The 55,771-nt window shown below is 65.4% G+C and carries 51 protein-coding genes and 1 tRNA gene (1 of these 52 cut by a window edge); 27 read left to right on the top strand and 25 right to left on the bottom strand.

Translation table 11 applies throughout. From position 1 onward, the window contains the following. Together ACSQ27_RS23865 and xdhB are read left to right on the top strand one after the other, a co-directional pair. On the top strand, window positions 1-1,295 hold the 3' portion of the coding sequence (locus ACSQ27_RS23865) for a xanthine dehydrogenase small subunit (protein WP_436157983.1). It extends 265 nt beyond the left edge of the window; only the last 1,295 of its 1,560 coding nucleotides appear in the window; its start codon lies beyond the left edge, outside the window; it ends in the stop codon at window positions 1,293-1,295. Continuing rightward, a complete protein-coding gene (gene xdhB / locus ACSQ27_RS23860) occupies window positions 1,292-3,700 on the top strand; it encodes a xanthine dehydrogenase molybdopterin binding subunit (protein WP_436157982.1) in 2,409 nt (802 codons plus the stop codon). Before ACSQ27_RS23865 ends, xdhB begins: the two co-directional genes overlap by 4 nt. 12 nt (window positions 3,701-3,712) lie before the next feature. On the opposite strand, the gene ACSQ27_RS23855 is transcribed toward xdhB, so the two are convergent. Then, on the bottom strand, window positions 3,713-4,051 hold the full coding sequence (locus ACSQ27_RS23855; protein WP_436157981.1) for an antibiotic biosynthesis monooxygenase: 339 nt from the start codon (window positions 4,049-4,051) through the stop codon (window positions 3,713-3,715). A gap of 102 nt (window positions 4,052-4,153) precedes the next feature. Here ACSQ27_RS23855 and soxR point away from each other — a divergent pair, with 102 nt between their 5' ends. Next, the gene (soxR, locus tag ACSQ27_RS23850) at window positions 4,154-4,633 is read left to right on the top strand and encodes a redox-sensitive transcriptional activator SoxR (RefSeq protein WP_436157980.1); all 480 of its coding nucleotides are present in this window, start codon (window positions 4,154-4,156) and stop codon (window positions 4,631-4,633) included. Between the two features lie 135 nt (window positions 4,634-4,768). Here the strand turns inward: soxR and ACSQ27_RS23845 are convergent, their stop codons facing one another. Continuing rightward, window positions 4,769-6,031 carry an Nramp family divalent metal transporter gene (locus ACSQ27_RS23845; RefSeq protein ID WP_436157979.1) on the bottom strand — a complete coding sequence of 421 codons (1,263 nt, stop codon included), beginning with the start codon at window positions 6,029-6,031 and terminating at the stop codon, window positions 4,769-4,771. Window positions 6,032-6,365: 334 nt separating this feature from the next. Between ACSQ27_RS23845 and ACSQ27_RS23840 the strand changes: the two genes are divergently transcribed. Genes ACSQ27_RS23840 through ACSQ27_RS23820 form a run of 5 tightly spaced genes read left to right on the top strand, consistent with a single transcriptional unit; the run spans window position 6,366 to window position 10,507 of the window. Next, on the top strand, window positions 6,366-8,030 hold the full coding sequence (locus tag ACSQ27_RS23840) for a cbb3-type cytochrome c oxidase subunit I (protein WP_436157978.1): 1,665 nt from the start codon (window positions 6,366-6,368) through the stop codon (window positions 8,028-8,030). Further along, window positions 8,020-8,622, top strand: coding sequence for a cbb3-type cytochrome c oxidase subunit II (locus ACSQ27_RS23835; protein WP_436157977.1), 603 nt, complete (start codon window positions 8,020-8,022; stop codon window positions 8,620-8,622). Before ACSQ27_RS23840 ends, ACSQ27_RS23835 begins: the two co-directional genes overlap by 11 nt. Before the next feature lie 18 nt (window positions 8,623-8,640). Further along, complete coding sequence (locus ACSQ27_RS23830) at window positions 8,641-9,246, top strand: c-type cytochrome (RefSeq protein WP_436157976.1); 606 nt, start codon at window positions 8,641-8,643, stop codon at window positions 9,244-9,246. A gap of 8 nt (window positions 9,247-9,254) precedes the next feature. After that, the gene (locus ACSQ27_RS23825) at window positions 9,255-9,884 is read left to right on the top strand and encodes an SCO family protein (RefSeq protein WP_436157975.1); all 630 of its coding nucleotides are present in this window, start codon (window positions 9,255-9,257) and stop codon (window positions 9,882-9,884) included. After that, complete coding sequence (locus ACSQ27_RS23820; protein ID WP_436157974.1) at window positions 9,881-10,507, top strand: hypothetical protein; 627 nt, start codon at window positions 9,881-9,883, stop codon at window positions 10,505-10,507. The genes ACSQ27_RS23825 and ACSQ27_RS23820 overlap by 4 nt, the downstream gene beginning before the upstream one ends. A 30-nt stretch (window positions 10,508-10,537) precedes the next feature. Here the strand turns inward: ACSQ27_RS23820 and rtcA are convergent, their stop codons facing one another. The 5 genes from rtcA to ACSQ27_RS23795 all read right to left on the bottom strand — a co-directional run bounded on the left by rtcA (window position 10,538) and on the right by ACSQ27_RS23795 (window position 15,242). After that, window positions 10,538-11,596 (bottom strand): RNA 3'-terminal phosphate cyclase, encoded by a 1,059-nt coding sequence (gene rtcA, locus ACSQ27_RS23815; protein WP_436157973.1) that lies wholly within the window; start codon window positions 11,594-11,596, stop codon window positions 10,538-10,540. 69 nt (window positions 11,597-11,665) lie between these two features. Further along, window positions 11,666-12,904 carry an RtcB family protein gene (locus ACSQ27_RS23810; RefSeq protein ID WP_436157972.1) on the bottom strand — a complete coding sequence of 413 codons (1,239 nt, stop codon included), beginning with the start codon at window positions 12,902-12,904 and terminating at the stop codon, window positions 11,666-11,668. A 50-nt stretch (window positions 12,905-12,954) separates the two neighbouring features. Further along, window positions 12,955-13,434 (bottom strand): hypothetical protein, encoded by a 480-nt coding sequence (locus ACSQ27_RS23805; protein WP_436157971.1) that lies wholly within the window; start codon window positions 13,432-13,434, stop codon window positions 12,955-12,957. A gap of 291 nt (window positions 13,435-13,725) precedes the next feature. After that, window positions 13,726-14,877 carry a slipin family protein gene (locus tag ACSQ27_RS23800; protein ID WP_436157970.1) on the bottom strand — a complete coding sequence of 384 codons (1,152 nt, stop codon included), beginning with the start codon at window positions 14,875-14,877 and terminating at the stop codon, window positions 13,726-13,728. Between the two features lie 292 nt (window positions 14,878-15,169). Next, window positions 15,170-15,242 (bottom strand) — tRNA-Lys (locus tag ACSQ27_RS23795). 357 nt (window positions 15,243-15,599) lie between these two features. Between ACSQ27_RS23795 and rtcR the strand changes: the two genes are divergently transcribed. Next, window positions 15,600-17,198: an RNA repair transcriptional activator RtcR gene (gene rtcR / locus ACSQ27_RS23790; RefSeq protein WP_436157969.1), complete on the top strand. Its 1,599-nt coding sequence runs from the start codon at window positions 15,600-15,602 to the stop codon at window positions 17,196-17,198. 8 nt (window positions 17,199-17,206) lie between these two features. Here rtcR and ACSQ27_RS23785 read toward each other — a convergent pair whose 3' ends face one another. Further along, window positions 17,207-17,716: an Lrp/AsnC family transcriptional regulator gene (locus tag ACSQ27_RS23785; protein ID WP_436157968.1), complete on the bottom strand. Its 510-nt coding sequence runs from the start codon at window positions 17,714-17,716 to the stop codon at window positions 17,207-17,209. Window positions 17,717-17,930: 214 nt separating this feature from the next. Here ACSQ27_RS23785 and ACSQ27_RS23780 point away from each other — a divergent pair, with 214 nt between their 5' ends. From ACSQ27_RS23780 to ACSQ27_RS23770, 3 genes are all read left to right on the top strand, one after another. Further along, window positions 17,931-18,947: a 1-aminocyclopropane-1-carboxylate deaminase gene (locus ACSQ27_RS23780; RefSeq protein ID WP_436157967.1), complete on the top strand. Its 1,017-nt coding sequence runs from the start codon at window positions 17,931-17,933 to the stop codon at window positions 18,945-18,947. A gap of 64 nt (window positions 18,948-19,011) precedes the next feature. Further along, entirely contained in the window at window positions 19,012-19,992 is a 981-nt protein-coding gene (locus tag ACSQ27_RS23775) for a Bug family tripartite tricarboxylate transporter substrate binding protein (protein ID WP_436157966.1), read from the top strand. Between the two features lie 12 nt (window positions 19,993-20,004). Continuing rightward, a complete protein-coding gene (locus ACSQ27_RS23770) occupies window positions 20,005-21,417 on the top strand; it encodes a M20 family metallopeptidase (protein WP_436157965.1) in 1,413 nt (470 codons plus the stop codon). Between the two features lie 20 nt (window positions 21,418-21,437). On the opposite strand, the gene ACSQ27_RS23765 is transcribed toward ACSQ27_RS23770, so the two are convergent. Further along, a complete protein-coding gene (locus ACSQ27_RS23765; RefSeq protein WP_436157964.1) occupies window positions 21,438-22,049 on the bottom strand; it encodes a helix-turn-helix domain-containing protein in 612 nt (203 codons plus the stop codon). Between the two features lie 112 nt (window positions 22,050-22,161). Here ACSQ27_RS23765 and ACSQ27_RS23760 point away from each other — a divergent pair, with 112 nt between their 5' ends. From ACSQ27_RS23760 to ACSQ27_RS23750, 3 genes are read left to right on the top strand one after another with little or no spacing between them, the layout of a single operon-like run. Next, window positions 22,162-23,295 (top strand): NAD(P)/FAD-dependent oxidoreductase, encoded by a 1,134-nt coding sequence (locus tag ACSQ27_RS23760; RefSeq protein ID WP_436157963.1) that lies wholly within the window; start codon window positions 22,162-22,164, stop codon window positions 23,293-23,295. Between the two features lie 52 nt (window positions 23,296-23,347). After that, window positions 23,348-24,346 (top strand): Bug family tripartite tricarboxylate transporter substrate binding protein, encoded by a 999-nt coding sequence (locus ACSQ27_RS23755; RefSeq protein ID WP_436157962.1) that lies wholly within the window; start codon window positions 23,348-23,350, stop codon window positions 24,344-24,346. An 11-nt stretch (window positions 24,347-24,357) separates the two neighbouring features. After that, on the top strand, window positions 24,358-25,875 hold the full coding sequence (locus tag ACSQ27_RS23750; protein ID WP_436157961.1) for an amidase: 1,518 nt from the start codon (window positions 24,358-24,360) through the stop codon (window positions 25,873-25,875). 21 nt (window positions 25,876-25,896) lie between these two features. Here ACSQ27_RS23750 and ACSQ27_RS23745 read toward each other — a convergent pair whose 3' ends face one another. Continuing rightward, complete coding sequence (locus ACSQ27_RS23745; RefSeq protein WP_436157960.1) at window positions 25,897-26,844, bottom strand: hypothetical protein; 948 nt, start codon at window positions 26,842-26,844, stop codon at window positions 25,897-25,899. A 64-nt stretch (window positions 26,845-26,908) separates the two neighbouring features. After that, on the bottom strand, window positions 26,909-28,267 hold the full coding sequence (locus ACSQ27_RS23740) for a glycerate kinase type-2 family protein (protein ID WP_436157959.1): 1,359 nt from the start codon (window positions 28,265-28,267) through the stop codon (window positions 26,909-26,911). Window positions 28,268-28,409: 142 nt separating this feature from the next. Here ACSQ27_RS23740 and ACSQ27_RS23735 point away from each other — a divergent pair, with 142 nt between their 5' ends. After that, a complete protein-coding gene (locus ACSQ27_RS23735) occupies window positions 28,410-28,745 on the top strand; it encodes a DMT family transporter (RefSeq protein WP_436157958.1) in 336 nt (111 codons plus the stop codon). Between the two features lie 46 nt (window positions 28,746-28,791). Here ACSQ27_RS23735 and ACSQ27_RS23730 read toward each other — a convergent pair whose 3' ends face one another. Both ACSQ27_RS23730 and ACSQ27_RS23725 read right to left on the bottom strand, forming a co-directional pair. After that, window positions 28,792-29,757 (bottom strand): tripartite tricarboxylate transporter substrate binding protein, encoded by a 966-nt coding sequence (locus ACSQ27_RS23730; protein ID WP_436157957.1) that lies wholly within the window; start codon window positions 29,755-29,757, stop codon window positions 28,792-28,794. Window positions 29,758-29,839: 82 nt separating this feature from the next. Next, window positions 29,840-30,928 (bottom strand): tartrate dehydrogenase, encoded by a 1,089-nt coding sequence (locus ACSQ27_RS23725; RefSeq protein ID WP_436157956.1) that lies wholly within the window; start codon window positions 30,926-30,928, stop codon window positions 29,840-29,842. Window positions 30,929-31,043: 115 nt separating this feature from the next. Here ACSQ27_RS23725 and ACSQ27_RS23720 point away from each other — a divergent pair, with 115 nt between their 5' ends. Beyond that, window positions 31,044-31,979: a LysR family transcriptional regulator gene (locus ACSQ27_RS23720; RefSeq protein ID WP_436157955.1), complete on the top strand. Its 936-nt coding sequence runs from the start codon at window positions 31,044-31,046 to the stop codon at window positions 31,977-31,979. 10 nt (window positions 31,980-31,989) lie between these two features. Here the strand turns inward: ACSQ27_RS23720 and ACSQ27_RS23715 are convergent, their stop codons facing one another. Next, entirely contained in the window at window positions 31,990-33,195 is a 1,206-nt protein-coding gene (locus ACSQ27_RS23715) for a urate hydroxylase PuuD (RefSeq protein WP_436157954.1), read from the bottom strand. Between the two features lie 198 nt (window positions 33,196-33,393). Beyond that, window positions 33,394-34,224, bottom strand: coding sequence for a xanthine dehydrogenase accessory protein XdhC (xdhC, locus tag ACSQ27_RS23710; protein WP_436157953.1), 831 nt, complete (start codon window positions 34,222-34,224; stop codon window positions 33,394-33,396). A gap of 159 nt (window positions 34,225-34,383) precedes the next feature. On the opposite strand from xdhC, the gene ACSQ27_RS23705 reads away from it, so the two are divergent. Continuing rightward, window positions 34,384-34,908 carry a hypothetical protein gene (locus ACSQ27_RS23705; RefSeq protein WP_436158028.1) on the top strand — a complete coding sequence of 175 codons (525 nt, stop codon included), beginning with the start codon at window positions 34,384-34,386 and terminating at the stop codon, window positions 34,906-34,908. 313 nt (window positions 34,909-35,221) lie between these two features. On the opposite strand, the gene ACSQ27_RS23700 is transcribed toward ACSQ27_RS23705, so the two are convergent. Both ACSQ27_RS23700 and uraH read right to left on the bottom strand, forming a co-directional pair. After that, window positions 35,222-36,235, bottom strand: a complete 1,014-nt coding sequence (locus ACSQ27_RS23700; protein WP_436157952.1) for a tripartite tricarboxylate transporter substrate binding protein — start codon at window positions 36,233-36,235, stop codon at window positions 35,222-35,224. A gap of 88 nt (window positions 36,236-36,323) precedes the next feature. Further along, on the bottom strand, window positions 36,324-36,677 hold the full coding sequence (gene uraH, locus ACSQ27_RS23695) for a hydroxyisourate hydrolase (protein ID WP_436157951.1): 354 nt from the start codon (window positions 36,675-36,677) through the stop codon (window positions 36,324-36,326). Window positions 36,678-36,783: 106 nt separating this feature from the next. Between uraH and ACSQ27_RS23690 the strand changes: the two genes are divergently transcribed. The 7 genes from ACSQ27_RS23690 (at window position 36,784) to ACSQ27_RS23660 (ending at window position 44,300) form a co-directional block, all read left to right on the top strand. After that, entirely contained in the window at window positions 36,784-37,449 is a 666-nt protein-coding gene (locus ACSQ27_RS23690) for a GntR family transcriptional regulator (protein WP_436157950.1), read from the top strand. Beyond that, a complete protein-coding gene (gene puuE, locus ACSQ27_RS23685; RefSeq protein WP_436157949.1) occupies window positions 37,446-38,381 on the top strand; it encodes an allantoinase PuuE in 936 nt (311 codons plus the stop codon). Before ACSQ27_RS23690 ends, puuE begins: the two co-directional genes overlap by 4 nt. Before the next feature lie 2 nt (window positions 38,382-38,383). After that, entirely contained in the window at window positions 38,384-40,174 is a 1,791-nt protein-coding gene (gene uraD, locus ACSQ27_RS23680) for a 2-oxo-4-hydroxy-4-carboxy-5-ureidoimidazoline decarboxylase (RefSeq protein WP_436157948.1), read from the top strand. A 5-nt stretch (window positions 40,175-40,179) separates the two neighbouring features. Further along, a complete protein-coding gene (locus ACSQ27_RS23675; protein ID WP_436157947.1) occupies window positions 40,180-41,421 on the top strand; it encodes a M20 family metallopeptidase in 1,242 nt (413 codons plus the stop codon). Window positions 41,422-41,647: 226 nt separating this feature from the next. Further along, window positions 41,648-42,703 (top strand): ABC transporter substrate-binding protein, encoded by a 1,056-nt coding sequence (locus tag ACSQ27_RS23670; RefSeq protein ID WP_436157946.1) that lies wholly within the window; start codon window positions 41,648-41,650, stop codon window positions 42,701-42,703. A 2-nt stretch (window positions 42,704-42,705) separates the two neighbouring features. After that, a complete protein-coding gene (locus ACSQ27_RS23665; RefSeq protein WP_436157945.1) occupies window positions 42,706-43,530 on the top strand; it encodes an ABC transporter ATP-binding protein in 825 nt (274 codons plus the stop codon). A gap of 2 nt (window positions 43,531-43,532) precedes the next feature. Then, window positions 43,533-44,300 carry an ABC transporter permease gene (locus ACSQ27_RS23660; protein WP_436158027.1) on the top strand — a complete coding sequence of 256 codons (768 nt, stop codon included), beginning with the start codon at window positions 43,533-43,535 and terminating at the stop codon, window positions 44,298-44,300. Between the two features lie 661 nt (window positions 44,301-44,961). Here the strand turns inward: ACSQ27_RS23660 and ACSQ27_RS23655 are convergent. Further along, complete coding sequence (locus tag ACSQ27_RS23655) at window positions 44,962-45,441, bottom strand: DUF1854 domain-containing protein (RefSeq protein WP_436157944.1); 480 nt, start codon at window positions 45,439-45,441, stop codon at window positions 44,962-44,964. 14 nt (window positions 45,442-45,455) lie between these two features. Then, complete coding sequence (locus tag ACSQ27_RS23650) at window positions 45,456-47,798, bottom strand: ABC transporter ATP-binding protein (RefSeq protein ID WP_436157943.1); 2,343 nt, start codon at window positions 47,796-47,798, stop codon at window positions 45,456-45,458. Window positions 47,799-48,116: 318 nt separating this feature from the next. On the opposite strand from ACSQ27_RS23650, the gene ACSQ27_RS23645 reads away from it, so the two are divergent. Together ACSQ27_RS23645 and cphA are read left to right on the top strand one after the other, a co-directional pair. Beyond that, window positions 48,117-50,330, top strand: a complete 2,214-nt coding sequence (locus ACSQ27_RS23645; RefSeq protein WP_436157942.1) for a cyanophycin synthetase — start codon at window positions 48,117-48,119, stop codon at window positions 50,328-50,330. Then, window positions 50,330-52,933, top strand: coding sequence for a cyanophycin synthetase (gene cphA / locus ACSQ27_RS23640; protein ID WP_436157941.1), 2,604 nt, complete (start codon window positions 50,330-50,332; stop codon window positions 52,931-52,933). The genes ACSQ27_RS23645 and cphA overlap by 1 nt, the downstream gene beginning before the upstream one ends. Window positions 52,934-53,240: 307 nt before the next feature. Here cphA and ACSQ27_RS23635 read toward each other — a convergent pair whose 3' ends face one another. The 6 genes from ACSQ27_RS23635 to ACSQ27_RS23610 form a co-directional block, all read right to left on the bottom strand. Continuing rightward, complete coding sequence (locus tag ACSQ27_RS23635; protein ID WP_436157940.1) at window positions 53,241-53,642, bottom strand: hypothetical protein; 402 nt, start codon at window positions 53,640-53,642, stop codon at window positions 53,241-53,243. Next, window positions 53,642-53,860, bottom strand: coding sequence for a hypothetical protein (locus tag ACSQ27_RS23630; RefSeq protein WP_436157939.1), 219 nt, complete (start codon window positions 53,858-53,860; stop codon window positions 53,642-53,644). Before ACSQ27_RS23630 ends, ACSQ27_RS23635 begins: the two co-directional genes overlap by 1 nt. Window positions 53,861-53,885: 25 nt before the next feature. Further along, a complete protein-coding gene (locus ACSQ27_RS23625) occupies window positions 53,886-54,323 on the bottom strand; it encodes a hypothetical protein (RefSeq protein WP_436157938.1) in 438 nt (145 codons plus the stop codon). Between the two features lie 47 nt (window positions 54,324-54,370). Next, window positions 54,371-54,871 carry a hypothetical protein gene (locus ACSQ27_RS23620; protein WP_436157937.1) on the bottom strand — a complete coding sequence of 167 codons (501 nt, stop codon included), beginning with the start codon at window positions 54,869-54,871 and terminating at the stop codon, window positions 54,371-54,373. A gap of 96 nt (window positions 54,872-54,967) precedes the next feature. After that, window positions 54,968-55,294, bottom strand: coding sequence for a hypothetical protein (locus ACSQ27_RS23615; RefSeq protein WP_436157936.1), 327 nt, complete (start codon window positions 55,292-55,294; stop codon window positions 54,968-54,970). A gap of 28 nt (window positions 55,295-55,322) precedes the next feature. Next, entirely contained in the window at window positions 55,323-55,670 is a 348-nt protein-coding gene (locus ACSQ27_RS23610; protein ID WP_436157935.1) for a hypothetical protein, read from the bottom strand. Window positions 55,671-55,771: the final 101 nt, after the last annotated feature.

Genomic DNA, 55,771 nt, shown 5'->3' with positions numbered 1-55,771 from the left:
CAGTTGAGGATATTGCCCAGGAGGGCGCCCTGCACCCCGTCCAGCAAGCCATGGTGAATGAACACGGTAGCCAATGCGGCTTCTGCACTCCCGGTTTTGTCATGAGCCTGTTCGGCATGTACCAGAACCACGTGTGCCAGGGCAAGCCCATCACCCGTGAACTGGCGCAGGAAGAACTCTCGGGCAACCTCTGCCGCTGCACCGGCTACCGGCCCATCCTCGATGCCGCGCAGGCCATGGCCGCGCTGCCGCCCGTGAAGGTCGATGAAAGCGCCCTGCTGCGCCAGCTCAAGTCGGTCCGCACCGAGCCGGGCGTGACCGAAGCCGAGTACCTGGCCCCGCGCACGCTGGCCGGCCTGCTGCGGGCCCGTGCCAGCCAGCCTGGCGCCCAGCTGGTGGCCGGCTGCACCGACGTGGGACTCTGGGTCACCAAGATGCACAAGGAATTCGGCCAGGTGCTGGACGTCACCCAGGTCGAAGAACTTCGGCGTATCGAGCACTACCCGCACCACATCGCTATAGGCGCGGCTGTGACCTTGGCTGATGCGTATGCCGCGCTGGAAAAAGACCGGCCGCAACTACATAACTTCGCGGCACGTTTTGCCGGCCTGCCGGTGCGCAACTCGGGCACGCTGGGCGGCAATGTTGCGAATGGTTCGCCGATCGGCGACTCCATGCCGTTGTTGATTGCGCTGGGTGCGAACGTGGTGCTCATGAGTGTGCGTGGGCACCGGGAGATGCCGCTGGAAAAGCTTTACACCGGCTATCGCACGAGTGTGATGGCGGTAGACGAGGTGCTGGCCTGGATCAAGGTGCCGAGGCCGGGGAGCCCTCACCCTAACCCTCTCCCAGGGGGAGAGGGGATTGATAAGACAAACCGTGTTGCTCCCTCGCCCCTCTGGGGAGAGGGCTGGGGTGAGGGGCCGGAACGGCTACGGGTCTACAAAATCTCCAAACGCTATGACGACGACATCTCCGCCGTCTGCCTCGCGATCAATCTGCAGGTTAAAGACGGCAAGGTCACCGCCGCATCGATAGGCGCGGGCGGCGTCGCCGCCACCCCCGTGCGCGCCGTCCAGACCGAAGCGGCGCTGAGGGGCCAGCCCTGGACCCAGGCCACCGTCCGCCAGGCCATGGCCGCCCTGCGCGCCGAGTTCTCGCCGATTTCCGACATGCGGGCTTCGGCCGCCTACCGCAGCGAGGTGCTGGGCAACCTGCTGCAGCGCTACTGGCTGGAAAGCCAGGGCCTGCAACAGATCAACCTGGCGTCCTTCCGGCTGGAGGAGGCCGCATGAACGCCAAGGACATTCCCGTGAGCCGCGACGCCGTGGCCGACCCGGAGCTGCGCACGGCCAATGCCCGCGCCGACAGCGTGCCGCCCGCCGACCCGGCTGAAAAGCAGTCGCTGGCCCGCCAGCCCGCCTTCGCGCGCGCGGCCGGCCGCTCCACACCGCATGAAAGCGCGCGCGCGCAGGTGGCCGGCGCCGCCACCTATGTCGACGACATTCCCGAAGTGCGCGGCACGCTGCATGCGGCGCCGATTTTGTCCACCGTGGCGCATGGCAAGTTGCTGGGCGTGGACACCGCCGCCGCCCTGGCCATGCCGGGCGTGCGCGACGTGATCCTGGCACGCGACATTCCGGGCGACCCGGTGCTCGGAAATTTTTCGCACGACGAACCGGTGTTCGCGCAGGGTACGGTGCAGCACATAGGCCAGGTCATCGGCGTGGTGGTGGCGGACACCGTCATGCAGGCACGCCGCGCCGCGCGCAAGGTGGTGTGCACCATCGAGCCCCTGCCCGCCCTGCTCAAGGTGCAGGACTCGCTCAAGGCCGAAAGTTATGTGCTGCCGCCGGTCTTCGTCAAACGCGGCGACGCGGCGGGTGCCCTCAAAAAGGCGGCGCATAGATTGCACGGCACGCTCGAAGTCGGCGGCCAGGAACACTTCTACCTTGAAGGCCAGGTCGCCTACGTGGTGCCGCAGGAACAGCAGCAATGGCTGGTGTATTCCAGCACCCAGCACCCCGGCGAGATCCAGCACTGGGTGTCGCACGCGCTGGGCATTGCCAATCATGCGGTGCGCGTCGAATGCCGGCGCATGGGCGGCGGCTTTGGCGGCAAGGAAACACAGTCGGGCCAGATGGCTGTCTGGGCCGCCATCGCCGCGCACAAGCTGCACTGCCCCGTCAAGCTGCGGCTGGACCGCGACGACGACTTTCTGGTCACCGGCAAGCGCCATCCCTTCGCCTATGAATACGAGGTGGGCTTTGACGCCACCGGCCGCCTCACCGGCCTCAAGCTGACCATGGCGGTCAACTGCGGTTTCAGCGCCGACCTCTCGGGCCCTGTGGCCGACCGCGCGGTCTTCCACGCCGACAACGCCTACTTCCTCGAGGACGTGGAGATCGCGTCCTACCGCTGCAAAACCAACACCCAGAGCAACACCGCCTTCCGCGGTTTCGGCGGGCCGCAGGGCATGATCGTCATCGAGGCCATCATGGGCGACATCGCGCGCAGCCTGGGCCTGGACCCGCTCGACGTACGCAGGCGCAACCTGTACGGCATCGGCGAGCGCGACGTCACGCATTACCAGATGAAGGTCGAGGACAACATCCTGGAACCACTGCTGGCCAGGCTTGAGCAGTCCTCGCAATACAGACAGCGGCGCAATGCCATCGCCGCCTGGAACAAAACCAGCCCCGTCATCCAGCGCGGCATCGCCATCACGCCCGTCAAGTTCGGCATCTCGTTTACCGCCACGCTGTTCAACCAGGCCGGCGCGCTGATGCATGTCTACACCGACGGCAGCGTGCAGGTGAACCACGGCGGCACCGAAATGGGCCAGGGCCTGAACACCAAGGTCGCGCAGATCGTGGCCGACGAACTCGGCGTGCCGCTGGCCCAGGTGCTGGCCACCGCCAGCGACACCAGCAAGATTCCCAACGCCTCGGCCACCGCGGCCTCGGCCGGCACCGACCTCAACGCGCGCGCCGCGCAGTATGCGGCCCGCAACGTGCGCGACAACCTCGCGCAGTTCGTCGCCGGCCTGGACCGCTGCGGCGCGGGCGCCGTGCAGTTCGAGGGGGGCGAAGTCATCACGCCGGCAGGCGCGCGGCCTTTCACCGAAGTCGTGAAGCTGGCCTATGCCAACCGCATCCAGCTGTGGAGCGACGGTTTTTACCGAACGCCGAAAATCCACTACGACAAGGCCACGCTGACCGGCCGGCCGTTTTATTACTTCGCCTACGGCGCGGCCTGCACCGAAGTCGCCATCGACACGCTGACCGGCGAAAGCCGCGTGCTCAAGGTCGACATCCTGCACGACGTGGGCACCAGCATCAACCCGGCCATAGACATAGGCCAGATCGAAGGCGGCTTTGTACAGGGCATGGGCTGGCTCACGACCGAGCAGTTGGTGTGGAACGACAAAGGCCTGCTGAGCACGCACGCGCCCAGCACCTACAAGATCCCCGCGACCGGCGACGTGCCCGAGCATTTCAGGATCGCCCTGTGGCCCGAACCGAACCGCGAAGACAACGTCTTCGGCAGCAAGGCCGTGGGCGAACCGCCGTTGATGCTGGCGATCAGCGTGTATGAGGCCTTGCGCGATGCGATCGCTTTTGCGCGTCACGGCCGGGCTGTCCTGCTGGAGGCGCCGGCAACTCCCGAGCACGTGCTCAAGGCCCTGGGCAGGTCCTGAACAACGCAGCGCTCAAGCCTCCCGGTACATCCCCGAATCCCCACGCACACCCAGCTTCTTGCGGAAGGCCTGGATGTCAAAGCCCTCGCTGGCAAGCTGCTGTTGCATGACGGCCTGGGCGGCGGCCACCGCATCGGCACTGGCCCATTCGACCACCGTCACCACGTCGAACTCGCTGCTGTCGCCGGTCTGGGTCAGCACATGTTTTTGCAGGCAGCCCGGCAGCTCGCCCAGCATGCGCTGGACCTGGTGGATGCGCTCGACAAAAGCGGAGATCGATTGCGAAGGCACCACAAATTTGTCGATGCGGAACACGGACGTGGATACGGGGGTTGAAGATTCACCTGGCATGAGACAACTCCTTTGAAATGGCAGGCCGGATTGGCTTGCGGAAACCCGGAGTCTGGAACCTCAAGTAAAGTTGAGGTCAAGCATTTTTTTGCAAAGGACTCCATGGGCACGGAACTGGAACAGGCCGGCATCTTCCCCACACTCTCGGTCGGCGACATGGCGCGCCGCAGCGGCGTGGCGGTGTCCACGCTGCACTTCTATGAAACAAAAGGGCTGATCAGCAGCACCCGCACCGAAGGCAACCAGCGCCGCTATGCGCGCGAGATGCTGCGGCGCGTGGCCTTTGTGCGTGTGGCGCAGCGGGTGGGCATCGCGCTGGCCGACATCGAAGCCGCCCTGGCCACCCTGCCCGCGAAAGCCGCGCCCAGCCGCGCCGACTGGGAGCGCCTGTCGGCCGCCTGGCGCGCCGACCTTGACGAACGCATGGCGCAGCTCAAGAAACTGCGCGACACCCTGGACGACTGCATAGGCTGCGGCTGCCTGTCGATTGACAAGTGCCGGCTGCGCAATCCTTATGACAAGCTGGGTGACAAGGGCGCGGGGCCGCAGCGGCTGTGGGTCGTGCGCCGGGATGGCACCTAGGCCTCCTCTTTCTCCCTCTGGGAGAGGGCGGGGGTGAGGGCTAGCGGCCTCAGCACAACGCTGCGGGAGTTTTGCTGCCGCTGGCCCTCACCCTAACCCTCTCCCAGAGGGAGAGGGAACAAAGAGTGACCCGTTCTAGAAGAATGGCCGAAACAGGTCCAGCAGCATCATCAACACCGCAAACCCCATCACCACCACCCCGCCCCAGCCGAACCAGGTGGTCTTGAAGCCGGAGGTGAAATTGCCCATCACCGACTTGCGGCCGGCCAGCAGCATCATGCCGGCCATGATGGGCACGGCCACCACGCCGTTGATCACCGCGCTCCAGTAAAGCGCCTTCATCGGGTCAATGCTTGTGAAATCCATGCCGGTGCCCACCACGGTGGCGATCACGATGATGGCGTAAAAGCGCTTGGCCTCGTACCAATGGCGCTCCAGGCCCTCGGGCCAGCCGAAGGCCTCGGCCACCGCGTAGGCGGCCGACGAAGCCAGCACCGGCACGGCCAGCAGGCCGGTGGCGATGATGCCGCCGGCAAACAGCGCAAAGGCAAAGTCCCCGGCCAGCGGCCGCAGGGCTTGCGCCGCCTGCGCGGCCGAGGTCACGTCGTGGATGCCGGCCGCATACAGGACCGCGCCGCCCAGCACCATGATGAAGAAGGCGATGGCGTTCGAGAAAAACATGCCGATGTAGGTGTCGCGCTTGACGCGACGCAGGTCGCGGCGGATTTTCTTTTCAGAGCCGAGCACGCCCCCCTTCAGCCGCAGTTCTTCCACCTCCTGCGAGGCCTGCCAGAAAAACAGGTAGGGCGAGATCGTGGTGCCCAGCAGCGCGACGATCATCATCCAGTAACCCGAGGTCCATTGCAGTTTCGGGATCACCAGGTCGTGCAGCACCTGGGCCCACTGCACCTGCACCAGGAACACGGCGATCACGTAGGCAAACAGGAACAGCGTGAGCCACTTGAGGATGGGCGCCAACTTGCGGTAGGGCACAAAGACCTGCAGCAGCACGGTGATGATGCCGAAGGCCACTGCATGAAAATGGTCGCCGCCGCCCACGGCCAACTGCAGCGCCTCGCCCATGGCGGCGATGTCTGCCGCGATGTTGATGGTGTTGGCAATCACCAGCAGAAACACCATGCTCATCAAAAAGGCGCGCGGCGTGTGTTCTCGCAGGTTGGCCGCCACGCCCTTGCCGGTCACGCGGCCGATGCGGGCGCTGACTAACTGGATGGCGATCATGAAGGGCAAGGACAGAAACACCGTCCAGAGCAGCCCGGTGCCGAACTGCGCCCCCGCCTGCGTATAGGTGGCGATGCCGGAAGGGTCGTCATCGGCGGCGCCGGTGACAACGCCTGGGCCGACATGGCGCAGGAAGGAGGGGATGCGGTTCAACATGCGCGCGAGGCTAACACGGCGGGATGAGGCCAAACTTAATTCGTACAAAAATCTCAGGCGCGCCTCCATGCCCGCGTCAACGAACACGAAAAGCTACAAAATTCATAGCAGGTCGCGCATTCCCAGCCGGGGGCTGGCCTGCACAGGGCCAAAGGCGTAGGATGGGCGCTCCGCACCAGGCGCTCACCGCCTGCGCGGCCCAGGATGCCAGAGGAAGCTTCGCGCAAGCGGGCCTTCCCTTCAATACCGGAGGACTCATGACAGTTTCACCACGCACCCGCGGCCGGGTCGCACAGCGCCCCGCGCGCCAGGCACCCGCTGAAGGAGCCGCGTAATGGACAGCGCCGTCGTCAGCCTGCTGGGCGCCTTCCTGCTTTCCATCATCGGCCTGTTTGTGTTTATCTGGTCCCTGCGCAAGGGACTGCTGGTGGAGAACCCGACGGCCGCCTCGGTGATCTTCGCGCGCGGCGAAGTCGGCCAGGTAGACGACCCGGCGCTGCAGGACGCCGCACAGGCCTCCATGCAGCAGGCGGTGAAGGAAGGCGGCATCCAGACGCACGCGGCCGATGCGGCCGAGCTGCTGGACCGCATCAGCTCCGACCGATCCACCGCCTTCCCGGTGTTCATGTTCATCACCTTTGCCTGCCTGTGGCTGGTGGTGGGCTCGGCGGCCGGCCTGGTCTCGTCCATCAAGCTGCATGAGCCCGACTGGCTGACCGACTACGCCTGGCTGACCTTCGGCCGCATCCGCACGGTGCACCTGACCGGCGTGCTCTACGGCTGGATCACCAATGCCGCGCTGGGCATGATCGTGTGGCTGCTGCCGCGCCTGCTGCGCACCCGGCTGTATGGCGCCATCTGGGTCATGCTGGGCGGCGCGCTCATCAACATGGGCATCGCGGGCGGCATAGGCGCCATCGCCACCGGCTGGAACGACGGCATGGAGTACCTGGAAATCCCGTGGCAGATCGCGATTTTCATGTTCGCCGGTTTTGCGCTCGTCATCCTGCCGGTGCTGTTCACGCTGGTCAACCGCAAGGTCTCGCACCTGTATGTCAGCGTCTGGTACATGACGGCCGCGCTTCTATGGATCGCCCTGCTCTTCCTGGTCGGCAAGATGCCCGGCGTACACACCGGCGTGCAGCAGGCCACCACCAACTGGTGGTACGGCCACAACGTGCTGGGCCTGTGGTTCACGCCGGTCAGCGTGGGCGCCATCTATTACTTCCTGCCCAAAATCATTGGCCGGCCCATACGCTCCTACAACCTCTCGCTGCTGGGCTTCTGGACGCTGGCGTTTTTTTACGGCCAGGTCGGCGGCCACCATCTCATAGGCGGCCCGGTGCCGGGATGGCTGGTCACGCTGTCCATCGTACAGAGCATCATGATGGTGATTCCCGTGATCGCCTTCAGCATCAACATGGGCGCCACGCTGCAGGGGCGCATGCACCTGGCGCGTTATTCGCCGACGCTGCGCTTCATGATGTTCGGCGGGCTGATGTACCTGGCGTCTTCGCTGCAGGGCTCGCTGGAGGCGCTGCGCAGCGTCAACCAGGTCACCCACTTCACCCATTTCACGGTGGCCCATGCGCACCTGGGCGCCTACGCCTTCGTCACCATGGTGCTGTTCGGCGCCATCTACTTCATGATGCCCCGGGTGCTGAACTGGGAGTGGCCCTACCCGAAGCTGATCACCCTGCATTTCTGGCTGGCGGCCGTCGGGGCCATGATTTATTTCGTCGGACTCACCATAGGCGGCTGGCTCCAGGGCGTGGCCATGCTGGACGCCGCGCAGCCCTTCATGGCCTCGGTCGAAGTCACCCTGCCCTACCTCCAATGGCGATCCGTCGGGGGCAGCCTGATGGTGCTCAGCCACCTGGTGTTCGTCGGCCATTTCCTGGCCATGGCGCTGCGCTTCGGGCCGGGCCGCGCGGGCGCCGCCCTGTTCTGGCCCAACGACACGCGAAGCGCGGAACTGGGAGCCCCACATGGAAAATGAAGTCAAACTGGCATCGGGCGCCATGGTGGCACTGGGTGTCGCCACCGCGGCCCTGGTGGTCATGCCCTACATGCAAGTGCGCGACATCAAGCCGCCGCCGCAGCTCAAGGGCTACACCAGCGCCCAGTTGCGCGGACGCGAGGTCTACATCGCCAACGGCTGCGTGTACTGCCACAGCCAGCAGCCGCGCGACCGGAACTTCGGCCCCGATGCGGAACGCGGCTGGGGCCGGGCCTCGGTGCCGGCCGACTATTTCTACGACAAGCCCCACCTGCTGGGCAGCATGCGCACCGGGCCGGACCTGTTCAACATCGGCGCGCGCCAGCCGAGCAAGGACTGGCACCTGGGACACCTCTACCAGCCGCGCGCCTACGTGCCCGGCTCCATCATGCCGTCCTATCCCTACCTCTTCACCGTCAAGGACGCGAAGGATGCGGAAAGTGAGGGCGAGCAGCCGCTGGCCCTGCCGCCTCCTTATGGGCCCAACGTGGGCCAGGTGGTGGTGCCCACACCCCAGGCGCTGGACCTGGTCAAGTACCTGCAGGGCCTGAACCACACCTACCCGGTGTTGCCGCCCGCCCCCAAGCCCTGAGCCCCACAAGGTGACCCCATGCTGAACGACAAGACATCCGAGAGCCGGGCCCAGGAGCGCGAACAGGCCGAACCCTCCGAGAAGGGCCAGCCCATCCCGCGGCTCTTCCTGATCGGGGCGGCGGCCCTGGTGCTGTGGGGCGCGGGCTACATCGTGCTGTCCGGCTCTTTCGGCCGGGCCGACCTCGGCGACAGGCGCACCCTGGCGGACCTGGCCGGCCCGGCCCCCGGCGCTGCCACCACCGCCAACGGCAAACAGCTGTTCACCGCCAATTGCGTGGCCTGCCACCAGGCCAGCGGCAAAGGGCTGCCGGGGGTGTTCCCGCCGCTGGACGGCTCCGAATGGGTGACTGGCGACGAACGCACCGTGGCCAACATCCTGCTGCACGGCGTCACCGGGGAGATCACGGTCATGGGCAACAGCTTCAAGGGCGCCATGCCGGCCTTCGCGCAACTCAGCGACGCCGAACTTGCGGCGGTGGCGAGCTACATCCGCGCCGAATGGTCCAACAAGGCCGGCGCCATCAAGCCCGAGCTGTTCGAAGCCGAACGCAAGGCCGGCACGCGCACCGCACCCTTTAACGGCGGCGCCGAACTCAAGGCGCTGACGGCCAAAGCCTCCTGAGCCTTCCGATGTTTCGCACCGCCTTGCTGAGCGCCATGCTGGCCCTGGTGAGTTATGCCGCCGCCGCATGGCTGACGCACGACTTCCAGGTCTGGACCGCCGAAGGCGCGCGCCGGCTTGAAGTCGCCCTGCAACCGGTGCCAGCCCCGTCGGTCAGCGTCGACGGGCCCGGCATCGCGCCCCAGGCGCTGTCGCAGCACCTGGCCGACGGACAGTCCGTCACGCTGGTGGATTTTGTCTACACGCGTTGCCAGACTGTCTGCCTGGCGATGGGCAGCAGCTTCCAGCAAATGCAGGCGGCGCTGCGGGAACGGGGTGGCAAGGTCAAGTTGCTGTCGATCAGCTTCGATGGCGTGCATGACACGCCCGGCGTGCTGCAAGCCTATGCGTCGAAATTAAGTGCCGACCCGGCACTGTGGCGTTTTGTGCGTGTGCGGGACCCGCAGGAAACCCAGCGCCTGCTGGCGGATTTCCAGGTTGTGGTGGTCCCCGACGGACGCGGCGATTTTGAGCACAACGCGGCCTTTCTCATCATCGACCAGAAGGGCCGGCTGGTCCGCATCTTTGATTACGCGGAGCAGCAACTCGCGCTCGACTATGCGCAGCACCTGGCGGGCGCCACCGCGCCGGCGCCATGAAGATGCCGGCTGTTCCTTCGCGCGGCGCCCTGGCCGGTATGGCCGTGGCGTTGCTGTTCCTGTTGGCTTTGCCCGGTGTGCGGCAGGGGCTGGAAGCCAGCATGACACGCCATATGCTGGTGCAATACCCCTTGCTGATGCTGGCCGGCTGGCTATTCGCCGCGGCAGTACCGAGCCGCGGGCAGGCGCGGCTGAATCTGTGGAACGCCCACGGCATCAGCGGCCTGTTCGCCACCGCGCTGATGCTCGCGATATTGATGATTCCCCGCGTGCTGGACCTGGCGCTGGTGGATGGCCGCATCGAAATCCTCAAATCCCTGGCCCTGCTGGGCTGCGGCGCCGCCCTGCGCCTGTCATGGCGGGCGGCGGGCCTGCTGGTGCAGGGCTTCTTCCTGGGCAATGTGCTGCCCATGATGGCGGTCGTGGGCAACCTCTATGAGAACTCACCGGTGCGCGTCTGCAACGCCTACCTGCTGGACGACCAGGCGCGGCTGGGGCAGATGCTGGTGTGGATTGCGGCGGCGATTGCCGCTGCGTGGTTCGCCTGGCTGGTGCACGTTTTGATGCGAAGAGACTCCGCCGTGCTGCTGGACGATGCAACAACAAAATCCGCGGCACGCTGAATCTAGCCTGCCGCGGGGTCGTCCTACCAGTCAGGTGGACACCGAAATCACGGTGCCGCCCTCCAGCGCCTCGAAAGAGAACCTCACCGGCAGGAAGGCCTCAATGGTGCGAGCATTGGTGCGGGTGTGCTCGGTCAGCTCCGTCGCCCAGTAGCGGCCCACCCTGCCCTGCATCGCCGCCAGGGCCAGCGGAATCATCAGCTGGTCCGCCAGGTGCGGGCCCACCGGTGCCTGGTGCGCCAGGTAGTCCCTGACCTCCTGCAGCAAACGGCGGGCGACCTGCTCGGCGCTGACGGTCTTTTCGCCATAGGCCGCGAACACCTCAGTGATGTGCTCATAGCGCAGGACGGCCAGCAGCGCATTGCCCGGCCCTTCGTTGTTGCGCAGCCCGCGGTTACGCAGGCAGCTTTCATCCCAGCCCAGCCCCTGCTGCAGCACGGCAAGCTCGCGTTCGGCCACGCCCCCGGGAAGGCCTGCGTGAAGGCATTCGGCATAGGCCTCCAGCAGCGCACCGCGCTGCATGATGTCGATGGCGGCAAAACCACGGGCGGGTGGATGCAGGCGCACGCGCGCTTCTCCGCCGCCGGCGGGGTAAAAGCCGTGCCGGCGCAGTTCAATCTCAAACAGCGCATCGCCGCCGCCCGAGAAGTAAGGCGCCAGCAGGGTCAGAAAGGAAATCGAAGGCGCCATCGGGTTGTGCGTCCCGCCGCTGAGCTGCAGCGTGGAAGCCTCTTTGGCCTGCAGCAGCGGCCACAGCACGGTCTGCAGCACCAGCATGCAGCTGCCGGCCGAGCCGACCGCAAATTCATAATCGCCCGCGCGCACCTCGCCGGGGGTGAACAGCAGCGTGGTTTCACCGATCTGCACGGACTGGCCGGCGGCATTGAGGGCCGTGCTGTGGCCCAGGCCACCGCCCACGGCCACGGCGGCGTTCACACAGGCCAGGTGCTGGCGCATCAGGCCCGGCTTGGGCCGTTTGGCGCGGATGTTGTCCATGCGAAAGGGTTTGCCCGTCACCAGGCTCAGCGCCAGTGCGGTGCGAAGGATCTGCCCGCCGCCTTCGCCTTGCGAGCCATCGAGTTCAATCATTTTTTTCTTCTTTCTGTCTTCTTGTTATCAGTTTCCGGGAACTGCGGCGCCTCCCGGAGGAGGCGCGCCTTAGCCCTTCACGCACACCACCTGCTTGAGGGTGTAAACCACCTCCACCAGGTCGCTTTGCGCCAGCATCACGGCATCGATGTCCTTGTAGGCCATCGGGATCTCGTCGATCACGTCGGCGTCCTTGCGGCATTCCACGCCTTCAGTGGCCTTGATCTGGTCGTCCACCGTGAACATCTTCTTGGCCTGGGTACGGCTCATGGTGCGGCCTGCCCCGTGGCTGCAGCTCATGAAGCTGTCCGGGTTGCCCTTGCCGCGCACGATGAAACTCTTGGCGCCCATGCTGCCGGGAATGATGCCGAGCTCTCCCGCCTTGGCGCTCACGGCGCCCTTGCGGGTCACAAACACCTCCTGCCCAAAGTGCGTTTCCTTCTGCACATAGTTGTGGTGGCAGTTCACCGCCTCCAGGTGCGTCTCGAAAGGCTTGCTGATCACCTTGCGCAGCGCGCCGATGGCGGCCTGCATCATCACCTCGCGGTTAAGCCGCGCAAACTTCTGCGCCCAGCCCACGCCGCGCACATAGTCGCCGAAGTACTGCGAACCTTCCTCGAGGTAAGCCAGGTCCTTGTCAGGCAGGTTGCGCTGGTGCAGTTCCGCATCCTTCTTGGCCAGTTCGATGAAGTGGGTGCCGATGGCATTGCCCACGCCGCGCGACCCGCTGTGCAGCATGATCCACACCCCCCCGCTTTCGTCGAGGCAGACCTCGACAAAGTGGTTGCCGCCGCCCAGGGTTCCCATGTGGCGGTGGTTGTTGGTGTTCTTCAGGCGCGGGTAATCCAGGCATAGCGCCTCGAACTCATCGACCAGTTGGCCCCAGGCCGCATCGGCCGCACTCGGCGGATTCGTCCAGGCGCCGACTTCGCGCACCGAGCCGTTCCTGCGATAAGTCTTGGGCGCGGAACCGTGCGGCACGGCTTTTTCGATTTCCGTACGCAGCGGCCCGAGGTTGTCGGGCAGGTCTTCAGCGCGCAGCGTGGTCTTGCAGGCCATCATGCCGCAACCGATGTCCACACCGACCGCCGCCGGAATGATGGCCTTGAAGGTCGGGATCACGCTGCCGATGGTGGCGCCCAGGCCGTAGTGCACGTCGGGCATCACGGCCACGTGCTTGAACACGATGGGCAGGCGTGCCGAGTTTTCGAGCTGCTTGAGAGCCTGGGCTTCCACCGGCACGCCCTTGGTCCACATCTTGACCGGCACACCGCCGGTGACTTCGTGTTGTTGGTAGTTCTGTTCCATTTTCTTTTTCTCTCTTTTCTGTTTGTCTTCTACTTGTAGGAAGCCCGGGGCTACTTCTTGAATGCCGCAGTGAGCTGTTCGTACGCGCGGAGCGGAAAATCGTGCTCCACCCAGAGCTCGCGGTACTTCGCAGGCCCCAGTTCCACATAGATACGTTCCAGGATCGTATGGATGTTACGCACCAGATCCACACGCCGGATGCGCCCGCTTGCCGGCACCGCATAGTCCTCGGTGGCTGTCATTCCCCAGCTCGCCCAGTCAGCGTAACTGCGCAACTCGAAGCTCAGGTCGTCCTTGTCGCCCGTCACCATCAACTGGACTTCGCCTGGCTCATCCATGAAGACCGCCGTGGCGCTCTGAGCGCCCTTCACCAGGTCAACCCCCATGCGTGCGAGGTCGCCCAACGAATCGTGCAGGTACGACACGGCAAACGCCATGGGTTCTGCGTCGGCACGAAAACTGAACGTGGCCCAGCCAGCGCCGCTCAGCACGTAGCCGATCCGCTCCCGGGTGCGATCTTCTTTCAACATGATCTTCTTTCTGTTCAACAACATTCATTCAACTGGTGGACACGGCGGGATTCGAACCCGCATCAATACGGCGACCACGGTGTTTTACGCCGGTGGCCCAGCTGACGGTTGGAAACGCGCGCCAGTGGCAGACCCGTCATCGGAGCCAGCACCTGCATCCTCAACCTTGCCCGTCAACCGGCTTTCGCGCCGCACCCGGTGTTACCCGGCCTGCCGGCAATCAACATTTTTGGCAGTGGCGCTCCCTTCTGTGCCAGCGCGCCCTTTTTCTTTTTCTCAGAACCCGTCAACTCAACGCAGCTTCACCAGCCCGTTGAGCACCTGGTCGAGACCTCCGAACACGGAGATCTTGTCGATACGCTCGGCCACACGCTCCAGCGTCTCCAGCTCCTTCATGCGCAGGACAATCGGGTTGTCCTCCATGATCTTGGCCGTGTTCAGCAGGGATCGCGTTGCGGCGGTTTCCTCGCGGCGGCGGATCGCATTGGCCTGGGCCGATTTCTCGGCTTCCACCACCTGCGCCAGGATGGCCTTCATCTCGCCGGGCAGGATGATGTCCTTCACACCCAGGCTTTCCAGCTTCAAGCCGGCGCCCGCCAGTCGCTCACGGGTGTGGCCGGCAATGATGTCGTCCAGCGCGGCCTTGTTCTCCAGCAACTCGTCGAGCGTGCGGGTTCCCACGGCCGCGCGCAGGCCCAGCTGCAGTTCGCGGTAGATTTGCTCCGAGGGCTTGCCCCATTGGGCGAAGGCCTTGAGCACATCCTCATAGCGCCAGGTGGCCGTCAGGTTCAGGCGCAGGCTCACCTTGTCACGCGTGAGGATTTCCTGCCCGCTCACTTCGAGCGCCTGGGAGCGCAGGTCAATGCATTCCACCTCCACCTTGCGGCCGTAGCGCCAGAAACCATAAGCCCCGGCGCCGAGCAGCCCGGCCACCTTGCCGTCCAGCGTCAACACGCCGGCATGGAAGTCAGGCACCTGCACCAGCAGCACGCCCTCCAGGCCCTTGACCGCGCGCTGGCGCAGCTGGCTCTGGCCCAGCGCGGCCACAAGGCCGGCCGGCAGCTTTTCGCTGTCCGCCACGCCCTGGTCGATCTCGACCACATCAATGCGGATGTCGTTCAGGCCTTTCCAGTACAGCTTGCGGGTGGCGGGTGCCAGCACTTCCACCAGCGAGCCGTTCTCGTAGCGCAGGCCTGCCTGCGAATCCGACAGCGCGGCCAGCACAAACTCCTGGGCCACGACAGCGGGCTCCTTGGCCATGAAGTAATCGGCCAGGCCGTGCGTAAAGGCTGCCTGCTCCATCGCGAAGGTCTCCACGCGGACCTGGTCGGCGCCGGCATACACCCAGTGTTTGCCGGGCTGCAGCACGCGCTCAAAATCGCCATTGCGCAGCAACAGGCCGCGTTCGTTTTTCTTGACCTTGTATTGTTTCAATCCGAACATTTTTCTTCTTCCTTATTCTTTTGCGTTACTTTTTCAATTCAACAAAGCAATAGTCCGCATCGGCAACAGGTGCGGACTTGGGGTGCGGGCACTTTCAGGTGAGGGGCCTGAACGTGAATCCTTCGATGTCACGCCGGGCGTCTTCACTGTCCGGTGCTGCAGTACCTTCGCACTGGCAGCTGTTGCCGGTGGGTGCTGGCCCCGCAAGCCGCCCCGGTTTCCCGCTGCACCTTGCATCCACTTTTCCCACTCGCGGCACGTTTCACTTCCAATAAAGCTGATTTTTTACGTCAGCGTTCGGCGGGAATCGAACCCGCGACAGCCATGTTAAAAACACGGTGCTCTAACCATCTGAGCTACAGAACAATGGCATCAGGAATCGAACCTGACGGGGCGGCCCCTCTATCCGAGCCGCCCCTTGACCACATGCCTTGGCGCCAGCGCATCGGTTGCCGCGGCATACGGGAAACATCAAGGACCAGCCCCGGATCTCCCGCACCAGCGGGGCCCGGTTTCCCGGAAACCCCTGCTTGTGAGCGAACAACTTTCTCATCTGACATCCTCTTTATTGCAGGCGCCGTGCCAGCTTGCCCAAAGGCGTCCTGCCAGTTCAGAAGACTGTTGATTTGATTCATTATTTTTCTTGCCGACTCGGCAAATCCTCCGGACCCTAGGCACCAGCATTCCTATTTTTCTATCTTTAAAGCTAGTACATTAGAAATATGAAGAAAAAAGTCGTGATGGGATTTCTGGGCACCCAGCTTGATTCGGGCCTGGGCTCGGGGCGCTGGGAGAAATGGCGGCCCACGGTTTCGATCGCACAGCACGAAGACCTCATCGTCGACCGGCTGGAGCTGATGCACGACGCGCGCAACAAGCCGCTGGCCGAGCGGGTGCGCGACGACGTCGTCCAGCTCTCGCCCGGCACCGACGTCCGCCTGGTCGAGATGAACCTGGCCAACCCCTGGGATTTCGGCGAGGTCTACGGTGCGCTGTATGACTGGATGGGCGCCTACGCTTTCGACACCGAACGCGAGGAGTACTGGGCCCACATCACCACGGGCACGCACGTCGCGCAGATCTGCCTGTTCTTGCTGGTCGAGGCGCGCTTTATCCCCGGCGTACTGCTGCAGACGGCCCCGCCCCGGGGGCGACAAGGCCAGGGCACCGGCAGCTATGAACTCATAGACCTGGACCTGTCGCGCTACGACGCCATCAACGCTAGGCTGGCGGTAGCGCAGGAAGATGCCGTCTCCTTCCTCAAAAGCGGTATCGCCACACGCAACCCGCGCTTCAACACGATGATCGAGGAGATCGAACGCATCGCCGTGCAAAGCAAGGCGCCCATCCTGCTGACCGGGCCTACCGGTGCGGGCAAGTCCATGCTGGCGCGGCGCGTCTTTGAACTCAAAAAATCACGACATCAGGTCGGCGGCGGTTTTGTCGACGTGAACTGCGCGACCTTGCACGGCGACGGCGCGGCCTCCGCGCTGTTCGGCCATAAAAAAGGCGCTTTCACCGGCGCGGCCAGCGACCGCCCCGGCCTGCTGCGCACCGCCGACAAGGGCGTACTGTTTCTCGACGAGATCGGCGAGCTGGGCCTGGACGAACAGGCCATGCTGCTCAAGGCCGTCGAGGAAAAACGCTTCCTCCCCGTGGGCGCCGACAAGGAGGTCGAAAGCAGCTTCCAGCTGATAGCCGGCACCAACAAGGACCTGCGCTCGGAAGTCGCACGCGGGCGCTTTCGCGAAGACCTGTTCGCGCGCATCAACCTCTGGACCTACACCCTGCCCGGCCTCTCCCAGCGCCGGGAGGACATCGAGCCCAATATGGACCACCAGCTCATGCTGGCCTCCGAAGACCTGGGCCGCAAGACCCGCATGACCACGGAAGCCCGCGCCGCTTACCTGCGCTTCGCACAGTCGGGCGAGGCCGTCTGGACCGGCAATTTCCGCGACCTCAGCGCCTCCATCACACGCGTTGCGACCCTGGGCGACAACGGCCGCATCGGCGTGGGCCTGGTGGAAGCGGAGATCGCGCGGCTGCGCTGGCAGTGGCAGGCCACGGAACCGGAAGCGGGCGGCGACGGCGCCGTATCGCTCGCCGGCCTGCTGGGCGGCGCCGCGGACACGCTGGATTGTTTTGACCGGCTGCAGCTTCAGGCCGTGATCGAGGTGTGCCGCAAAAGCGCATCCCTCAGCGATGCCGGGCGGGCCTTGTTCAATGTCTCACGCACGCAGCGCAGCGTGGTGAACGATGCGGACAGGCTGCGCAAGTATTTGCTGAAGTTTGACCTGAGCTGGGAAAAACTCTCAGCCTGACGCCGGCACTAGATCGGCAATTGGGTGGTCGAGAGCACCTGCTTGAGCACCATGAAGGTACGGACTTGCCGCACGCCCGGCAAATACAGCAGTTGCTCCGCATGGAGGCGATTGAAGCTGTCGTTGTCCCGGGTGCGCACCAGCATGAAGTAATCGAACTCGCCCGTCACGACGTGGCATTCCATGCAGCCCGACACCGTCTGCGCCGCTTTTTCGAAATTGGCGAAGGACTCGGGTGTTGACCGGTCCAGCACGACGCCGATCATGACCAGCATGCCGACGTCCAGCAGGTGCGGATTGAGCAGCGCCACCACACCTTTGATGAGGCCAAGCTCCTTGAGCCGCTCCACGCGCCTCAGGCATGCGGGCGCGCTCAGGTTCACCTTGCCCGCCAGCGCCACGTTGGACACCGAGGCATCGCGCTGGAGCGCCTTGAGAATCGCCCGGTCCGTGCGGTCCAGCGCCTCCCTGAGGGAAGCCGGTTTGCTGATTTTTTCAGGTAATTTTGTTGTGCTCATATCGATTTATACAAAATAAAAATCATAGTAATCGATTATCTAAACAGATTAGTTTTGAATTTTGACGAAACTTTGCAACCACCATTTTGTCATTTGTTTTTAGTATTGGCTTCGTCGGAGCATCAATACAGCAATTGAAGAAAGGGTGGGTATGCCGTCTTTATTCGCAAGTCTTGATGCCTGGAGACCCGTCTTAACCCCAGGAGCCATTCGCATGAACCTCAAGAAATTTCCCCGCCACTCGTTGACCTTCGGCCCCACGCCTATCCAGCCGCTCAAGCGGCTCAGCGCCCACCTGGGCGGCAAGGTCGATCTTTTCGCCAAACGCGAGGACTGCAACAGCGGGCTGGCTTTCGGCGGCAACAAGACGCGCAAGCTCGAGTACCTGATTCCCGAAGCCCTGGAAGGCGGTTACGACACGCTGGTATCCATAGGCGGTATCCAGTCCAACCAGACGCGCCAGGTGGCCGCCGTTGCCGCGCACCTGGGCATGAAGTGCGTGCTGGTCCAGGAGAACTGGGTGAATTACTCCGACGCGGTGTATGACCGGGTCGGCAATATCGAAATGTCGCGCATCATGGGCGCCGACGTGCGCCTGGACGCGGCCGGTTTTGACATCGGCATACGCCCCAGCTGGGAGCAGGCCATGGACGACGTGCGCAAGGCCGGCGGCAAGCCCTTCCCGATTCCGGCCGGCTGCTCGGAACACCCGCGCGGCGGACTGGGATTCGTCAGCTTCGCCGAAGAAGTGCGCCAGCAGGAGGCCGAGCTGGGCTTCAAGTTCGACTACATCGTGACCTGTTCGGTCACCGGCAGCACGCAGGCCGGCATGGTGGTGGGTTTCGCGGCGGATGGGCGCGCCGACAAGGTCATCGGCATCGACGCGTCGGCCAAACCGAAGCAGACCTTTGACCAGATCCTGCGCATCGCCAAAGGCACGGCCGAACTGGTCGAACTGGGCCGCGACATCACGGCCAAGGACGTGGTGCTGGACGACCGCTTCGGCGGCCCGGAATACGGCCTGCCCAACGAAGGAACGCTGGAAGCCATCCGCCTGTGCGCCCGCATGGAAGGCATGCTGACCGACCCGGTCTACGAAGGCAAGTCCATGCACGGAATGATCGAGAAGACCCGGCTGGGCGAATTCCCGGCGGGCTCCAAGGTGCTGTATGCCCACCTCGGCGGCGTCCCGGCGCTCAACGCCTACAGCTTCCTGTTTCGCAACGGCTGAAAGCCCGCCCCTCCGCCCGTTACCCGTGATCGACGCCGTTGATGTTTATTGATGAAAGCAAGCCATGAAGCCAGCCCCCAAGTTCGTTCGCATCCTTTCCGTCCTGCTACTTGCCATGCTGGCGGCGACGGGGGCCAGGGCGCAGGCCTACCCGGTCAAACCCATCACGCTGGTCGTGCCTTTCCCCGCGGGCGGCGCGACCGACATCGTGGGCCGGCTGGTGGGACAGAAACTCGGTGAACGGCTGGGGCAGCCCGTCGTCATTGAAAACCGCGCCGGCGGCGGCACCATCGTGGGCGCCGGCTACGTGGCCAAAGCGCCGGCGGACGGCTACACCCTGCTCATCAGTTCGGGGTCGACGTTCACGGTCAACCCTGCCATCAACAACAAGCTTCCCTACGACCCCGTCAAGAGCTTTGAGCCCATCGCGCTGACGGCGCGTGTGCCGCTGATCCTCGTGGCCAATCCGCAGGTGCCTGTTGCCAACATCAAGCAGCTCATCACGGCCGTGCAGGCGTCGCCGGGCAAGTACATGTACGGCTCCTTCGGCACCGGCACCACGGGCCACTTCGCGGGTGAACTGATCCTGAACGCCACGGGATTGAAGATGGAGCACGTGCCCTACAAGGGCAGCGCCCCCGCCATCACGGACCTGGTCGGCGGGCAGATCCCGTTCTCCGTGGACACGGTAGCGGCCACACTGCCGCAAATCAAAGCCGGCAAGATCAAGCCGATTGCCGTGACCGCGGCCAGGCGCTCCACCTTGCTGCCGAACGTGCCGACGGTCGCGGAGTCCGGCTACCCGGGCTTCGACGCGGACTCCTGGCTTGCCATCGTGGCACCGCGGGGCATTCCGCGCGAAGTGAGGGTTCGCCTTGAACTGGCGCTGGCCAACACCATGGCCGACCCGGAGGTCAGGGACAAGCTGCTGGCCAACGGCCTGGAGCCGGCTTACGCCCCGGCCGCCGCCGTCGCGGCCCTGATAGACCACGACCTTCCCATCATGCGCGCCACCGCGCAGCGCGCCAACATCCGTTCGGACTGAAAAGCTCCCATCATGAGCAGAGACGACGCACTGGCCAGGGCGGCCGCCTATTTCGATGACGGCCGTTTCCTCGAAACGCTGTCGCGCCGTGTCGCTGTGCGCAGCGAAAGCCAGAACCCGGCGGGCGGGCCGCAGCTTCATGCCTACCTGACGGAGCACATCGCGCCCCAACTCGCGCAGCTCGGCTTCACGCACCGCATCCTTGACAACCCGCATGCCGGAGGCGGTCCCTTCCTGCTGGCCACGCGCACTGAAGCCGACGCGGCCTTCAGCGTGCTGACCTACGGGCACGGCGACGTGGTGCGCGGCCAGGAGGGCCTCTGGCGCGAGGGCCTGGACCCCTGGCGTGTCACGGTGCAAGGGGACCGCTGGTACGGCCGCGGCACCGCGGACAACAAGGGGCAGCACACCATCAACCTCGCCGCGCTGGCCCAGGTGCTCGCCGTGCGCGGGGGAAAGCTCGGCTACAACGTCAAGATCGTCCTGGAGACCGGTGAAGAAACCGGCTCGCCGGGCCTGCGCGAGTTTTGCGCCCTGCACCAGGAGGCGCTCGCGGCCGACGTGTTCATCGCCTCCGACGGCCCCCGCGTGGCCGCCTCCAGCCCCACCCTGTTCCTGGGTTCGCGCGGCTTTTTCAACTTCAGCCTGCGGGCCCACCTGCGGGACGGCGGCCACCATTCCGGCAACTGGGGCGGCCTGCTGCGCAACGCCGGCATCAGGCTGGCCCACGCCATCGCCAGCCTGGTGGACGCCAAAGGACGCGTACTGGTCAAAGGGCTGCTGCCCGACTCGCTGCCGGCCAACGTGAGGGAAGCGCTCCAGACCATCAGCGTCGGGGGCGACCCGGGCGACCCCGCCATCGACAGCGATTGGGGCGAACCCGGGCTCACACCCACCGAGCGCGTTTACGGCTGGAACACCGTGGAAGTACTGGCCTACAAGACCGGCAACCCCGACGCGCCGGTCGGCGCCATTCCCGGCCACGCTTTTGCGCTGTGCCAGATACGCTTCGTCGTGGGCAGCGACAGCGGCAATTTTATGGTGCACATCCGGGAGCACCTTCGGGCCCATGGCTTCGACGACATCGACGTGCAGCCCGAAGGCGAGCCCATGGCCGCCACCCGGCTGGACCCCGATGACGCCTGGGTGCGCTGGGGCCTGGACTCGATCCGGCGCAGCACCGGCAAAGCCCCTTCCCTGCTGCCGAACTTTGGCGGCTCGCTGCCCAACGATGTGTTTGCCGAGCTGCTGGGCATGCCGACGCTGTGGTTCCCGCATTCCTACCCGGCGTGCAGCCAGCACGCCCCCAATGAGCATCTGCTGGGCAGCGTGGCGCGTGAAGGCCTGCAGATCATGGCGGGCGTTTTCTGGGACCTGGCCGAGGGCGGCCACGACGTCGTCCGGCATCGCGCCGGCCTGCGATAGCCGACGTACGGATCGCGCGGCTATTCGCTCATCACCACCAGCACCTGCGCATCCGCGCGCCCCAGCGACAGGTAGATATGGCCGACGCCGCTGTCGAAATAAGCCGACTCGTGGCGCCCCACCTCGACGATTTCACCGGTTTCGAATTCGATCCGCACCCGGCCCGACAGCACCGTCAGGAACTCCTGCCCCGGGTGGCGGACGAAATCGGAGAACTGGTCGCGTGCCCGGGCCAGGATGCGGCCGTGCATCGGCGTCATGCGCTTGCCGGGGAAAGCGGCGGCCAGCGCGCGGTAGTCGTAGTTGCCCGACCTGTACGCAGGCGCGTCGCCGGCATCGGACCAGACCACCACCGGCGTGGCCGCGCCAGGCTGCGGAGCCGCGGCCCGCGCGTCCAGCAACTGCCCCACGTCCAGCGACAGCGCCCGGGCCACGGCGGCCAGCTTTTCATAGCTGACCGAGATCTGGCCCAGCTCCATCTTGGACAGCGTGGACAGCGCCACGCCGGAACGCCCGGACAGGTCCTTGAGCGTCAGCCGCCGCGCCTTGCGGTGCGCGCGCAGGCTCAGGCCCAGTTGCACCCGGTCCGCTTCGGGGGCGGCGGCGGGCGGGCGGGCGGGGCGTGGGGCCATGGTGTTTTCCCTTTGTTTGGCGCAAATCAGGCGCAAATCAAGCGTAATCCCGGTAAATCGGCTGGACAGGCATGATTCTCGCATGTGAGAATTCTCAAATGCGAGAATTTAAATGAAAGAATATGACATCCTGATCGTCGGCGCCGGCATTGCGGGCGCCTCCCTGGCCTGGCGCCTGGCCGGGCAGCGCAGCGTCGCGCTGCTCGAGCGCGAGTCCCAGCCGGGCTACCACTCGACGGGCCGCTCCGCCGCCATGTTCATGGAAAGCTACGGCCCGCCCATGGTGCGGGCGCTGACGCGCGCCAGCCGCGCCTTCTACGAACAGCCGCCCGAGGGCTTCGCGCCCGACCTGATGCAGCCGCGCGGCGTGATGTACCTCGCCACGCACGGCCAGGAAAAAGAACTGGCCCACACCCGCAAGGAACTGTCGCCAAGCTGCCCCGGCCTGGTGACCCTGGACGCCGGCACCACATTGGCCCACGTGCCCTGCCTGCGGCCCGAGCTGGTGCACGGCGCGCTGTACGACGCCGGCGCGCAGGACATGGACGTGCATGCCCTGCACCAGGGCTTTCTGCGCGGCTTTCGCCAGAAAGCCGGGGCGGACGGCGAATTGCGCACCAGCGCCGGCGTGACCCGGGCCACGCATGACGGCCGCTGCTGGACGGTGGAGCTGGGCGACGGCCAGGTGCTGCGCGCCCGCACCGTGGTGAATGCCGCGGGCGCCTGGGCCGACGAGCTGGCCGCCGTGTTCGGCGCCCGCCCCATAGGCCTGGTGCCGCACAGGCGCAGTGCCTTCACCTTCAAGGGGCCCGAGGGTGTGGACGCTTCGCACTGGCCTGCCGTCGTGGGCGTCGACGAAAGCTACTACTTCAAGCCCGACGCGGGCCAGCTGCTGGGCTCGCCCGCCAATGCCGACGCCACGGTGCCGCACGACGTGGTGCCCGAAGAACTTGACATCGCCATGGGCATTCACCAGATTGAAAGCGTCTCGACCCTCACCATACGCCGCCCCGCCAGCACCTGGGCCGGCCTGCGCTCCTTCGTGCCCGACGGCGAAATGGTGATAGGCCAGGACGACGCCTGCCCGGGCTTCTTCTGGCTAGCGGCGCAAGGCGGCTACGGCATCCAGAGCGCGGCGGGCGCGAGCGCGCTGGCCGATGCGCTGCTGCGCCAGGCCGCGCTGCCCGAGGAATTGCTGCGCCAGGGCCTGGACGCCCGCGCGCTGTCGCCCGCCCGCCTGCGATGACGCCGGCGCCCTCCCCGACCCACCCCTGACTGAAACTTCAAAGAGGCCTACCATGCTACCCATGTCATTCAATGCACTGCGCCGCACGCTGATCGCCGGCGGCATGATCTTCTGCGGGCTGGCAGCCGTGGGCGGGCCCGCCCGCGCCGCCGACTTTCCGGAGCGGCCCCTCACCTTGGTCGCGCCCTTCCCGGCCGGCGGCGCGGCCGACGTGCTGGCGCGCATCCTGGGCAAGGCCCTGGGCGACCAGCTGGGCCAGTCCGTGGTCGTCGAGAACAAGCCGGGCGCCGGCACAGCCATAGGCGCGGCCGCGGTGGCCAGCGCCAAGCCCGACGGCTATACCCTGCTCGTGAGTTCAAACTCCACCTTCACGCTGAACCCGGCGCTGCAGCCCAAGCTGTCCTACGACCCGGCCAAGGGTTTTGAGGCGATCGGCCTGGTGGGTTCGGTGGCGCTGGCGATGCTGGTGAACCCGTCGGTCACCGCCACCGACGTGCAGCAATTCGTCGCGGCCGCCAAGGCCAATCCCGACAAATACCTCTACGGCAGCTTCGGCAACGGCACCAGTTCCAACTTCGCCGGCGCGATGTTCAACACGGCCACCGGCCTGAAGATGACGCACGTGCCCTACAAGGGCTCCGGCCCGCTGATGACCGACCTGATGGGCGGGCAGATCCCGGTATCTTTCGACACCGTGGTCGCCGCATCGCAGCAGCTCAAGTCCGGCAAGATTCGCGTGCTGGCCGTGGCCATGAACAAGCGCTCCGCCCTGCTGCCGAACGTGCCGACCATGGCCGAAGCCGGCTACCCCGCCGTCGACATGAACGCCTGGCTGGCCGTGGTGGTGCCCAAGGGCGTTCCGGCTCCCGTCAAGGCACGGCTCGAAAAAGCATTGATGACGGTCATGGCCAATCATGAAACACTGGACAAGCTCAAGGCCGCCGGCTTCGAGCCCGGCTACACCGCGGTTCCCGACTGGTCCGGCATGGTCACGGCCGAAATCGCGCGCATGAAAGCCTTGGCCGAACGTTCGCAAATCAAAACTGATTAACAAGACACGCTATGCCCTCCACCCTGCCCGACATCTCTGCCGTAGAACTTCGCCGCCTGATCGGCAGCCGCCAGGTGTCGCCGGTGGAATTGATGGACGCCTGCATAGGCCGCATCGAAAGCCTCAACCCGGCCATCAACGCCATCTGCGCGACCGACTTCACGCGGGCACGCGAGGCCGCGCGCGAGGCCGAGGCGCAGGTGATGCGCGGCGGGCCGCTGGGGCCGCTGCACGGGCTGCCGCTGGGCGTGAAGGACCTGCAGGACACGGCGGGCCTCTTGACCACCTACGGCAATGTGGGACTGCGCGGCAACGTGCCGGCCAAGGACAACGCACTGGTGGCGAAGCTGCGCGCGGCGGGCGCCATCGTCACGGCCAAGACCAATGTGCCCGACATGGGCGCGGGCGCCAACACCCGCAACCCGGTCTGGGGCGCAACGGGCAACCCTTTCAACCCCGCGCTCAATGCGGGCGGCTCCTCGGGCGGCTCGGCCGCGGCGCTGGCGGCCGGCATGCTGCCGATCTGCACCGGCTCCGACACCGGCGGCTCGCTGCGCATCCCGGCTGCGCTGTGCGGCGTGGTCGGCCTGCGGCCCTCGCCCGGCCTGGTGGCCAACGACGCGCGGCCGCTGGGCTGGTCGGTCATCTCGGTGCTGGGGCCCATGGGCCGCAATGTGGCCGACACGGCGCTGCTGATGTCCGCCAGCGTGGGCGCCGATGCGCGCGACCCGCTGTCCTACCCGGTGGACGGCGCCGGCTTCTGGCCGCTCAAGCCCGCGGACCTGTCCACGCTGCGCGTCGGCACGACCGAAGACTTCGGCCTTTGCATCGTCGACCCTGAGATACGCCGGGTGTTCCGCCAGCGCGTGGAAGCCATCCGGCCACTGGTGGCCAGCTGCGAATCGGTGGACCTGCAGCTGGGCGACGCCGACCGCGCCTTCGACACGCTGCGCGCCGAGAGTTTTGTCGCGGCCTTTGCCGACACCTACCGCAAGGCCCCCGAAACGCTGGGACCCAATGTGCGCGCCAACATGGAAATCGCCGCCGCCATCACGCTGGCCGACCGCGCCTGGGCGCACCTGGAGCAGACGCGCATCTCGCGGCGCTTCGCCAAGGCCTTCGAGCAGTACGACCTGATCCTGGCACCGGTCACGCCGGTCACGCCTTTCCCCTGGACGGAACTGTTCGCCGGCAACATCGACGGCCAGGCCATGCGCAACTACTACCACTGGCTGGGCCTGACTTATGTGGTCACGCTGGCCACCAACCCGGCGCTGGCCCTGCCCTGCGGCAAGGATGAACACGGCATGCCCTTCGGCCTGCAGGTGATCGGGCGGCTGCATGGCGATGCGCAGCTGCTGGCCGCAAGTCAGGCGCTGGAACAGGTGTTCGAGGGCAGCGACAGCCTGCGCCGGCCGGTGCCCGACTTCAAGGCCCTGCAGGCGGCCAGGCCGGAGCTCAAATCCATCGTGACACACCCGCCGGAACTGGCGGCGGACACAGGCAGCGGCGGCATGACGGCCGTCTGAGGCTGCCCTGCACCGCGGCGCTCACACGGCGCGGTTCAGGTCGACTTCCAGGCCGGCCCGCTTCATCTCGCGTGCCAGCAGCAAGCGCCACAAGCCCGCCTCGTCGACCGCAATGCTTGTCGCGCCCTTGAGGACGTCCGGCAAGCGGTCCTCTTCGGACAGCAGGCAGGCGATGCGGCTTCGGCCGAGCGCAGCCAGCATGAAGCCGATGGCCAGCATGGCCGCGGGCGAATCGGGTTTGTTGCCCGGCAGGAGCAGCAGGAAGCCCACACTGCGCAGCCCCTCCAGCTGGTCGATGGAAACGGCGTCGAGTATCGACGCCTCCAGGCCCAGCTGCTCCATGAACTCGCACGCCTCGCCCACGGCATCGCCACCCAGGCCCAGGATGGCCACACCGGCCCCCGGCGCCGCGGCGGAAGAGGAAGAAGGGAGTTCAGTCTTGGGCATGGCAATCCTCTCTGGAATGGACGATGAGGGCGTGGGGGTTGGTGCCGGCGGTGGTGGTGGTGGTGGTGGTGGTACGGGCTCAGGCGCAGGCGGTGCCGGCACCGGTTTCGCCTCTACAACCGGGGCCGCCACCGGCGCGGCGGTGGCCGAGCCATCAAGGTGTTCGACCAGCAGTTTTTTGGCGGCAGTCACGCGAACAGTCGCCAGGTCGATGCCGTCCTTGACCTTTTGCTGGCGTTCGTCGTCCGTGAAGCGGTCACCGAAGGTTTTATCCAGCAGAAAATCCTGTATGGCGACGGCGAACTGCCGGTACTCGGGCGTGCCCGCGCCAAAGCTGTCGGCCAGGGTGGTGTTGATTTTCTTTTGCAAGGACTCCACGCTCGAGTCCCAGTCCGTTTGCGTCACCGATACCTTGAAGGCCCGCAGTATCTTGATCTGCCGGTTGACCTTTTCGATGGCGCTCTCGATCTGGGCTTTATCGCGGGAGCCAAGAGTTGACGGTGTATTTTTGTCGTTGGACATGCAGACTCCTCATGCAATCAGGCCACACTGTAACGCCTCAAGAACCTGTTTAGGCCCTAAACGGCTACAGCACCAGCAATGCCCTGAAATCGTTGACGTTGGTGTGTGTCGGCCCTGGAATGACGAGGCCACCCAGTGCGTCGAAGTAGCCGTAGGCGTCGTTGCGGTCCAGGTACTGGTCCAGCTTCATGCCTTTGGCGAGGGCGCGCTTCAGCGTGTCGGGCGCCACAAAAGCGCCGGCGTTGTCTTCCACGCCGTCAATGCCGTCGGTGTCGGCGGCCAGCGCATACACACCCGGCTGGCCTTGCAGGGCGAGGGCCAGGCCCATGCAGAATTCGCCGGCGCGGCCGCCTCTCCCGCGAGGCGTACCTTCGGGCTGCTTGCGGACAGTGACGGTGGTCTCGCCGCCGCTCAGGATCACGCAGGGCCGGCTGAAGGGCTGGCCCTTGAGCGCCACGGCACGCGCCAGCGCCGCATGCACCTTGCCGACCTCGCGCGATTCGCCTTCCATCTCGTCGCTCAGGATGTAGGCCTGCAGGCCGGCCGCGCGCGCCACACCAGCGGCGGCTTCCAGGCTTTGCTGGGGCGTGGCGATCATGTGCACCTCATGGCCGGTGAAGACCGCGTCGCCGGGCTTGGGGGTTTCCAGCGCACCCTGCTCCAGCAGGCTCATGATGGCGCCCGGCACTTCGATGCCGTAGCGCTGCAGGATGGCCACCGCCTCGGCGCAGCTGGTCGCGTCGGGCACCGTGGGGCCGCTGGCGATGATGGACGGGTCGTCGCCCGGCACGTCGCTGATGGTGAGTGTCACCACACGCGCCGGCGCGCAGGCCGCGGCCAGGCGGCCGCCCTTGATGCGCGAGAGGTGCTTGCGCACGCAGTTCATCTCGGAAATGTTCGCGCCGCTGTTGAGCAGCGCCTTGTTGATGCGCTGCTTGTCTTCCAGCGTCAGGCCTTCGGCCGGCAAGGTCAGCAGGGCCGAGCCGCCGCCCGAGATCAGGCACAGCACTAGGTCGTTTTCGGTCAGGCCCTGCACCATGGCCAGGATGCGCTGGGCGGCTGCCAGCCCGGCGGCGTCGGGCACCGGGTGCGCCGCCTCGACGATCTCGATGCGCTGCTTGAGGCCCTCGGGCCGCGGCGGGATGTGGTGGTAGCGCGTGACGACCAGGCCTTCGAGCGGCGCGTCGGCCGGCCACAAGGCCTCGACCGCCTGCGCCATGGAGCCGCCGGCCTTGCCCGCGCCGATCACGATGGTGCGGCCGCCGCTTTCGGGCGTGGGCGGTTTGGGCAGGTAGCGGGCGGTGTTCTCCAGCGGCAGCGCGCGCGCCACGGCGGCGTGGTACAGGTGCTCGAGGAACTCGCGCGGCTGGGTGGCGGCGTCGGGGGTGGATGTGTTGGGGGTGGGTGTCTTGGCGGCGGTCATTGAAATGTCTCCACCCCGGATTGTGCCGTGGTAACCGGGCAGTAACCCGGCTGGCCCCGGGGGTTTGGGAGATACGGCAAAAACAGGCGCTGCCTAGAATGGCCTGTCACCCTCGTCCCCTGAAGAAGAAAGCAGAAACCGTATGAACGCCTACCTGGCCCTGGGCATTGCCATCGTTGCCGAAGTCATAGCCACCACGGCGCTCAAGTCCAGCGAGAGCTTCACCCGGCTGGTGCCTTCGCTGATCAGCATCGCCGGCTACGGCACGGCGCTGTACCTGCTCACGGTGACCATGAAATCGATCCCCACCGGCGTGACCTACGCGATCTGGTCGGGCCTGGGCATTGTGCTGATCAGCATCAGCAGCTTCTTCGTCCACCAGCAGAAGATAGACCTCTGGGGCATGGTCGGCATGGCGCTGATCATCGCGGGTGTGGTGGTGCTGAACCTCTTTTCAAACACCACCAGCATTCACTAAGGCCAACCAAGGCCGGCTCCAGGAAGCATGAGCGGTTTGCCAGGCGTCACTTCTTCCCCAGTCCCAGCCGCCGCGCGCCTTCGGTGTAGAGGGCGATGCGCTCCTTCATGAAGGCGTCCATCTGGTCCGTACCCACACTGATCAGTTCAAAGCCGTTCTTCGCGGCCAGCTCTTTCATCTCGGGATCGCTGTTGAGCGCGGCCCACAGGTCCGACAGGCGCTTGCGCGCTTCCGGCGGTGTGGATTTGGGCACGCCGATGCCGCGGTAGGCGCCATCCACCCAGTCCACGCCCAGCTCCTTGAAGGTGGGCACGTCGGGCATCAGCGGATGGCGCTTTTCCATGGCCACGGCGAGCGGCCGCACCCGGCCCTTGTTGCTGATGGCAAAGGGCGTGTAGGTCACCGCGCCGTCGACCTGCGACCCGATCACGGCCATGGACATGTCGCCCGTGCCCTTGTAAGGCACATAGGTGCTCTTGATGCCGAAGGCCGCGTTGAGCCGCTCATGCGCCGCATGGTTGGCCGAGTTCAGGCCCGAGCCGCCCAGGTTGAGCTTGCCGGGGTTCTTTTTGGCGGCGGCGATGAAGTCCGCGAAAGTTTTGATGGGGCTTTTCTCGGGCACCACCAGCACGTCGGGTGTGTAGTGGAACCAGAACACCGGCACGATGTCGGCGGTCTTGTACTGCACCTCGCCCTCGATGGGCTGGAACACGATGTGCGGCAGGTTGATGCCCACGACGTTGAGGCCGTCCCCGGGCAGGCTGTTCATCTGGCCCCACATCAGGCCGCCGCCCGCGCCCGCCTTGTACTGGATGATGGTGTCGACCACCGGGCATTTTTTCTTGAGCACGACCTGCTGGTGGCGCGCCGACAGGTCGGACTCGCCGCCCGGCGGAAAAGCCTGCCAGTACTGCACATTCCTGTCGGGGCAGGCCGGCGCGGGCTGCGCCATGGCGGCGGGTGCCGCTGCCATGCAGAAAATACCCATCCACTTTTTGAGCTTGGTGTTCATGCTGTGTCTCCTGGTGTTTTTGGGAAGCGGGAACCGGCCGGCATTCAAGAGCGCACTGCGCGCCGGCGGCGCACTAAAAGCGTCAGGCTGCCTGCAGCAAGCGCTGGCTGCCGACCTCCGCACAGACGGCCTCGGTGACCTGCGCGGTGGTGGCCTGGCCGCCCAGGTCGCGTGTGTGCAGCGCGGGATTGGCGGTGGTTTTTTCAATCGCCGCCATCAGCACCGCAGCCGCATCGGCCTCGCCCAGGTGCTCCAGCAGCATCACGCAGCTCCAGAAGGTGCCGACCGGGTTGGCCAGGCCCTTGCCCATGATGTCGAAGGCCGAGCCGTGGATGGGCTCGAACATGCTGGGGTAGCGGCGCTCGGGGTCTATGTTGCCGGTGGGCGCGATGCCCAGGCTGCCGGCCAGCGCGGCGGCCAGGTCGCTCAGGATGTCGGCGTGCAGGTTGGTGGCGACCACGGTGTCCAGCGAGGCGGGGCGGTTCACCATGCGGGCGGTGCAGGCGTCGACCAGTTCTTTGTCCCAGGTGACGTCGGGAAACTCCTTGCTGATTTGCAGCGCGATCTCGTCCCACATCACCATGGCGTGGCGCTGGGCGTTGGACTTGGTGACCACGGTCAGCAGCTTGCGCGGGCGCGACTGCGCCAGCCGGAAGGCGTAGCGCATGATGCGTTCGACACCGGCGCGCGTCATCATCGAAACATCGGTCGCCACCTCGATCGGGTGGCCCTGGTGGGCGCGCCCGCCCACGCCGGAATATTCGCCTTCGGAGTTCTCGCGCACGATGACCCAGTTGAGCTGCTCCGGCGTACAGCGCTTGAGCGGCGCGTCTATGCCGGGCAGGATGCGCGTGGGCCGCACGTTGGCGTACTGGTCGAAGCCCTGGCAGATTTTCAGGCGCAGGCCCCACAGCGTGATGTGGTCGGGAATGTGCGGGTCGCCGGCCGAGCCGAACAGGATGGCGTCCTGGCCGCGCAATTCGTCCAGGCCCTTGTCGGGCATCATGACGCCGTGCTCACGGTACCAGTCGCCGCCCCAGCCGTAAGAGGTGAACTCAAAACGGAAATTCTTTTGCGTGGCGGCCAGTGCTTGCAATACTTGCTGGCCGGCCGGGACGACCTCCTTGCCGATGCCGTCGCCGGGGATGCAGGCGATTTTGTAAGTCTTCATGGGTTTCCTCAGGGGTGATGTCGGTGGTGATGTCGGTGGTGATGCCTCCAATGTAGCGATTGGCATGAATAACAAAAGCCTTTAAAGTGAGGCCATTGTTAACTTAAGGTTACGAATGAACCCGTCCAGCCCCGCCCCTTCCGAGATGGCTTTTTTCAGCCTGCTGGCGCGCTACGGCAGCCTGTCGGCCACGGCGCGCGAACTCGGCGTCAGCACCGCGGCCGTCAGCAAGCGGCTGGCGCAGATGGAAGCCAGGCTGGGCGTGCAGCTGCTCAACCGCACGACGCGGCGCGCCAGCCTCACGCAGGAAGGCGAGATCTACCTCACGCATGCGCGCCGCATCCTGGCCGACATCGACGACATGGAGCAGCAGGTCTCCAGCGCCGTGGCGGCCCCCAAAGGCCTGCTGCGCGTGAACGCCACCATAGGCTTCGGCCGCAGCCACGTGGCGCCGCTGGTCTCGCGTTTTGTAAAAGCCCACCCTGAGGTGGAGGTGCAGCTGCAGCTCACGGTCAACCCGCCGCCGCTGACCGAGGACGCCTTCGACGTCTGCATACGCTTCGGCGAGCCGCCCGACGCCCGCGTGGTGGCGCGCCTGATCGCGCCTAACCGCCGCCTGCTCTGCGCCGCGCCGGCCTATCTGGACCGCCACGGCACGCCCAGGGTGCCGCACGACCTCGCGCGGCACAACTGCATAGGCATACGCCAGGGCGACGAGGCCTACGGCATGTGGCGCCTGGCCTCCGGCAAGCAGACACAGGCCGTCAAGGTGCACGGCAACCTGAGCACCAGCGACGGCGAGATCGCGGTGAACTGGGCGCTGGACGGCCATGGCATTTTGATGCGCGCCGAATGGGACATCGCCAAATACCTGCGCAGCGGCCGGCTGGTGCAGGTGCTGGAGAACTACCGCACACCGCCGGCCGACATCCATGCGGTGTATCCGGCCCGCCACCAGCATTCAGCCCGGGTCAAGGCTTTTGTGGATTTTTTGGCGCGGCATTTTGAGAAACCGTCGACGAGGGCGGCTGGGCTGGCCAGCAGCTGGTAGCCGCGCCCATCTACTCAGTCTTGGCGCCCGCGTCGAACCACTGCTTGATCGCCAGCCGTTCCGCTTCGGTGATGCCGGTCGCATTGTTCATGGGCATCAGCCGTGTGACCACGGCCTGCTGGTAGACCTGCGTCGCATGGAGCTTGACGGCCCCTGGCGAATCAAGGCGCACGTTTTTCATCTGCAGCTGCGCGCCATGGCACTGGTAGCAGCGCTGGGCCAGGATGGTTTGCACCTTGTCATAGCCGGCGCCCGATGAGACGGCGGCCGGTGCAGCCGTGCTGGCGGGTTCCGGCTTCATCCAGACGATCACGCCGACGATCACCACCACACCCGCCAGCGCATACGCCAGCGGGTGCCGGTTGCGGCCCAGCTTGTAGCCGTGGCGCAGCACGAAGAACTGGCGTATCGCCGCGCCGGCCAGCATCATGAGGATCAGCACCAGCCAGTTCTGCGGATGGCTCCAGGTGAAGCTGTAGTGGTTGCTCAGCATGGCGAACAGCACCGGCAGCGTGAAGTAGGTGTTGTGCACGCTACGCTGCTTGCCGCGCTGGCCGTGCACCGGGTCCACAGCTTCGCCGGCCTTGATCGCGGCCACCACCTTGCGCTGGCCGGGGATGATCCAGAAGAAGACGTTGGCGCTCATGGCGGTCGCCATCATCGCACCCACCAGCAAAAAGGCCGCGCGGCCGGCAAACCAGTGGCAGGCCAGCCACGACGCGATGCAGACCAGCACCGCGACCAAAGCGCCGACGATGGCGTCCCCATTTTTGCCCTTGCCGAACAGCTGGCAGATGCCGTCGTAGAGCATCCAGAAAATCACAAAGAAAGACAGCGCCACACCGGCCGCTGCGCCGGGCGACCAGTTCATCAATGATTTGTCGACCAGGTAGGTGCCGGCGTTCCAGAGGTAGGACACCGTGAACAGCGCAAAGCCCGACAGCCAGGTGCTGTAGCTTTCCCAGTAAAACCAGTGCAGGTGGGCCGGCAGCTGCGGCGGCTTCACGGCGAATTTGACCGGGTGGTAAAAACCTCCGCCGTGCACGGCCCAGAGCTCACCGCTGACGCCTTGCTTCTTGAGGTCTTCATCCACCGGCGGCGTGAGGCTGCTGTCGAGGAAGACGAAGTAGAACGAGGAGCCGACCCAGGCGATGGCAGTGATGACGTGGACCCAGCGCAGCAGCAGGTTGGCCCAGTCCAGGAGGTAGCTTTCCATATCTCTCAACCCTTGCGAGGCCCGTGCGGGCGCCGCGATTTCAGCCTGCTCACCACTGCGGGCGCTGTAAGCAGAAAACGGGTCACGAACAAGAGAAACGGGGCTCTGTGTTGCCTGCCCTGCTTCCCGGCTCCGCTGCGACCTGGTGCTGCGAGTTTATAGGCTTTGGCTGCGGGCGCAAAGCCTTGCAGCGCGGGCTCACGCCACATCAAGCGTTTGAAGGAGTTGAGCCGCAACGGCGACTGCAATGACTTCAGGCTCCTTGCCTGTGATGCCGGGCACGCCTATCGGACAGGTCACATGCGCGAGTTCGTCCGCCGTGAAGCCCCTGGCCTCCAGCCGGTGCCTGAAGGTCGCCCATTTGGTTTTGCTGCCGATCAGGCCTATGTAAGGCAGGTCGGCGCGTTCGCGCTGGCGCTTGAGGCAGGCAGCCAACACATCCAGGTCTTCCGCATGGCTGAAGCTCATGACCAGTACGCGCGACCGAGGCGCCAAGCCAGGCACGGCGTCCTGCACCGGCTCCGAATGCTCGCACGCCACGCGCGGCGGCAGGCTGTCCGGGAACACGCCATCGCGGCTGTCTATCCAGGTCAGCGCAAACGGCAGGGGCGCGAGCACCTGCGCAAGCGCATGGCCGACATGGCCGCCGCCGAACAGCGCCACCGGCGTGAGCCGCGGCGCATCCAGCCGCAGCGCCGCCGCCTCGCCGGCCTCCACCCGCTCGAAGCGCAGCTGCACCACGCCGCCGCAGCACTGGCCCAGCGACGGGCCCAGCGCCATGCGCAGCGGCTCGGCGTCGTGCGGCGCATCGCCTTTTTCCAGCAGCGTGCGAGCTTTGGCGATGGCTTCGTATTCGAGGTGACCGCCGCCTATGGTGCCCACGATGGCGTCGGCGAACACCGCCATCCAGGTGCCGGCCTTGCGCGGGACCGAGCCCTGCGTTTCGGCCACCCGTACCAGCACCGCCGGCGCGGTGGCCAGGCGGCCCTGCAGGGTGTCAAGTAACAAATCGGTGTTGCGGGAAACCATTGGTGACGTGTTGAAAGCGTAAGAAAATGGAATAGTCGGCAAAATGTGACCTTAGCACCACCCGGCCGGCACGCGGTTTCCGCGCATGATGGCGGGTATACGCAAAATCCCATGAACCGGCCCCAAGAGGCCCAGAGGCAAACCATGACAAAACCAGAGATGCCTTCTTCCCCTTCCTCCTCTACCCCGAGGCGTTTTTGGCTGGCGGCTCTTATTTCCGGAGCCGTGGCTGCCGTGGTGAGCGCCTGCAAGACAGCCCCGGACGCCACGCCCGCGGCGCCCGCCAAGGCGCCGGACACCCCGGTGGTCGGGCCCATCGCCGGCCCCCAGGGTTCGGCCCGCAGCTCCAGCGCGGCCACGCCGCGCGCCTACCGTGAAGACGGCGCCACGCACATCTACGGCCTCAATTCAGACCGCATCTACAAGGGCCGCATGCCGCCGCTGCTGTATGCCGTCGGCGTGCTGAACGTGGAGATCGACAGGGTCGGCCGCGTGACCCGCCTGGACTGGATGCGCGCGCCGCGCCATGCACCCGAGGTGGTCGCGGAGATCGAGCGCACCATCCAGCAGGCATCACCCTTTCCCGCCCCCACGCGCCTGGGCAAGGTGGTCTACACCGACACCTGGCTGTGGCACAAGAGCGGCAAGTTCCAGCTCGACACGCTCACAGAAGGACAGGACTGACTAAGACCCCCGACTGCTGCAGGTATTCGGTTTTTATCTTCGGCTGTTGGCTGTTTGCATTCCGCTCCCACCCCTTGTGGATGCGCCGAGGAGCGCAGGGCCAGACGGATCAGGGCAAAAACTTGTTTGAGCCGAAGGCGAGTTGTTTTTGACCCCGTCTGGACCGAGCACCGCAGGTTGCCCGTAGCGAAGCGAAGGGACGCAGGAGCCAGGGTCGCCTTTTCTTTGCTTACTTTCTTTTGGCGAAGCAAAAGAAAGTGAGTTGCTGCCGGGCAACCCCCGGCCCCGAAATTCAAACCAACACCTGCGCCCCTCAATCAATCGTCAAGTTTTGCGTCTTGACGACGTTAATCCAGGCGCGGTAGTCGGCTTCGATGAACTGGCCCAGTTGTGCCGGGGTGCCGGGCGCGGCGTCGACGGCGTCGACCTTGAAACGGGCCAGCACGTCGGGCATGGCCACGATCTTGTTGATGGCGGCATTCAGGGTGTTGACGACGGCCGGCGGCGTGCCGGCAGGCGCGGCCAGCGCGAAGTAGTTCAGCACGTCAAAACCCTTCAGGCCCGACTCGCTCATGCTGGGCACATCGGGCAAGGCGCTGGAGCGTTTGGCGCTGGTCACGGCCAGGGCCTTGACGCTGCCGTTCTTGATGAAGGGCAGCAGCGCCGGGATGGTGCCGGTGACGAGCTGGATCTGCCCGCCGATCATGTCCATGGTGGCGGGCGCGACGCCGCGATACGGGATGTGGGTGATGTAGGTGCCGGTGCGGGCTTTCAGCGACTCCAGCACCAGGTGGTTGACGCCGCCGGCGCCGGCCGAGCCGTAGTTGAGCGCGCCGGGTTTTTGTTTGGCCAGCGCGATCAGCTCTTTCATGTTGTTGGCCGGCAGCTGCTTGTTGGCGGCCCAGACCAGCGGGCCGCTGGCGATCATGCCGACCGGCGTGAACTGGCGCAGCGGGTCGTAGTTGGCGCTGGGCAACGAGGCCGCCACCGTGGTGAAGGGCGATGCCACCAGCAGCAGCGTGTAGCCGTCGGCCGGCGCCTGCGCCACAAACTGCGTGCCGATGGCGCCCGAGGCGCCGGCGCGGTTGTCGACCACAAAGGTGCCACCCAGGACTTCACCGAGTTTTTGCGCGATCAGCCGCCCCATCGCGTCGGTGCCGGCGCCGGGCGCGAAGGGCACGACGATCTTGACGGGACGTTCGGGGTAAGCGGCGGGATTGGAAGGGCCTTGCGCCAGGGCGGCGGAAGCCACCAGGCTGGCGGCGGTGCCTGCGGACAACAGAAGGGCTTGGCGGCGGCTCAGGGCGCCCATCGGCTTGACGTTCATGGGGGAAGAGGCTAAGGAGTAAAAGGACTGATTGTTCCCGGCCTACATGACGTCCCTATGACATCAGGGCATGGACCCGGCGAAGGACTCAGCTGCCGCGGTAAGTGGAATAGCTCCAGGGGCTCACCAGCAAAGGCACGTGGTAATGCGCGGTGACATCGGCCACGCCGAAGTCCAGGCTGACCTGGTCCAGGAAGGCCGGCTCAGGCAACACCACGCCGCGCGCCTTGAAGTAATCCGCGACCTCGAACACCAGGCGATAGGTGCCCGCCTTCAGGCTCGCGCTGTCATACAGCGGCCCATCGGGATTGCGGCCATCGTCATTGAGGGTGAAGGATTTCACCAGCGTGGACTGGCCCGCCTGCGTGGTGTACAGCGACACCTTCATGCCGCCCGCGGGTAAACCGTGCATCGTATCGAGTACATGTGTGCTCAGTCCCATGGGAGTCCTTCGAGGTAGTGATTGGCGGAATCGACAATGGTCATATGCTCGATTTCGGTTTACCAAAAGTGTATACAGTTTTCCGCTTTACGGCTATCATGCGCCGATGGAACCATCGACCACCCATGCCATTGTCGAAGCGCTGACCAAGGCCATTGTGGAGCACAGGCTGCACCCGGGCACCAAGCTGGCGGAACAAAAACTTGCCGACCATTTCGGCGTCTCGCGCACGCTGGTGCGGCAGGCGCTGTTCCAGCTTTCGCAGAACCGGCTGATACGCCTGGAGCCGGCGCGCGGCGCTTTTGTGGCGGCCCCCTCGGTGATGGAAGCGCGCCAGGTGTTCGCCGTGCGCCGCATGCTGGAAGCCGAAATGACGCGCGCCTTTGTGCGCGAGGTCACGCCCGCGAAGATCAAGGCACTGAAGGAACACGTGGCGCAGGAAAAAAACGCGCTTGACATTGGCGACGTGCCCGGCCGCAACGAGCTGCTGGGCGATTTCCATGTGCGCATGGCCGAGCTCATGGGCAACGAGGTGCTGGCGCAGCTGCTGGGCGAGCTGATCTCGCGCTGCGCGCTGATCACGCTGATGTACCAGACGGCCAGCGCCGCCGAACATTCCAACGACGAGCATGCCGAAATCGTGAAGGCCCTGGCCGCCAAGGACGAGGCCCTGGCCGTGCGCCTGATGACCGAACACCTGCTGCACGTCGAGGAGAACCTGGCCTTCGACCGCAAGGTGCCGACCAATGATATTTCGATGGCGCTGTCATGAAATCAAACTATCCAAGGGATTTGGTCGGCTACGGCCGGAATCTACCCCACGCGCATTGGCCCGGCCAGGCCCGCATCGCCGTGCAGTTTGTGCTCAACTACGAAGAAGGCGGCGAAAACTCGGTGCTGCACGGTGATGCCGGCTCCGAACAGTTTTTGTCCGAGATGGCCAACCCGCCCAGCTTTGCCGACCGGCACCTCAGCATGGAAGGCATCTACGAATACGGTTCGCGCGTGGGCGTGTGGCGCATCCTGCGCGAGTTTGAACAGCGCGGGCTGCCGCTGACCGTCTTCGGCGTCGGCATGGCCTTGCAGCGCCACCCCGAAGTCGCCGCGGCCTTCACCGAACTCGGCCACGAAATCGCCTGCCACGGCTGGCGCTGGATCAACTACCAGCAAGTCGACGAAGCCACCGAGCGCGAACACATGCGCCTGGGCCTGGACGCGATCGAAAAACTCACCGGCACACGCCCGCTGGGCTGGTACACCGGCCGCGACAGCCCCAACACACGCCGGCTGGTGGCCGACGACGGCCGGCTCGAATACGACAGCGACTACTACGGCGACGAGCTGCCCTTCTGGACCGAGGTCAAGCGAACCGATGGCGCCGTGGTGCCGCGCCTGGTCGTGCCCTACACGCTGGACACCAACGACATGCGCTTCGCCCTGCCCCAGGGTTTCGCGCAGGCCGAGGACTTCTTCATCTACCTGCGCGACAGCTTCGACGCGCTGTATGCCGAAGGCGACGCGTCGCCCAAAATGCTCAGCGTGGGCATGCACTGCCGCCTGCTGGGCCGGCCCGGCCGCATCGTGGCGCTGCAACGCTTCCTTGACCACGTGCAAAAGCACGACCGCGTCTGGGTCTGCCGCCGCATCGACATCGCCCGTCACTGGCAGGCCACCCACCCCTACACGCCCCGGCGGGAAAGCTGAACATGGCCATTACCCTTGAACAGGTCAACACCGCGCCGCGCGACCAGGCACTGCAACTGCTGGACGGGCTTTACGAACATTCGCCCTGGGTTGCCGAAAAAGCGCTGGACGCCCGTCCCTTCCGATCGCTCGCACACCTCAAACACGCGATGGCCCGGGTGCTGCGCGAGGCCGGCAGGGAGGCCCAGGTCCAGCTCATCCAGGCCCACCCCGAGCTCGCCGGCAAGGCCATGGTCAGCAAAACCCTCACAGCTGAGTCCAACAACGAACAGGGCAAGGCGGGGCTGACGGACTGCACACCGGAAGAGTTCGCCGCGCTGCAAAAGCTGAACGCCGACTACAACGCCAAGTTCGGCTTCCCCTTCATCCTCGCGGTGCGCGGCCCGCGCGGCACCGGCTTGACGCGGCAGCAGATCATCGAGACCTTCGCGCGACGCCTGGAGAACCACCACGACTTCGAGCTGCAGGAGAACCTGCGCAACATCCACCGTGTGGTCGAACTGCGGCTCAACGACAAGTTCGCCGCCACGCCCGCACTGGGCAACGACGTCTGGGACTGGCACGAAGCGATGTCGCGGTACAGCGACCCGGGCTACCTTGAAAAAGGCCAGCTCACGGTGACCTACCTGACCGACGCGCACCGCGCCTGCGCGGCCTACATCAGCGGCACCATGCGCGATTGCGGCTTTGATGAGGTGAACATTGATGCCGTGGGCAATGTGGTGGGCATTTACCGTGCGGGCCCCCACCCCAACCCTCCCCCAGCGGGGGAGGGAGTGAAGACACTGCTGACCGGTTCGCATTACGACACCGTGCGCAACGGCGGCAAATACGACGGCCGGCTCGGCATCTTCGCGCCCATGGCCTGTGTGCGCGAGCTGCACCGCCAGGGCAAGCGCCTGCCCTTCAACATCGAGGTCGTGGGCTTTGCCGAAGAAGAAGGCCAGCGCTACAAGGCGACCTTCCTCGGTTCGGGTGCGCTGATCGGTGACTTCAAGCCCGAGTGGCTGGACCAGAAGGACGCCGACGGCATCACCATGCGCGAGGCCATGCTGAACGCCGGCTTGAAGCCCGAAGACATTGGCAAGATCAAACGCCGCGCGGAGGACTACCTCGGCTTTGTCGAAGTCCACATCGAACAGGGCCCGGTGCTCAATGAACTCGATTTGCCGCTGGGCATCGTGACGTCGATCAACGGCAACGTGCGCTACCTCTGCGAGATCACCGGCATGGCCAGCCACGCCGGCACCACCCCCATGAACCGCCGCCGCGACGCGGCCGCCGCTGCCGCCGAACTGCTGCTCTACGTGGAACGCCGCGCGGCGCAGGACGGCGACTCCGTCGGCACCGTGGGCATGCTGCAGGTGCCCAGCGGCTCCATCAACGTGGTGCCCGGGCGCTGCCTGTTTTCCCTGGACCTGCGCGCGCCCGTCGACGCGCAGCGCGACGCGCTGGTGGCCGACGTGCTGGCCGAGCTCAACACCATTTGTGAACGCCGCGGCGTGCACTACACGACCGAACTCACCGAGCGCGCCGCCGCCGCGCCCAGCGCGCCGGCCTGGCAGCAGCGCTGGGAGCGCGCGGTCGATTCGCTGGGCGTGCCTTTGCACGCCATGCCCAGCGGCGCCGGCCACGACGCCATGAAACTGCACAAGGTCATGCCGCAAGCCATGCTTTTTGTGCGCGGCCAGAACTCCGGCATCAGCCACAACCCGCTGGAAAGCAGCACCAGCGACGACATCGAGCTTGCGATCCAGGCTTTCACCCATCTGCTCACCCATCTCGCGCCCTGAACACCATGACCTTCTCCACCGATTACGCCCGGCTCGACAGCTGGATAGACGCCCATTTCGACGAGGAAACCACTTTCCTCCAGCAGCTCATTCGCGTGCCCACCGACACGCCGCCCGGCAACAATGCGCCGCATGCCGAACGCACCGCCGAACTCATCAAGGCCTTCGGTTTCGAGGCCGAAAAACATCCCGTGCCCGAAGCCGAAGTACGCGCCTACGGCATGGAGTCCATCACCAACCTGATCGTGCGCCGCCAGTACGGCAACAAGGGCGAGGGAAGAACCATCGCCCTCAACGCCCACGGCGACGTGGTGCCGCCTGGCGAAGGCTGGACCAAAGACCCCTACGGCGGCGAAATCGTGGACGGCAAAATTTACGGCCGCGCCTCCGCTGTCAGCAAATGCGATTTCGCGAGCTTCACCTTCGCTGTGCGCGCGCTTGAAGCGCTGGGCGCGCCGCTCAAGGGCGCGATCGAGCTGCACTTCACCTACGACGAGGAGTTCGGCGGCGAGATGGGCCCGGGCTGGCTGCTCAAAAAGGGACTCACCAAACCCGACCTGCTGATCGCGGCCGGTTTCTCGTATGAAGTCGTCACCGCCCACAACGGCTGCCTGCAGATGGAAGTCACGGTGCACGGCAAGATGGCGCACGCCGCGATTCCCGACACCGGCGTCGACGCGCTGCAGGGCGCGGTCCACATCCTCAACGCGCTCTATGCGCAGAATGCGCTGTACCAGCAGGTCACGTCCCAGGTTGAAGGCATCAAACACCCCTACCTCAACGTGGGCCGCATCGAGGGCGGCACCAACACCAACGTGGTGCCCGGCAAGGTGATGTTCAAGCTGGACCGCCGCATGATCCCCGAAGAGAACCCGGCCGAGGTCGAAGCCACTATCCGCAAGGTGATCGCCGACGCGGCCGCCGAACGCAAAGGCATCACCATCGACATCAAGCGCCTGCTGCTGGCCAATTCCATGCGGCCGCTGCCCGGCAACCAGCCGCTGGTCGAGGCCATCCAGAAACACGGCGAGGCCTTGTTCGGCCGGAAGATCCCGGCCATGGGCACGCCGCTCTACACCGACGTGCGCCTCTATGCCGAGGCCGGCATTCCCGGCGTGATCTACGGTGCCGGCCCGCGCACCGTGCTCGAATCCCATGCCAAGCGCGCCGACGAGCGCCTGGAGCTCGAAGACCTGCGCCGCGCCACCAAGGTGATCGCGCGCACGCTGCGCGACCTGCTGGCCTGAGCCCTTGGCGTGATGCCCCCGCTTCGGGGGTAATCACGGACGGAAAAATCCGCAAAAGCGGCGAGCCCGGCGCGACTTTCGCCGAAAATAGGCCGCACGCCGTGCCGGCGAGGGTGTTTTGCCCCCACGCCCACCAGGCACGGCATTGTTTTTGCTAATCCTCCCGTAGCTCCCGCTGCCGCTCCTCCGGGCGGCCAGCGCTCTTTTTCTGGCCCAGGACCACCCCATGACCTACCGCATGCCTTTGTTTTCCGCCGCGCAACTCGCCAGGACCGCCGGCCTGCTCGCCGCCACGGCCGCCTTCAGCCTCGCCCACGCGCAGAACACCCCCATCAAGTTCCAGCTCGACTGGCGTTTTGAGGGCCCCGCCGCCCTCTTCCTCACGCCGGTGGCCAAGGGTTATTTCAAGGCCAACAAGCTGGACGTGACGGTGGATGCCGGCAACGGCTCGGGCGGCGCGGTCACGCGTGTGGCCTCCGGCACCTACGACATGGGTTTTGCCGACCTGGCCTCGGTCATGGAATTCCATGCCAACAACCCCGACGCGCCCAACAAACCCGTGGCCGTGATGATGGTCTACAACAACACGCCGGCCTCGGTCATGGCGCTCAAGAAGTCGGGCATCAAGACACCCGCCGACCTCAACGGCAAAAAGATGGGCGCACCGGTGTTCGACGCCGGCCGCCGCGCCTTCCCGGTCTTTGCCAAGGCCAACAAGGTTACCGGCTTCCAGTGGGTCACCATGGACCCGCCGCTGCGCGAAACCATGCTGGCGCGCGGCGACGTCGATGCCATCACCGGTTTTACCTTCACCTCGCTGCTCAACCTCGAGGCGCGCGGCGTCAAGGCCGAGGACGTGGTGGTGCTGCCCTATGCCGACTTCGGCGTGAAGCACTACGGCAACGTCGTGATCGCCTCGCCCAAGCTCATCAAGGAGAACCCGGCCGCCGTCAAGGCCTTCCTGCAGGCCTTCACCAAAGGCGTGAAAGACGTGGTGGCCGACCCGGCCGCCGCGATTGAATTCGTCAAGGCGCGCGACGGCATCATCAACGTGCCGCTCGAAGTGCGCCGCCTGCGCCTGGCGATAGACACCGTGGTCAACAGCCCCGACGCGCGCGCCGAAGGCTTCGGCCAAGTGAAAGCCCCGCGCCTCACGCTGATGGCCTCGCAGGTGTCCGACGCCTTCGGCACCAAGACCCGCGTGGACCCTGCCTTGGTGTGGAACGGCAGCTTTCTGCCCACGGCCGCCGAACTCAACGTGCTGCCAGTCCCCAAGAAATAAGCATGTCCCTGGCCACTGCCGACACCCCTCATTTCGTCGACTTTAGAGACGTCTGGCTCGCCTACAACGACGAGCTGCTCGCGCGCAAACAGTTTTCCGTTGAGGCCATAGACCTGCAGGTGCGGCAGGGCGAGTTCATCGCCATCGTCGGGCCTTCGGGCTGCGGCAAGTCCACCTTCATGAAACTGGCCACCGGCCTGAAGATGCCTTCGGCGGGCCGCATCCTGATCGACGGCCGGCCCGTGACGGGGCCGCTCAAGATCTCCGGCATGGCCTTCCAGGCGCCGTCGCTGCTGCCCTGGCGCACCACGGTCGGCAATGTGCTGCTGCCGCTCGAAATCGTCGAGCCCTACCGCAGCCAGTTCAAGGCCAAGCGAAAAGAGTTTGAAGAACGCGCGCGCCGGCTGCTGCAAAAGGTGGGCCTGGCCGGGTACGAGGACAAATTCCCCTGGCAGCTCTCGGGCGGCATGCAGCAGCGCGTAAGCATCTGCCGCGCGCTGATCCACGAACCCAAGATGCTGCTGCTCGACGAGCCCTTCGGCGCGCTCGACGCCTTCACGCGCGAAGAACTCTGGTGCATCCTGCGCGACCTCTGGACCGAGCAGCGCTTCAACGTGATCCTGGTCACCCATGATTTGCGCGAGTCGGTGTTCCTGGCCGACACGGTGTACGTGATGAGCAAAAGCCCGGGCCGTTTTGTCGTCAGGCGCGAGATAGACCTGCCGCGCCCGCGCGACCTGGAAGTCACTTACACCCGTGAATTCAGCGACATCGTGCATGAGCTGCGCGGCCACATAGGCGCGATGCGCGGCGGGGCGCAGCCATGAACATGAACAACAAGCAGCTCGAGCGTTGGGCGCCGTGGGTTCTGCTGGCCCTGGTGATAGCGCTGTGGCAGGCCGTGTGCGCGGGTTTCTCGGTGCCCGAGTTCATCTTCCCCGCGCCGCTGGCGATCGCCCAGGCCATGGCCGAGTTCGCCGGCCCGATTGCCGAAGCCGCCTGGAAAACCTTCTGGGTCACGATGGTGGGCTTCGGCCTGTCCATCGTCGTCGGTGTGCTGCTGGGCTTTCTGGTCGGTTCGTCACGGCTGGCCTATGCGGCGGTCTACCCGCTGCTGGTGGCCTTCAACGCCGTGCCCAAGGCGGCCATCGTGCCCATCCTGATCGTCTGGTTCGGCATAGGCATAGGCCCCGGCATCCTGACCGCCTTCCTGATCTCTTTTTTCCCCATCACCGTCAACATGGCCACCGGCCTGGCCACGCTGGAGCCCGAGCTTGAAGACGTGCTGCGCGTGCTCGGCGCCAAACGCCGGGACGTGCTCATCAAGGTCGGCCTGCCGCGTTCCATGCCTTATTTTTTCGCCTCGCTCAAGGTGTCGATCACGCTGGCTTTTGTCGGCACCGTGCTGGCCGAAATGACGGCTGGGGATTCGGGGATTGGCTATCTCATGCAGAGTGCCGGGTCGCAACAACGGTTGGCGTTGGCCTTTGCCGGGTTGGTGGTGATTGGGGCTATGGCGATGGCGATGTATGAGTTGTTTAGTTATGTTGAGAAGCACACTACCGGATGGGCTCATCGGGGTTCGCAAGCTGGCTGATCGAGCCGGTTGATCGAGCCGGGTCTTGCGCCGGCTTGCGCGCTCCCTCTCCTCTGTTCTCTCTGCATGGGTTTGCTGGCCGGGGGTAGCCCGGCAGCTACTCACTTTTCTTTTGCTTCGCCAAAAGAAAAGTAAGCAAAAGAAAAGGCGACCCTGGTTGCTGCGTCCCTTCGCTTCGCTACGGGCAACCTGCGGTGCTCGGTTCAGGCGGGGTCTCGCTAAACTCGCCTTCGGCTCAAACAACGCGATCCCTGATCCGCCTGAACCTGCGCTCCTCGGCGCATCCACAAGGGGTGGGGAAGGAATACCAATACCTGAAGAAACAAGGACTCGCCGTGGCGAGTCCTTGTTTGTCTTGGTTTGTTCTTTGGTATTTTTCTTCTGTTCCCGTTTCCGATCCCGCTTGCCCCGTCCTGGCTGGGCCGAGGAGCGCAGAGACAAGCGGATCAGGGCCGGCGTTGTTTGAGCCGAAGGCGAGTTTAGCCGGACCCCGCTTGGCTCGAGCACCGCAGGTTGCCCGTAGCGAAGCGCAGGGACCCAGACTGCGGGTCGCCTTTTCTTTGCTTACTTTCTTTTGGCGAAGCAAAAGAAAGTGAGTTGCTGCCGGCAACCCCGGCCAGCAGATCTCAGAAGAGGGCACGCCGCTGGAGCAAGAACCAGCCTAAAGAAACCTCTCCAACAGCCGCCGAGAAGCCCGATCCAACGCAGTCATATCCCGAACACTGTACTGAACCCCTTGGCTGCCGGCAATCAGCAAGCCCGTCCGCGCCAAGCGACGAATGTCCTCCTCCCCCTTGAGGATGAAAGACGTTTCACCGCGGTCGGTCTCTACAGTCCACACACTGGGCGTACCAAAGCTGGAAACACTTTTAAGCCGCGTAATCTCAGGCACAAAATCCCGCAACGCAAGTTCTTCCTCAAGCAGCGCGCGCGCCGCCGGCGCCACAGGCTGCAGGCTGTCAACCCAGGCAACCTCATGGCCTTCGGTGTTGACCAGCGAAATACCTTCGTCGGGCGCGGCAATGGGAAAGGCCCGTACCGGCACGACGCCTGCATGTGCCTGGCCACCCGCGTCGGTGAACACCAGGCGGCCCGAGGCGTCGCGCACCAACTGAAGAGAAGAAGAAATGGAATCAGTCATTTGAAGTCCTGAGCTCATGCGTTGTCGACGTGATGGGCGGCGTGGGCGATCTGCGAGGTGGCCAGTGCGATGCGGCCTTCCTCGGCTTCCTCGCCGCCTTCTTCGTTGTCCACCTGGCGCGCCTGGGCTTCGTAGAGCCTCCAGTAGTGGCCCTGCTTGGCCATCAACTCGTCGTGCGGGCCGACTTCGACCACCTGGCCGCGGTCCATCACCACCAGGCGGTCGGCCTTGCGCAGCGTCGAGAGGCGGTGGGCAATCGCGATGGTGGTGCGGCCCTGCACCAGGTTGTCGAGGGCGCGCTGGATTTCTTTTTCGGTCTCGGTGTCCACCGAGGACGTGGCCTCGTCGAGGATCAGGATGCGCGGGTCTATCAGCAGCGCGCGTGCGATCGAGATGCGCTGGCGCTCACCGCCCGACAGGCCCTGGCCGCGCTCGCCGACCAGCGAGTCGTAGCCCTGCGGCAAGCGCAGGATGAACTCATGCGCATGGGCGGCACGCGCGGCGGCCACGATCTCGGCGCGTGTGGCGCCGGGCTTGCCGTAGGCGATGTTCTCGGCAATCGTGCCGAAGAACAGGAAAGGCTCCTGCAGCACCAGGCCGATGTGGCGGCGGTAGTCGGCCACGCCGAAGCGGCGTATGTCGGTGCCGTCCACGCTGATGGCGCCATCGCTCACGTCGTAAAAGCGGCAGATCAGGTTGACCAGCGTGCTCTTGCCCGAGCCGCTGTGGCCCACCAGGCCAATCATCTCGCCGGGCCGTATCTGCAGGTCCAGCCCGCGTATCACCGAGCGGTTGCCATAACGAAAGCCCAGGTTCTTCATGTCGATGCGGCCTTCGAGCTTGCCGATCTTCACCGGGTTGGCGGTTTCCGGCACGTTGGACACATGGTCCAGGATGTCGAAGATGCGCTTGGCGCCGGCCGCGGCTTTTTGCGTGACCGACACGATGCGGCTCATGGAATCGAGCCGGCCGTAAAAGCGGCCTATGTAGGCGATAAAGGCGGTCAGCACACCGACCGTGATCTGCTGCCTGGACACCAGCCAGATGCCGAAGGCCCAGACCACCAACAAGCCCACTTCGGTCAGCAGCGAGACCGTGGGCGTGAACAGCGACCAGGTCTTGTTGAGCTTGTCGTTGACGGCCAGGTTGTGCTGGTTGACCTCGCGAAAACGCTGGGCCTCGCGCTTTTCCTGGGCGAAGGCTTTCACCACACGAATGCCGGGAATCGTGTCGGCCAGCACATTGGTCACGTCCGACCAGACGCGGTCTATCTTTTCAAAACCGGTGCGCAGCTTGTCGCGCACCACATGGATCATCCAGCCGATAAAGGGCAGCGGCAGCAGCGTGACCACCGCCAGCCAGGGGTTGATGGAAAACAGGATGACCGCGGTCATCACGATCATCAGCACGTCGGTCGCGAAGTCCAGCGCATGCAGCGACAGGAACACGCAGATGCGGTCGGTTTCCGAGCCGATGCGCGACATCAGGTCGCCGGTGCGCTTGCCGCCGAAGTAGTCCAGCGACAGCTCCAGCAGGTGGTCAAACGTGGCGGTGCGCAGGTCGGCGCCTATGCGCTCGGACACCAGCGCCAGCAAATAGGTGCGCGCCCAGTTCAGCGCCCAGCCCAGCACGGCCGCGCCCAGCAGGCCGCCCAGCAGCGCGCCGACCTTCCAGGGCTCAATCTGCTGGCCGTTCTGGAAGGGAATCAGGATGTCGTCCATCAGCGGGATGGTCAGGTAGGGCGGCACCAGGGTCGCGGCAGTGGAGGCCAGCGTCAGTAGAAACCCGGCCAGCAGCTGGTGGCGGTAAGGGTGGGCAAAACGCCAGAGGCGCAGCAGCACCCAGGTCGAAGGCGGGGTGTGCAGCTCGCGGGCGCAGGCCGGGCACTCCTCGCTGTCCGGCGGCAGCGGCAGGTCGCATTCGGGGCACAGGGCCGCCTCGTCGGCTGGGGGCGCTTCGGCCAGGCCCTGGGCCGCCTGCTGCTGGGCGAACAGGCGCACCAGGCGCAGCGCCTGCACGTTGGCGCCCAGCGTGAAACGCCAGCCGGCCAGGCGAATACCCGCCTGGTGCAGCTCCAGCGTGCCCACGCCGGCATGGTCGAAATGGCGCAGCGACAGGCCCGGCAAGCCCTTGCCGGCCGCGTCCACCGTGGGCCAGGCGGCCCATTCACCGCCCGGGGCGCGGGCCAGCAGGCGGCGGTCGGTCAGGGCCAGCAGGCCCTGGGCGAAACGAAGTTGGCTGTCCAGGTCAACCGTAAGCGTACACAGAACGTTTTCCTGGGTTGCAAGTTGTGAGCGAAGCCCCGCCAAAGCGGGGTCGGTAAGGCTGGAGTCGTCTGCCGGGTGTTTGTGTTGCATTGTGTTGGTGAATTCTTGGCGTCCCGCATCTGGCGCGGCTGGGTTTTCGCAGGTCTTGGTCTTCGCGCGTGGGGAACCCGAACTGGGGATTTTCGCCGAATGCAGCCTGGAACGACAAAATTTGCCCCTCAATCCCCGAAAATGGTGAAACCGTCTACCGATCCCAGGCGACGGCCCTGTTCGCGATAAGAACAAATACATAACGAGACACACGGGGATCCACCGGAGCCGTCACAGGCCCCACACTGAAATTCATCGGCCGGGACCAGGCCTCGCACCGACGGGTGCGGCGCCTGCCTGCCGACCATGTTGAGAACAATGAGCCCTCAGGACGACATCAAGCTGCTGCGCATCAATTACCTGCGCGGTCCCAACATCTGGACTTACCGGGCCGTGCTTGAGGTCTGGCTGGATCTCGGCACCCTCGAAGACTTCCCCTCCAACGACCTCCCCGGCTTCAACGACCGCCTGGTCGCCCTGCTGCCGGCCCTGGTCGAACACCACTGCGGCGTGGGCGAGCGCGGCGGCTTCATCCAGCGCCTGCTGGAAGGCACCTGGTCCGGCCACGTGCTGGAGCATGTGGTGATCGAGCTGCTCAACCTGTCCGACATGCCCACCGGTTTCGGCCAGACGCGCAGCACCACACAACGCGGCGTCTACCGCATGGTGTTCCGCGCGCGCGACGAGCAGGTCGCGCGCACCGCGCTGGCCGAGGGCCATCGCCTGCTGATGGCCGCCATCAACGGCACGCCCTACGGCCCCGCCGACGTGCAGGCCGCCGTCGAGAAAATCCGCGCCAAGGTCGACGACTGCTACCTCGGGCCCAGCACCGCTTCCATCGTGGCCGCCGCCACCGACCGCCGCATCCCCCACATCCGCCTGAACGACGGCAACCTGGTGCAGCTGGGCTACGGCGCCAGCCAGCGCCGCATCTGGACGGCCGAGACCGACCTCACCAGCGCCATCGCCGAAGGCATCGCCCACGACAAGGACCTCACCAAAAGCCTGCTCGCCACCTGCGGCGTGCCGGTGCCCGAGGGCCAGATCGTCGCCACGCCCGAAGAAGCCTGGGAAGCCGCCGAAGACATCGGCCTGCCGGTGGTCGTCAAGCCCTCCGACGGCAACCACGGCCGCGGCGTCTCGCTGGACCTCAAGACGCGCGCCGAAATCGAGGCCGCCTTCGTGGTGGCCGCCCGCCACGGCAGCGAGGTCATGGTCGAGCGCTTTGTGCGCGGCCATGAGCACCGCCTGCTGGTCGTCGGCGGCCGCGTGGTCGCCGCCGCGCGCGGCGAAGCCGCCTGGGTGACCGGCGACGGCAGCGCCACCGTCGTCCAGCTGGTCGACGCCCAGCTCAACACCGACCCGCGCCGCGGCGTCGGCGAAGATTTCCCGCTGGGCCGCATCAACGCGGCCAGCGACGGCGCCGTCATCCTCGACCTGCAGCGCCAGGGCCTGGCACCCGACAGCGTGCCCGCCGTCGGCCGCGAAGTGCTGATCCAGCGCAACGGCAACGTCGCCATCGACTGCACCGACGCCGTGCATCCCGAGGTCGACCACGTCGTCTCGCTGGCCGCGCGTGTCGTCGGCCTGGACATCGCCGGCGTCGACGTCGTCGCGCAAGATATTTCCCGCCCCTTGCATGAACAGGGCGGCGCCATCGTCGAGGTCAACGCCGGCCCCGGCCTCTTGATGCACCTCAAGCCCGCCGAGGGCGCGCCGCGCCCCGTGGGCCGCGCCATCTGCGACCACCTGTTCCCGCATAACGCCGATGCCGACGCCGGCACCGACGGCCGCATCCCCATCGTCGGCATCGCCGGCTCCGGTGGCAACTACCGCGTCGCCCGGCTGGTGGCCTGGCTGCTGCACCTGTCGGGCCGGCACACCGGCCTGGCCTGCCAGGCCGGCCTGTTCCTCGACCAGCGCTGCGTGGACGCCTCCGACTGCGCCAACTGGGAAGCCGGCCAGCGCCTCTTGATCAACCGCGCGGTGCAGGCCGCCGTCTTTGAAAACGGCGCCGACACCATCCTGCGCACCGGCCTGCCTTATGACAAATGCCAGGTCGGCGTGGTCACCGATTTGGGCGGCGCGCAAGGCCTGGCCGAGTTCGACATCACCGAAGACGACCAGATGTTCAAGGTCATGCGCTCGCAGGTCGACGTGGTGCTGCCCGGCGGCGCCGCCGTGCTCAATGCCACCGACCCGCGCATCGCCGGGATGGCCGAGCTCTGCGACGGCGAAGTGATCTTCTACAGCATCGACCCCAAGGCTCCTGCCATCGTTTCGCATTGCGCCCAGGGCGGCCGTGCCCTTTTTATCCGGCAGGACCAGGTGGTGCTGGCCACCGGCGCGAGCGAGGCCTTCTTGCCCGGCCTCGGCAAGCTGGGCGCGTGGCGTGAACGCCGCGGCCTCACCGAAGACGCCCTGCTGGCCGCCATAGGCGCGGCCTGGGCGCTCGGCATTTCGCTCAACCTGATAGGCGCCGGCATGGAAGCCTTCGAAACCACCCCTAAAACCGCCGGGAGTGCCGAATAATGGAAGTGTCCCGTATCCGCGCCCTGCGCGGGCCCAACCTCTGGAGCCGCCACACCGCGCTCGAAGCCATCGTCGCCTGCACTGCCGTCGAATGCAACATCGCCGACCTGCCCGGCTTCGAGCCGCGCGTGCGCGCGCTCTTCCCCGGTATGGGCGCGCTGCGCCAGACCGGCCACGCCGGCGCGCTGTCGCTGGCCCATGTGCTTGAAGCCGCCGCGCTTGAACTGCAGGCCGCCGCCGGCTGCCCCATCACCTTCAGCCACACGGCAGCCACCGTCGAGGCCGGCACCTACCAGGTCGTTGTCGAGTACAGCGAGGAAGCCGTCGGCCGCCTGGCCTTTGAACTGGCCCAGGCGCTGATCCACGCCGCCCTGCGCGACACCGCCTTCGACCTCGACGCCGCCATCGCCCAGCTGCGCGACCTCGACGAGGACGAGCGCCTGGGCCCCAGCACCGGCGCCATCGTCGACGCCGCCGTCGCGCGCGGCATTCCTTACCGCCGCCTCACCAAGGGCAGCATGGTGCAGTTCGGCTGGGGCGCCAAGCAGCGCCGCATCCAGGCCGCCGAAGTCGATTCCACCAGCGCCGTCGCCGAATCCATCGCGCAAGACAAGGACCTCACCAAAAAGCTGCTGCGCGCCGCCGGCGTTCCCGTGCCGCTGGGCCGGCCCGTCACCGACCCCGACGACGCCTGGGCCGCGGCCCGGCAGGTCGGCCTGCCCGTGGTCGTCAAGCCGCAGGACGGCAACCAAGGCAAGGGCGTCACCGTCAACATCAGCACGCGCGAGCACCTGGAGGTCGCCTACAAGGCCGCCGCCGAGCACGGCGAGGTCATGGTCGAAAAATTTCTGCCCGGCAGCGACTTCCGCCTGCTGGTGGTCGGCAGCAAGCTGGTCGCCGCCTCGCGGCGCGAGCCGCCGCAGGTGGTGGGCGACGGCCTGCACACCGTGCGCGAACTCGTCGACATCGTCAACCAGGACCCACGGCGCGGCGAAGGCCACGCCACCTCGCTGACCAAGATCCGCTTTGACGACATCGCCGTCGCGCGCCTCGAAGTGCAGGAGCTCACGCCCGAATCGATTCCCGCCAAGGGCCGGCGCGTCATCCTGCGCAACAACGCCAATCTCAGCACCGGCGGCACCGCCACCGACGTCACCGACGACGTGCATCCCTCCGTCGCCGCGCGCGCCGTGGCCGCCGCGCAAATGGTCGGCCTGCACATCTGCGGCGTCGACGTGGTCTGCGAAAGCATGCTGCGCCCGCTCGAGTCGCAAAACGGCGGCGTCGTCGAAGTCAACGCCGCACCCGGCCTGCGCATGCACCTGTCGCCCTCCTACGGCAAGGGCCGCGCTGTCGGCGCCGCCATGATCGACGAACTCTTCCCCGCCGGTGACAACGGCCGCGTGCCCGTCATCGCCGTCACCGGCACCAACGGCAAGACCACCACCACCCGCCTGATCGCCCACCTGATGGCCGCCGAAGGCCTGCGCACCGGCATGACCAACACCGACGGCGTCTACATCAACGGCCGGCAGACCGACAGCGGCGACTGCAGCGGCCCCAAGAGCGCGCGCAACGTGCTCATGCACCCCGACGTGGACGCGGCGGTGTTTGAGATCGCGCGCGGCGGCGTGCTGCGCGAAGGCCTGGGCTTCGACCGCTGTGAAGTCGCCGTCGTCACCAACATCGGCAGCGGCGACCACCTCGGCCTGAACTACATCACCACTGTCGAAGACCTGGCCGTGCTCAAGCGCGTCATCGTGCAGAACGTGTCCAACACCGGCTATGCCGTGCTCAATGCCGCCGACCCCATCGTCGCCGACATGGCCGCCACCTGCCCCGGCAAGGTCATCTTCTTCGCCGCCGACCGGCACCACCCGCTCATGGCCACGCACCGTGCCCAAGGCAAACGCACCGTGTATGTCGACGGCCCCATGCTGGTGGCCGCCGAAGGCGCCTGGGTCGAGCGCATCCCGCTGCAGGGCGTGCCCGTCACCCGCGGCGGCAGCATCAGCTTCCAGGTCGAGAACGTCATGGCCGCCGTCGCCGCCGCCTGGGGCGCGGGCCTGAACTGGGACACCATCAAGCGCGGCCTCGCCAGCTTCGTCAACGACGCCCACAACGCGCCCGGCCGTTTCAACGTCATGGACTACAAGGGCGCCACCGTCATCGCCGACTACGGCCACAACCCCGACGCCATGCGCGCCCTGGTGGCCGCCGTCGACGCCATGCCCGCCACGCCAGGCCAGCGCCGCAGCGTCGTCATCAGCGGCGCCGGCGACCGCCGCGACAGCGACATCCGCGACCAGACCATCATCCTGGGCGGCGCCTTTGACGACGTCATCCTCTACCAGGACGCCGCCCAGCGCGGCCGCGCCGACGGCGAGGTCATGGCCTTGCTGCGGCAGGGGCTGGAGGGCGAGCACAAAGCTCGCCGCACGAAACGCATCGATGAGATTCGCGGTGAGTTTTTGGCGATCGATACTGCGCTTGAACGGTTGTCGCCGGGGGATCTTTGCCTGGTGCTGGTTGACCAGGTGCAGGAGGCGCTTGACCATCTGGCTGGTCGGGTCAAGGATGCTAAGGAGAAGGTGGCGCAGTAAGGGTTCATTGCAGCCGGGTCTTGCTCCGGCTTGCGCGCTCCTGCCCTCCTCTAAGACCTGCTGGCCGGGGTTGCCGGCAGCAACTCACTTTCTTTTGCTTCGCCAAAAGAAAGTAAGCAAAGAAAAGGCGACCCGCAGTCTGGGTCCCTGCGCTTCGCTACGGGCAACCTGCGGTGCTCGAGCCAAGCGGGGTCTGGCTAAACTCGCCTTCGGCTCAAACAACGCCGGCCCTGATCCGCTTGTCTCTGCGCTCCTCGGCCCAGCCAGGACGGGGCAAGCGGGGGCGGGAACGGGGACAGAAGCTAGGTCAGGTGCGATCGCTTGAGACCCAGTCGTTGAAGTATTCCCGTTGCTGCGCGACGGTGGCGGGTATGACGTCCGGGCCTTCCGAAAAGATGTCCACGAGGTCGGCCATCTTTGCGTGCTTTCCGGCTTGCATCCTGTAAGCCACCCTCCCGCTCGCCATGCTCCTGGCCATGCCTGAGGGATAGACATTCAAGCTCGCACCGTAACAAAAAAGCAAAAGGCCCTCAGCCTCCAGCTGAAGCCGGATCGCGCAAAGCGCTTTAAAGAAGTCATCGGCGCTGGCCGTGGCTTCCCGCCCTCGCCAGGTGAGCTTCAGGCCGCAGCTGTCGCCGGCCTCTTCCTCGAGCAGCGTTGCGCGCTCGTCGTCCGCGCCACCAATGAGGAAAATTGAATGCGTTTCCACTAGGGCTTCCTTCCGCCTTTCTGCTCCGCAATCAACTTCGCCCGCCCGGATTCCTGCCATCGGGCAGCCCAGAAACCCAGCAGCCGGAGGAAGAGCAAATAGCCAATAGCCAAGGCAAACGACAGCCAGTCGCCGAGCCATGCCCGTACGGCCTCTTGCCAATAGGCCAAGGGGAGCAGTCCAATCAAATAGATCCAGAAAGGCCAGTGTTTGGTCATTGGTTTATGGATGGTCACTCAGACCTTAACGTTTGGCGCCAGGGGCATCGCCAGGCACCCGGCGGAAGCGGTGATCGCACCACGCGTTAACCTCTTCATCCGTGTAGCCGAGCAAAAAGCTTTCCAAGCGCTCCATTTCTTCGGAGTGCCAGCTGTCCATTCGATAGCGCACCCGCAAAAGAAGCGAGAGGGCAGGAATTCTCCAGGCCTCTTCGGCAAGGGCGAAAAACACGTACTTGATCCGTACGTTGCGCTTCAATCCGGCGTGAAATGTTCCGGTGTACGTTTCTTCACCGCGCACAAAAAGGCCGCTGCCGAGATAAGGAGCAAACTTTCCCTCCGGAATGATGTCCTCATGCGGTAGAACGCTGATTTCGTCGCAGAACATCGCCAGCGGCTTCTTCCCCGCCAACATGAGTTCCAGTTCGCGATTTGTATGGTTTACAGCGTTGAGGTCGATCATGAACTGGGGTGATTCTGGAAAACTTGACGTCTGATCTGCCAGGCAAATCACATGAGACGGAGAGCTGACACATCAGGCCTCAAGGCAAGATCGAACGCTTGCGTGAACCGGACCCCGTTAAAGGTATGCGTGCAACACGCACACAGCGGTGCGAGACTTGAGGGACCCAGTGAAGGATTGACGATCTGTAATCGACCCTGCTCGTCAACGCGCAAGCCACTGAAATAACTGGCTTCACCCGTACGGACATATTCCTTCTCGTCGGAGGAACGAATTGCGACGAGCCAAAATATCGGGTCCGGACGATCAAGCCGCGACACCGCCTCGGCGTGTACCTCGTTCCAGTTTGCGCCCACTTTGGACAGGAGAAACCTGAAGAGCGGCGTGTAATCAAGCCCTCTTCGTGCCTTGCCGCGCATGGGCAGGCGGGTCTCCTCGGATTCACGCTGCAACTTGCCGTTGCGCTGTTCGTGAAAGTCCCCGCCGAAACGATGGTGAACACCGTGAGCCGTCGTATTCACTTTGCGGAAGAGCGGATCTTTTTTCATTGTGCGGCCTGATGTGAAGGTAAGCGCCGGTTATGCAGTTGAAACATAAGTCATGGCTTTATGTGGCGCTTAAGATAGTTTTCCGCCCGGCTCTGCTCATTGCTCGTCCCGCTTTTTTCTGAGTAAGCCCCAACCTGCAGAAATAACGCAGCCGCCCAGGAACAGGCAAAACGCCGCTGCCATGAGGCGGCCGAAGACGCCCTCGCCTGCCAGCACCGTCACGGGCCCATATTTGGACGGGTTGACCGTTTGGCCCGACTCAAGAAAGATGGCTGTGCAGAAAAGCAGGAAGCAAACGCCTACCAGGATGCAGCCCAAGCCCAGTGCCGCGTCACTTACCGCTTTGCTCAGTACTCCCATAGCGTTCAATCCATAGATCACCACGGGAAAGGCCAGCAGCCCGAAGAAAACAAGCAGTTCCACTACTACAGGCTCCGCTTCCCAGCCCAGCTCATGCCTGGAACTCACGAATAACTTCAATGAGGCCCACGATGTTGTCATTGAGCGCGTCGAGCTCTTCCGCGGGAACCCACCATTCCGTATGATGCGCACCGCCCACTTTTTCGACCTTGTAGCGCGCCATGAATTCGCTGCGCACTTCGAACTTTGTCACGCAGCCGTAGCCGCTGGCGGGGACATTCCAGTCCCTGGCAATCTCGACTGCGTACTGCTCGTTTGTCACGGGATAAAAGATGGGCTGCTCCGGCAGGCGCGGCGGCCACTTCCTGTAGCCGCTCTGCTTCACAAGCTCAAGCTCCTCTGGGCCGGTCGGGCGATACAGGGTGGTCGTTTCGTTCATCCGGAAGATTGTGCCAGCCCTCGGCCGGGTCTTGCTCCGGCTTGCGCGCCTGTGCCCTTTGCTTGGGCTTGCTGGCCGGGGTCGCCCGGCATGCGACTCAC

The sequence above is a fragment of the Polaromonas sp. LjRoot131 genome (assembly GCF_964252805.1).
GTDB lineage: Bacteria > Pseudomonadota > Gammaproteobacteria > Burkholderiales > Burkholderiaceae_C > Polaromonas.
Note: the sequence above shows the minus strand (reverse complement) of the source record. Positions and strands in the feature narration are given on the sequence as shown.

Coding starts and splice junctions, on each gene's coding strand:
- xdhB (WP_436157982.1), top strand. CDS start 1,292: ATGAACGCCAAGGACATTCCCGTGAGCCGCGACGCCGTGGCCGACCCG.
- ACSQ27_RS23855 (WP_436157981.1), bottom strand. CDS start 4,051: ATGCCAGGTGAATCTTCAACCCCCGTATCCACGTCCGTGTTCCGCATC.
- soxR (WP_436157980.1), top strand. CDS start 4,154: ATGGGCACGGAACTGGAACAGGCCGGCATCTTCCCCACACTCTCGGTC.
- ACSQ27_RS23845 (WP_436157979.1), bottom strand. CDS start 6,031: ATGTTGAACCGCATCCCCTCCTTCCTGCGCCATGTCGGCCCAGGCGTT.
- ACSQ27_RS23840 (WP_436157978.1), top strand. CDS start 6,366: ATGGACAGCGCCGTCGTCAGCCTGCTGGGCGCCTTCCTGCTTTCCATC.
- ACSQ27_RS23835 (WP_436157977.1), top strand. CDS start 8,020: ATGGAAAATGAAGTCAAACTGGCATCGGGCGCCATGGTGGCACTGGGT.
- ACSQ27_RS23830 (WP_436157976.1), top strand. CDS start 8,641: ATGCTGAACGACAAGACATCCGAGAGCCGGGCCCAGGAGCGCGAACAG.
- ACSQ27_RS23825 (WP_436157975.1), top strand. CDS start 9,255: ATGTTTCGCACCGCCTTGCTGAGCGCCATGCTGGCCCTGGTGAGTTAT.
- ACSQ27_RS23820 (WP_436157974.1), top strand. CDS start 9,881: ATGAAGATGCCGGCTGTTCCTTCGCGCGGCGCCCTGGCCGGTATGGCC.
- rtcA (WP_436157973.1), bottom strand. CDS start 11,596: ATGATTGAACTCGATGGCTCGCAAGGCGAAGGCGGCGGGCAGATCCTT.
- ACSQ27_RS23810 (WP_436157972.1), bottom strand. CDS start 12,904: ATGGAACAGAACTACCAACAACACGAAGTCACCGGCGGTGTGCCGGTC.
- ACSQ27_RS23805 (WP_436157971.1), bottom strand. CDS start 13,434: ATGTTGAAAGAAGATCGCACCCGGGAGCGGATCGGCTACGTGCTGAGC.
- ACSQ27_RS23800 (WP_436157970.1), bottom strand. CDS start 14,877: ATGTTCGGATTGAAACAATACAAGGTCAAGAAAAACGAACGCGGCCTG.
- rtcR (WP_436157969.1), top strand. CDS start 15,600: ATGAAGAAAAAAGTCGTGATGGGATTTCTGGGCACCCAGCTTGATTCG.
- ACSQ27_RS23785 (WP_436157968.1), bottom strand. CDS start 17,716: ATGAGCACAACAAAATTACCTGAAAAAATCAGCAAACCGGCTTCCCTC.
- ACSQ27_RS23780 (WP_436157967.1), top strand. CDS start 17,931: ATGAACCTCAAGAAATTTCCCCGCCACTCGTTGACCTTCGGCCCCACG.
- ACSQ27_RS23775 (WP_436157966.1), top strand. CDS start 19,012: ATGAAGCCAGCCCCCAAGTTCGTTCGCATCCTTTCCGTCCTGCTACTT.
- ACSQ27_RS23770 (WP_436157965.1), top strand. CDS start 20,005: ATGAGCAGAGACGACGCACTGGCCAGGGCGGCCGCCTATTTCGATGAC.
- ACSQ27_RS23765 (WP_436157964.1), bottom strand. CDS start 22,049: ATGGCCCCACGCCCCGCCCGCCCGCCCGCCGCCGCCCCCGAAGCGGAC.
- ACSQ27_RS23760 (WP_436157963.1), top strand. CDS start 22,162: ATGAAAGAATATGACATCCTGATCGTCGGCGCCGGCATTGCGGGCGCC.
- ACSQ27_RS23755 (WP_436157962.1), top strand. CDS start 23,348: ATGCTACCCATGTCATTCAATGCACTGCGCCGCACGCTGATCGCCGGC.
- ACSQ27_RS23750 (WP_436157961.1), top strand. CDS start 24,358: ATGCCCTCCACCCTGCCCGACATCTCTGCCGTAGAACTTCGCCGCCTG.
- ACSQ27_RS23745 (WP_436157960.1), bottom strand. CDS start 26,844: ATGTCCAACGACAAAAATACACCGTCAACTCTTGGCTCCCGCGATAAA.
- ACSQ27_RS23740 (WP_436157959.1), bottom strand. CDS start 28,267: ATGACCGCCGCCAAGACACCCACCCCCAACACATCCACCCCCGACGCC.
- ACSQ27_RS23735 (WP_436157958.1), top strand. CDS start 28,410: ATGAACGCCTACCTGGCCCTGGGCATTGCCATCGTTGCCGAAGTCATA.
- ACSQ27_RS23730 (WP_436157957.1), bottom strand. CDS start 29,757: ATGAACACCAAGCTCAAAAAGTGGATGGGTATTTTCTGCATGGCAGCG.
- ACSQ27_RS23725 (WP_436157956.1), bottom strand. CDS start 30,928: ATGAAGACTTACAAAATCGCCTGCATCCCCGGCGACGGCATCGGCAAG.
- ACSQ27_RS23720 (WP_436157955.1), top strand. CDS start 31,044: ATGAACCCGTCCAGCCCCGCCCCTTCCGAGATGGCTTTTTTCAGCCTG.
- ACSQ27_RS23715 (WP_436157954.1), bottom strand. CDS start 33,195: ATGGAAAGCTACCTCCTGGACTGGGCCAACCTGCTGCTGCGCTGGGTC.
- xdhC (WP_436157953.1), bottom strand. CDS start 34,224: ATGGTTTCCCGCAACACCGATTTGTTACTTGACACCCTGCAGGGCCGC.
- ACSQ27_RS23705 (WP_436158028.1), top strand. CDS start 34,384: ATGCCTTCTTCCCCTTCCTCCTCTACCCCGAGGCGTTTTTGGCTGGCG.
- ACSQ27_RS23700 (WP_436157952.1), bottom strand. CDS start 36,235: ATGAACGTCAAGCCGATGGGCGCCCTGAGCCGCCGCCAAGCCCTTCTG.
- uraH (WP_436157951.1), bottom strand. CDS start 36,677: ATGGGACTGAGCACACATGTACTCGATACGATGCACGGTTTACCCGCG.
- ACSQ27_RS23690 (WP_436157950.1), top strand. CDS start 36,784: ATGGAACCATCGACCACCCATGCCATTGTCGAAGCGCTGACCAAGGCC.
- puuE (WP_436157949.1), top strand. CDS start 37,446: ATGAAATCAAACTATCCAAGGGATTTGGTCGGCTACGGCCGGAATCTA.
- uraD (WP_436157948.1), top strand. CDS start 38,384: ATGGCCATTACCCTTGAACAGGTCAACACCGCGCCGCGCGACCAGGCA.
- ACSQ27_RS23675 (WP_436157947.1), top strand. CDS start 40,180: ATGACCTTCTCCACCGATTACGCCCGGCTCGACAGCTGGATAGACGCC.
- ACSQ27_RS23670 (WP_436157946.1), top strand. CDS start 41,648: ATGACCTACCGCATGCCTTTGTTTTCCGCCGCGCAACTCGCCAGGACC.
- ACSQ27_RS23665 (WP_436157945.1), top strand. CDS start 42,706: ATGTCCCTGGCCACTGCCGACACCCCTCATTTCGTCGACTTTAGAGAC.
- ACSQ27_RS23660 (WP_436158027.1), top strand. CDS start 43,533: ATGAACAACAAGCAGCTCGAGCGTTGGGCGCCGTGGGTTCTGCTGGCC.
- ACSQ27_RS23655 (WP_436157944.1), bottom strand. CDS start 45,441: ATGACTGATTCCATTTCTTCTTCTCTTCAGTTGGTGCGCGACGCCTCG.
- ACSQ27_RS23650 (WP_436157943.1), bottom strand. CDS start 47,798: ATGCAACACAAACACCCGGCAGACGACTCCAGCCTTACCGACCCCGCT.
- ACSQ27_RS23645 (WP_436157942.1), top strand. CDS start 48,117: ATGAGCCCTCAGGACGACATCAAGCTGCTGCGCATCAATTACCTGCGC.
- cphA (WP_436157941.1), top strand. CDS start 50,330: ATGGAAGTGTCCCGTATCCGCGCCCTGCGCGGGCCCAACCTCTGGAGC.
- ACSQ27_RS23630 (WP_436157939.1), bottom strand. CDS start 53,860: ATGACCAAACACTGGCCTTTCTGGATCTATTTGATTGGACTGCTCCCC.
- ACSQ27_RS23625 (WP_436157938.1), bottom strand. CDS start 54,323: ATGATCGACCTCAACGCTGTAAACCATACAAATCGCGAACTGGAACTC.
- ACSQ27_RS23620 (WP_436157937.1), bottom strand. CDS start 54,871: ATGAAAAAAGATCCGCTCTTCCGCAAAGTGAATACGACGGCTCACGGT.
- ACSQ27_RS23610 (WP_436157935.1), bottom strand. CDS start 55,670: ATGAACGAAACGACCACCCTGTATCGCCCGACCGGCCCAGAGGAGCTT.